At 64.3% G+C, this 56,577-nt stretch carries 51 protein-coding genes and 3 pseudogenes (1 of these 54 only partly in view); 25 read left to right on the top strand and 29 right to left on the bottom strand.

Annotated elements, in window-relative coordinates:
• The 16 genes from gcvP to ACNFCH_RS17265 form a co-directional block, all read right to left on the bottom strand.
• Window positions 1-1,231 carry the 5' end (the start) of an aminomethyl-transferring glycine dehydrogenase gene (gene gcvP, locus ACNFCH_RS17340; RefSeq protein WP_337159135.1) on the bottom strand. 1,640 nt of this gene lie to the left of the window's left edge, so 1,231 of the gene's 2,871 nt are visible here — the first part of the coding sequence; the start codon lies at window positions 1,229-1,231; the stop codon falls past the left edge of the window.
• A gap of 14 nt (window positions 1,232-1,245) precedes the next feature.
• Window positions 1,246-1,623 (bottom strand): glycine cleavage system protein GcvH, encoded by a 378-nt coding sequence (gcvH, locus tag ACNFCH_RS17335; RefSeq protein ID WP_070093100.1) that lies wholly within the window; start codon window positions 1,621-1,623, stop codon window positions 1,246-1,248.
• A 260-nt stretch (window positions 1,624-1,883) separates the two neighbouring features.
• Window positions 1,884-3,416: a sigma-54-dependent transcriptional regulator gene (locus ACNFCH_RS17330; protein ID WP_337159134.1), complete on the bottom strand. Its 1,533-nt coding sequence runs from the start codon at window positions 3,414-3,416 to the stop codon at window positions 1,884-1,886.
• A gap of 81 nt (window positions 3,417-3,497) precedes the next feature.
• Window positions 3,498-4,922, bottom strand: coding sequence for a D-serine/D-alanine/glycine transporter (gene cycA / locus ACNFCH_RS17325; RefSeq protein ID WP_337159133.1), 1,425 nt, complete (start codon window positions 4,920-4,922; stop codon window positions 3,498-3,500).
• Window positions 4,923-5,219: 297 nt separating this feature from the next.
• A complete protein-coding gene (locus tag ACNFCH_RS17320) occupies window positions 5,220-6,866 on the bottom strand; it encodes a BCCT family transporter (RefSeq protein ID WP_416743192.1) in 1,647 nt (548 codons plus the stop codon).
• Between the two features lie 101 nt (window positions 6,867-6,967).
• Complete coding sequence (locus ACNFCH_RS17315) at window positions 6,968-8,104, bottom strand: M20 family metallopeptidase (protein ID WP_416743191.1); 1,137 nt, start codon at window positions 8,102-8,104, stop codon at window positions 6,968-6,970.
• Entirely contained in the window at window positions 8,101-9,303 is a 1,203-nt protein-coding gene (locus ACNFCH_RS17310) for a RidA family protein (protein ID WP_337159130.1), read from the bottom strand. The genes ACNFCH_RS17315 and ACNFCH_RS17310 overlap by 4 nt, the downstream gene beginning before the upstream one ends.
• A gap of 118 nt (window positions 9,304-9,421) precedes the next feature.
• Entirely contained in the window at window positions 9,422-10,363 is a 942-nt protein-coding gene (locus tag ACNFCH_RS17305) for a LysR family transcriptional regulator (protein ID WP_337159129.1), read from the bottom strand.
• A 90-nt stretch (window positions 10,364-10,453) separates the two neighbouring features.
• A complete protein-coding gene (locus ACNFCH_RS17300) occupies window positions 10,454-11,344 on the bottom strand; it encodes a DUF2950 domain-containing protein (protein WP_416743190.1) in 891 nt (296 codons plus the stop codon).
• The gene (locus ACNFCH_RS17295) at window positions 11,341-12,750 is read right to left on the bottom strand and encodes a DUF3300 domain-containing protein (protein WP_416743189.1); all 1,410 of its coding nucleotides are present in this window, start codon (window positions 12,748-12,750) and stop codon (window positions 11,341-11,343) included. The genes ACNFCH_RS17300 and ACNFCH_RS17295 overlap by 4 nt, the downstream gene beginning before the upstream one ends.
• Before the next feature lie 41 nt (window positions 12,751-12,791).
• Window positions 12,792-13,826 (bottom strand): DUF2955 domain-containing protein, encoded by a 1,035-nt coding sequence (locus ACNFCH_RS17290; RefSeq protein ID WP_337159126.1) that lies wholly within the window; start codon window positions 13,824-13,826, stop codon window positions 12,792-12,794.
• Complete coding sequence (locus tag ACNFCH_RS17285; protein ID WP_416743188.1) at window positions 13,816-14,916, bottom strand: HlyD family secretion protein; 1,101 nt, start codon at window positions 14,914-14,916, stop codon at window positions 13,816-13,818. The genes ACNFCH_RS17290 and ACNFCH_RS17285 overlap by 11 nt, the downstream gene beginning before the upstream one ends.
• Window positions 14,913-16,430, bottom strand: a complete 1,518-nt coding sequence (locus tag ACNFCH_RS17280; RefSeq protein WP_337159125.1) for a TolC family protein — start codon at window positions 16,428-16,430, stop codon at window positions 14,913-14,915. The genes ACNFCH_RS17285 and ACNFCH_RS17280 overlap by 4 nt, the downstream gene beginning before the upstream one ends.
• 13 nt (window positions 16,431-16,443) lie before the next feature.
• Window positions 16,444-17,541 (bottom strand): AI-2E family transporter, encoded by a 1,098-nt coding sequence (locus ACNFCH_RS17275; protein ID WP_337159124.1) that lies wholly within the window; start codon window positions 17,539-17,541, stop codon window positions 16,444-16,446.
• Between the two features lie 66 nt (window positions 17,542-17,607).
• Window positions 17,608-19,374 carry a monovalent cation:proton antiporter-2 (CPA2) family protein gene (locus tag ACNFCH_RS17270; RefSeq protein WP_337159123.1) on the bottom strand — a complete coding sequence of 589 codons (1,767 nt, stop codon included), beginning with the start codon at window positions 19,372-19,374 and terminating at the stop codon, window positions 17,608-17,610.
• Window positions 19,375-19,592: 218 nt separating this feature from the next.
• On the bottom strand, window positions 19,593-20,063 hold the full coding sequence (locus tag ACNFCH_RS17265; protein WP_337159122.1) for a hypothetical protein: 471 nt from the start codon (window positions 20,061-20,063) through the stop codon (window positions 19,593-19,595).
• Between the two features lie 211 nt (window positions 20,064-20,274).
• Here ACNFCH_RS17265 and ACNFCH_RS17260 point away from each other — a divergent pair, with 211 nt between their 5' ends.
• A complete protein-coding gene (locus ACNFCH_RS17260) occupies window positions 20,275-20,682 on the top strand; it encodes a hypothetical protein (protein ID WP_337159121.1) in 408 nt (135 codons plus the stop codon).
• A gap of 21 nt (window positions 20,683-20,703) precedes the next feature.
• On the opposite strand, the gene ACNFCH_RS17255 is transcribed toward ACNFCH_RS17260, so the two are convergent.
• Window positions 20,704-21,615 (bottom strand): ATP-binding protein, encoded by a 912-nt coding sequence (locus tag ACNFCH_RS17255; RefSeq protein WP_416743187.1) that lies wholly within the window; start codon window positions 21,613-21,615, stop codon window positions 20,704-20,706.
• 92 nt (window positions 21,616-21,707) lie between these two features.
• On the opposite strand from ACNFCH_RS17255, the gene ACNFCH_RS17250 reads away from it, so the two are divergent.
• Window positions 21,708-22,490 (top strand): AraC family transcriptional regulator, encoded by a 783-nt coding sequence (locus tag ACNFCH_RS17250; protein WP_416743186.1) that lies wholly within the window; start codon window positions 21,708-21,710, stop codon window positions 22,488-22,490.
• 201 nt (window positions 22,491-22,691) lie between these two features.
• Here ACNFCH_RS17250 and ACNFCH_RS17245 read toward each other — a convergent pair whose 3' ends face one another.
• Window positions 22,692-23,132: an anti-virulence regulator CigR family protein gene (locus tag ACNFCH_RS17245; RefSeq protein ID WP_416743185.1), complete on the bottom strand. Its 441-nt coding sequence runs from the start codon at window positions 23,130-23,132 to the stop codon at window positions 22,692-22,694.
• A gap of 172 nt (window positions 23,133-23,304) precedes the next feature.
• Between ACNFCH_RS17245 and ACNFCH_RS17240 the strand changes: the two genes are divergently transcribed.
• The gene (locus ACNFCH_RS17240) at window positions 23,305-23,751 is read left to right on the top strand and encodes a hypothetical protein (protein ID WP_337159117.1); all 447 of its coding nucleotides are present in this window, start codon (window positions 23,305-23,307) and stop codon (window positions 23,749-23,751) included.
• A 200-nt stretch (window positions 23,752-23,951) separates the two neighbouring features.
• Window positions 23,952-24,737 carry an aspartate/glutamate racemase family protein gene (locus ACNFCH_RS17235; protein ID WP_416743184.1) on the top strand — a complete coding sequence of 262 codons (786 nt, stop codon included), beginning with the start codon at window positions 23,952-23,954 and terminating at the stop codon, window positions 24,735-24,737.
• On the opposite strand, the gene ACNFCH_RS17230 is transcribed toward ACNFCH_RS17235, so the two are convergent.
• A complete protein-coding gene (locus ACNFCH_RS17230; RefSeq protein ID WP_416743183.1) occupies window positions 24,691-25,548 on the bottom strand; it encodes a LysR family transcriptional regulator in 858 nt (285 codons plus the stop codon). The two genes, ACNFCH_RS17235 and ACNFCH_RS17230, sit on opposite strands and share 47 nt — an antisense overlap.
• A gap of 167 nt (window positions 25,549-25,715) precedes the next feature.
• On the opposite strand from ACNFCH_RS17230, the gene ACNFCH_RS17225 reads away from it, so the two are divergent.
• The 5 genes from ACNFCH_RS17225 (at window position 25,716) to ACNFCH_RS17205 (ending at window position 30,612) form a co-directional block, all read left to right on the top strand.
• Complete coding sequence (locus tag ACNFCH_RS17225; RefSeq protein WP_196162155.1) at window positions 25,716-26,237, top strand: L-2-amino-thiazoline-4-carboxylic acid hydrolase; 522 nt, start codon at window positions 25,716-25,718, stop codon at window positions 26,235-26,237.
• On the top strand, window positions 26,234-27,496 hold the full coding sequence (locus ACNFCH_RS17220) for a hydantoinase/carbamoylase family amidase (protein ID WP_416743182.1): 1,263 nt from the start codon (window positions 26,234-26,236) through the stop codon (window positions 27,494-27,496). The genes ACNFCH_RS17225 and ACNFCH_RS17220 overlap by 4 nt, the downstream gene beginning before the upstream one ends.
• 107 nt (window positions 27,497-27,603) lie before the next feature.
• Window positions 27,604-28,701 carry a PLP-dependent cysteine synthase family protein gene (locus ACNFCH_RS17215; protein WP_337159113.1) on the top strand — a complete coding sequence of 366 codons (1,098 nt, stop codon included), beginning with the start codon at window positions 27,604-27,606 and terminating at the stop codon, window positions 28,699-28,701.
• A gap of 44 nt (window positions 28,702-28,745) precedes the next feature.
• Entirely contained in the window at window positions 28,746-29,126 is a 381-nt protein-coding gene (locus ACNFCH_RS17210; RefSeq protein ID WP_196162157.1) for a RidA family protein, read from the top strand.
• A 238-nt stretch (window positions 29,127-29,364) separates the two neighbouring features.
• On the top strand, window positions 29,365-30,612 hold the full coding sequence (locus tag ACNFCH_RS17205) for an MFS transporter (RefSeq protein WP_337159112.1): 1,248 nt from the start codon (window positions 29,365-29,367) through the stop codon (window positions 30,610-30,612).
• Window positions 30,613-30,930: 318 nt separating this feature from the next.
• On the opposite strand, the gene ACNFCH_RS17200 is transcribed toward ACNFCH_RS17205, so the two are convergent.
• The gene (locus ACNFCH_RS17200) at window positions 30,931-31,131 is read right to left on the bottom strand and encodes a DUF1289 domain-containing protein (protein ID WP_043207024.1); all 201 of its coding nucleotides are present in this window, start codon (window positions 31,129-31,131) and stop codon (window positions 30,931-30,933) included.
• 158 nt (window positions 31,132-31,289) lie between these two features.
• On the opposite strand from ACNFCH_RS17200, the gene ACNFCH_RS17195 reads away from it, so the two are divergent.
• The 5 genes and pseudogenes from ACNFCH_RS17195 (at window position 31,290) to ACNFCH_RS17175 (ending at window position 36,401) form a co-directional block, all read left to right on the top strand.
• Entirely contained in the window at window positions 31,290-31,712 is a 423-nt protein-coding gene (locus ACNFCH_RS17195) for a hypothetical protein (RefSeq protein WP_416743181.1), read from the top strand.
• Window positions 31,709-31,981, top strand: a complete 273-nt coding sequence (locus tag ACNFCH_RS17190) for a hypothetical protein (RefSeq protein ID WP_416743180.1) — start codon at window positions 31,709-31,711, stop codon at window positions 31,979-31,981. The genes ACNFCH_RS17195 and ACNFCH_RS17190 overlap by 4 nt, the downstream gene beginning before the upstream one ends.
• 777 nt (window positions 31,982-32,758) lie before the next feature.
• Window positions 32,759-34,141 (top strand): APC family permease, encoded by a 1,383-nt coding sequence (locus ACNFCH_RS17185; protein WP_337159109.1) that lies wholly within the window; start codon window positions 32,759-32,761, stop codon window positions 34,139-34,141.
• Window positions 34,142-34,169: 28 nt separating this feature from the next.
• A pseudogene (locus ACNFCH_RS17180) lies at window positions 34,170-35,543 on the top strand (HAMP domain-containing protein); the annotation flags it as partial.
• 102 nt (window positions 35,544-35,645) lie between these two features.
• Window positions 35,646-36,401: a methyl-accepting chemotaxis protein gene (locus tag ACNFCH_RS17175; RefSeq protein WP_416743207.1), complete on the top strand. Its 756-nt coding sequence runs from the start codon at window positions 35,646-35,648 to the stop codon at window positions 36,399-36,401.
• A 16-nt stretch (window positions 36,402-36,417) separates the two neighbouring features.
• Here the strand turns inward: ACNFCH_RS17175 and ACNFCH_RS17170 are convergent, their stop codons facing one another.
• Window positions 36,418-36,591: a DUF2986 domain-containing protein gene (locus ACNFCH_RS17170; protein ID WP_337159107.1), complete on the bottom strand. Its 174-nt coding sequence runs from the start codon at window positions 36,589-36,591 to the stop codon at window positions 36,418-36,420.
• 386 nt (window positions 36,592-36,977) lie between these two features.
• Window positions 36,978-37,576, bottom strand: a pseudogene (locus ACNFCH_RS17165) (alpha/beta hydrolase).
• Window positions 37,577-38,051: 475 nt separating this feature from the next.
• Here ACNFCH_RS17165 and ACNFCH_RS17160 point away from each other — a divergent pair.
• Window positions 38,052-38,558 (top strand): N-acetyltransferase, encoded by a 507-nt coding sequence (locus tag ACNFCH_RS17160; protein ID WP_337159106.1) that lies wholly within the window; start codon window positions 38,052-38,054, stop codon window positions 38,556-38,558.
• Window position 38,559: 1 nt separating this feature from the next.
• Here ACNFCH_RS17160 and ACNFCH_RS17155 read toward each other — a convergent pair whose 3' ends face one another.
• Window positions 38,560-39,465, bottom strand: a complete 906-nt coding sequence (locus ACNFCH_RS17155; protein ID WP_416743179.1) for a LysR family transcriptional regulator — start codon at window positions 39,463-39,465, stop codon at window positions 38,560-38,562.
• A 210-nt stretch (window positions 39,466-39,675) separates the two neighbouring features.
• On the opposite strand from ACNFCH_RS17155, the gene ACNFCH_RS17150 reads away from it, so the two are divergent.
• From ACNFCH_RS17150 to uvrA, 3 genes and pseudogenes are all read left to right on the top strand, one after another.
• The gene (locus ACNFCH_RS17150) at window positions 39,676-40,788 is read left to right on the top strand and encodes an S-(hydroxymethyl)glutathione dehydrogenase/class III alcohol dehydrogenase (RefSeq protein WP_337159104.1); all 1,113 of its coding nucleotides are present in this window, start codon (window positions 39,676-39,678) and stop codon (window positions 40,786-40,788) included.
• Between the two features lie 60 nt (window positions 40,789-40,848).
• Window positions 40,849-41,427 (top strand): S-(hydroxymethyl)glutathione synthase, encoded by a 579-nt coding sequence (gene gfa, locus ACNFCH_RS17145; protein WP_337159103.1) that lies wholly within the window; start codon window positions 40,849-40,851, stop codon window positions 41,425-41,427.
• A gap of 147 nt (window positions 41,428-41,574) precedes the next feature.
• Window positions 41,575-44,124 (top strand): annotated as a pseudogene (uvrA, locus tag ACNFCH_RS17140) (excinuclease ABC subunit UvrA).
• Between the two features lie 216 nt (window positions 44,125-44,340).
• On the opposite strand, the gene ACNFCH_RS17135 reads toward uvrA, so the two are convergent.
• Window positions 44,341-45,270: a malate dehydrogenase gene (locus ACNFCH_RS17135; RefSeq protein ID WP_337159101.1), complete on the bottom strand. Its 930-nt coding sequence runs from the start codon at window positions 45,268-45,270 to the stop codon at window positions 44,341-44,343.
• 266 nt (window positions 45,271-45,536) lie between these two features.
• Between ACNFCH_RS17135 and ACNFCH_RS17130 the strand changes: the two genes are divergently transcribed.
• Entirely contained in the window at window positions 45,537-45,983 is a 447-nt protein-coding gene (locus tag ACNFCH_RS17130; RefSeq protein WP_337159100.1) for a MaoC family dehydratase, read from the top strand.
• A gap of 18 nt (window positions 45,984-46,001) precedes the next feature.
• Here the strand turns inward: ACNFCH_RS17130 and ACNFCH_RS17125 are convergent, their stop codons facing one another.
• On the bottom strand, window positions 46,002-46,475 hold the full coding sequence (locus ACNFCH_RS17125; protein ID WP_416743178.1) for a tetratricopeptide repeat protein: 474 nt from the start codon (window positions 46,473-46,475) through the stop codon (window positions 46,002-46,004).
• 156 nt (window positions 46,476-46,631) lie between these two features.
• Window positions 46,632-47,759: a helix-turn-helix transcriptional regulator gene (locus ACNFCH_RS17120; RefSeq protein ID WP_337159099.1), complete on the bottom strand. Its 1,128-nt coding sequence runs from the start codon at window positions 47,757-47,759 to the stop codon at window positions 46,632-46,634.
• A 316-nt stretch (window positions 47,760-48,075) separates the two neighbouring features.
• Here ACNFCH_RS17120 and ACNFCH_RS17115 point away from each other — a divergent pair, with 316 nt between their 5' ends.
• From ACNFCH_RS17115 to lapD, 3 genes are all read left to right on the top strand, one after another.
• Window positions 48,076-48,246, top strand: coding sequence for a hypothetical protein (locus tag ACNFCH_RS17115; protein ID WP_337159098.1), 171 nt, complete (start codon window positions 48,076-48,078; stop codon window positions 48,244-48,246).
• A gap of 157 nt (window positions 48,247-48,403) precedes the next feature.
• Entirely contained in the window at window positions 48,404-49,081 is a 678-nt protein-coding gene (lapG, locus tag ACNFCH_RS17110; RefSeq protein ID WP_337159097.1) for a cysteine protease LapG, read from the top strand.
• A gap of 9 nt (window positions 49,082-49,090) precedes the next feature.
• Window positions 49,091-51,037: a cyclic di-GMP receptor LapD gene (lapD, locus tag ACNFCH_RS17105; RefSeq protein ID WP_337159096.1), complete on the top strand. Its 1,947-nt coding sequence runs from the start codon at window positions 49,091-49,093 to the stop codon at window positions 51,035-51,037.
• A gap of 23 nt (window positions 51,038-51,060) precedes the next feature.
• Here the strand turns inward: lapD and ACNFCH_RS17100 are convergent, their stop codons facing one another.
• Window positions 51,061-51,402, bottom strand: a complete 342-nt coding sequence (locus ACNFCH_RS17100; RefSeq protein ID WP_070093132.1) for a tryptophan synthase subunit beta — start codon at window positions 51,400-51,402, stop codon at window positions 51,061-51,063.
• Window positions 51,403-51,730: 328 nt separating this feature from the next.
• Between ACNFCH_RS17100 and ACNFCH_RS17095 the strand changes: the two genes are divergently transcribed.
• Together ACNFCH_RS17095 and ACNFCH_RS17090 are read left to right on the top strand one after the other, a co-directional pair.
• Window positions 51,731-52,432, top strand: coding sequence for an EthD domain-containing protein (locus tag ACNFCH_RS17095; RefSeq protein WP_416743177.1), 702 nt, complete (start codon window positions 51,731-51,733; stop codon window positions 52,430-52,432).
• Between the two features lie 14 nt (window positions 52,433-52,446).
• Window positions 52,447-53,202, top strand: a complete 756-nt coding sequence (locus ACNFCH_RS17090; protein WP_337159094.1) for an SDR family NAD(P)-dependent oxidoreductase — start codon at window positions 52,447-52,449, stop codon at window positions 53,200-53,202.
• Window positions 53,203-53,278: 76 nt separating this feature from the next.
• Here the strand turns inward: ACNFCH_RS17090 and ACNFCH_RS17085 are convergent, their stop codons facing one another.
• Both ACNFCH_RS17085 and ACNFCH_RS17080 read right to left on the bottom strand, forming a co-directional pair.
• Window positions 53,279-54,637: an 8-oxoguanine deaminase gene (locus ACNFCH_RS17085; protein ID WP_196162181.1), complete on the bottom strand. Its 1,359-nt coding sequence runs from the start codon at window positions 54,635-54,637 to the stop codon at window positions 53,279-53,281.
• Window positions 54,638-55,201: 564 nt separating this feature from the next.
• Window positions 55,202-55,771: a hypothetical protein gene (locus ACNFCH_RS17080; RefSeq protein WP_337159093.1), complete on the bottom strand. Its 570-nt coding sequence runs from the start codon at window positions 55,769-55,771 to the stop codon at window positions 55,202-55,204.
• 55 nt (window positions 55,772-55,826) lie between these two features.
• On the opposite strand from ACNFCH_RS17080, the gene ACNFCH_RS17075 reads away from it, so the two are divergent.
• The gene (locus ACNFCH_RS17075; RefSeq protein WP_337159092.1) at window positions 55,827-56,390 is read left to right on the top strand and encodes a helix-turn-helix transcriptional regulator; all 564 of its coding nucleotides are present in this window, start codon (window positions 55,827-55,829) and stop codon (window positions 56,388-56,390) included.
• The last annotated feature ends 187 nt before the right edge of the window (window positions 56,391-56,577 follow it).

The following is a 56,577-nucleotide window of genomic DNA, read 5'->3' as shown; positions in this document are numbered from 1 at the left end:
GCTGGGTGTTGGCGGCGGCCAAGACGTCGGCCACCGGGCGCGCGGTCACCACACTGACGGTGTCGAAGAAGTGCGACTGCTCCACCGTATGCCCGAGCTGGCGTAGGCCCTGCACCAGGATCGAGGTCAGGCGGTGCACTCGCCGGGCGATCTGTGTCAGGCCTTCCGGGCCGTGGTAGACCGCATACATGCTGGCGATGTTGGCCAACAGGACCTGCGCGGTGCAGATGTTGCTGGTGGCCTTCTCGCGGCGGATGTGTTGCTCACGGGTCTGCATGGCCAGGCGCAGGGCCGGCTTGCCGAAGCGGTCGATGGACAGCCCCACCAGGCGGCCCGGCATGTCGCGCTTGAAGGCATCGCGGGTGGCGAAGAATGCCGCGTGCGGCCCACCGAAGCCCAGGGGCACGCCGAAGCGTTGGGCACTGCCGAACACCACGTCGGCACCGAATTCACCCGGCGGGGTGAGCAGGGTCAGCGCCAGCAGGTCGGCCGCCACCGCCACCAAGGCGCCCGCGTCATGGGCGCGTTCCACCAAGGCACGGTGATCGCCGATGGCGCCGGTGCTGGCCGGGTATTGCAGCAGCAGGCCGAAGTAACGCTCCAGGCTTTGCCCTTGCAGGTGTGCTTCATCACCCACCACCACTTCGATGCCCAATGGCTCGGCGCGGGTACGCACCACATCGAGGGTCTGCGGGTGGCAGGCATTGGAGACGAAGAACGCCGGGGCCTTGTTCTTGGCCAGACGCTTGCAGAAGGTCATGGCCTCGGCAGCGGCGGTGGCCTCATCGAGCAGGGAGGCGTTGGCGATCTCCATGCCGGTCAGATCGACGATCAGGGTCTGGAAGTTCAGCAGCGCTTCCAGGCGGCCTTGGGAGATTTCCGGCTGGTACGGTGTGTAGGCGGTGTACCAGGCCGGATTCTCCAGCAGGTTGCGCAGGATGGGCGCCGGGGTATGGCACGGGTAATAGCCCTGGCCGATGTGGTTGCGAAACAGCTGGTTCTTCGCGGCGATGGCCTTGATCGCAGCCAAGGCCTCGCTTTCGCCCTGCCCCCGGGTCAGCTCGAGCACACTGGTGCCCTTGATGCTGTTGGGGATGACGCTGTCGATCAGGGCCTCGAGCGAGCCATGGCCGGTCAGCGCCAGCATGGCCTCGATGTCGGCCTCGCTTGGGCCGATGTGACGGGCAATGAAGCTGTTGTCCGTGCCCAGGGCAATCGGTGCTGTACTCATGGCGCCCCCCAGGCTCAGCCGTTGTCGGCCAGGAAGCGGTCGTAGCCGTCCTGGTCCATCAAGGTGTCGAGGTCCGCCAGGTTGTCCGCCTGGATGCGGAAGAACCAGCCGTCTTCCATGGGCGAGGCGTTGACCAGCTCAGGGTCGTCGGCCAGTGCCTGGTTGACCGCCACCACCTGGCCGTTGAGCGGCATGGTGATGTTGCTGGCGGCCTTGACTGACTCCAGCACCGCGACTTCATTCCCCTCGCCGTACTGGCCCGGCTCCGGCAACTGCACGAACACCACATCGCCCAAGGCCTGCTGGGCGTAGGCGGTGATGCCGACGGTCAGTTCGCCGGTCGCTTCCAGGCGCAGCCATTCGTGTTCGGGGGTAAAACGCAACGTGCTCATGGATCTTCCTCTTGTTATTGGATGGGCCCTGGTTGCAGGACCTACCTCTACAAGAGCAAGGGTGATGCCAACTCTATAAATTCCTTTATTTTCAATGTATTACGTTACTTCCAAGGGTTCTATGCGGCATTCCCCCTGGAGCGTAATCGCTCCAGCTCGCAAGGCTTGCAGTAGCGCGGCTGGGCCCATCCCTTGTAAAGCACGGCGTACGGACACGCGGAGCAAATCCGCTCCAGCGGAGCGAAATCGAACCACCTGCTTCAAGACACGCGATTGGAAATCCCATACTTGCGCAGACGCTGCCCGACCGCGGTGTGCGAGGTCTGCAAGCGCGCCGCCAACTGGCGAGTCGAGGGATAGGCCGCATAGAACTTCTCCAGCAGCGATTTCTCGAAGCCCTGCACCGCAGCTTCCAGGCTGGTGACCTCCATCACATCGCCCTGCTGGCTGCTCAGCGCCGTGCCTGCCAGCTCCAGGTCATCGCAATCGATCACCTCCCCTTCGCTGATCGCCGCGGCGCGGAAGATCACGTTCTGCAACTGGCGGATGTTGCCCGACCAGCGATTGCCCAGCAGCAGCGGATGGGTGGTCAGCGCCAGCCGACACGGCGAGCGCTGGATCTGCGCGCAGGCCTGGTGCAAAAAGTGCTCGGCCAGAAGCAGGATGTCGGTGCCGCGCTCACGCAGCGGCGGCACCACCAGGTTGAGGACGTTGAGCCGGTAGTAGAGGTCTTCGCGAAAACCGCCTTCGACCACCATGCTTTCCAGGTTGCGGTGGGTGGCGCACAGCACGCGGACATTCACCCGCACCTCGCCCCCGCCACCGACGCGGCGGAAGCTTCCGTCATTGAGAAAGCGCAGCAGCTTGGCCTGCAGGTAGGGCGACATCTCGCCCACTTCATCGAGAAACACCGTACCGCCATCGGCCAGCTCCAGCAGACCTGGCTTGCCACCACGCTGGGCACCGGTGAAGGCGCCGGCGGAGTAACCGAACAGCTCGCTTTCAGCCAGGCTCTCGGGCAGTGCGGCGCAGTTCAGGGCCAGGAAGGACGCCTCACGCCGGTTGCTCAAGGCATGGCAGGCCCGTGCCACCAGCTCCTTGCCGGTGCCGGTCTCGCCCTGGATCAGAATCGGCGCATCCAGGCTGGCCACCTTGTGCAAGCGGGTCTTGAGGTACTTGAGCGCTGGCGACTCGCCCAACAGCGCGTCCAGCCCCTCGCCTGGATCGTGCAGCAACGAGGCCAGGCGCTCGCCGATACGGCTGGGCGGATACAGCGTGAGCAAACCGCCCACCAGCGCATCGGCGCCACCGCTGATGGGCGTGGCCTCCAGCAACAACGCCTGGCCCTGAAAGCTCACCTCGCACATCGGCAGGCGAAAGCCCTTGTCGATCAGGTTCTGTGCCAGATGCGGCTCGGTGAACAGCTTCGACAGCGGCTCGCCGGCAGGCTCGCGCCCCAGCAGCCTGACCAGCGTGGGTGTGGCCAGCAGCACATGGCCGTTGGGATCCACCGCCAGCACCGGATCGCTCATGGCCGCGAGCAACGCCTCCAGTTGCAGGCGTCGGCGCTGGCCAGGCAGAAAGTCCACCAACTCCACCGCCTGCACGCCCACCACCCTCAGCAAGGCATCGTGCAGTTCATCCAGCACGGTCTGGGACAGCGCCGGCGCGTCGATGTAGACGTTGGGCGGGATCATCTCCACCGCGTCCAGGTTGAGGTTGCGTGAGCCCAGCAGGGCCAGGATCTCCTGGGTGATGCCGACGCGGTCGATGAAGGTCACGTGAATGCGCATCGCGGGTCCCTTTTCTTGAAAAGACAAAAGGGGACCGCACGCAAATGCAGCCCCCTGGGGTAACCGAAGTGGCGCCGTGGTTCAGTCCACTTCGTAGGAAAGCTGCACGGCCTGAGCCTTCTTGCGCCGGATCGAGCGATAGGACAGCCCCATCACCAGGAACCACACGGGCACGAAGTACAGGGCCTGGCGGGTGTCATCCTCCAGGGCCAGCAAGGCAGTGATAAACGCGAAGAACACCAGGCACGCCCAGGCCATGGTGGTGCCGCCGGGCATCTTGTAGATCGAGGCGCGGTGCAGGTCGTCGCGCTTCTTGCGGTAGGCCAGGTAGGACAGCAGGATCACCGACCACACGCACATGAACAGTATCGCCGACACCGTGGTGATCAAGGTGAACGCCTCGAGCATGTTCGGCACCAGGTAGATCAGCAGCGCCCCGCCCAGCAGGCAGGTGCAAGAGAAGATCAAGCCATTGGACGGCACCGCGCGCTTGGACAGTGCGCTGAACTTGCTGGGCGCATCGCCGTCCACCGCCAGGCCGTAGAGCATGCGGCTGGTGGAGAACACGCCACTGTTGGCCGACGAGGCCGCCGAGGTCAGCACCACGAAGTTGATGATCCCCGCCGCCGCCGGCAGGCCAGCCAGGACGAACAGCTCGACGAATGGGCTCTTGCTCGGCACCACATCACGCCAGGGCGTGACAGCCATGATGGCGATCAGGGCCAGCACATAGAAGACGATGATGCGCAGCGGAATCGAGTTGATCGCCCGTGGCAGGTTGCGCTCCGGGTTCTTGGTTTCCGCCGCGGTGGTGCCGACCAGCTCGATGCCGACGAAGGCGAACACGGCGATCTGGAAGCCGGCGAAAAAGCCCATCACACCGTGGGGGAACATTCCCTCGTCATTCCACAGGTTGGCCAGCGACGCCACGCTACCGGTAGAAGACTGATAGGCCGTGGCCACCATGTAGAAGCCGGTGCAGACCAAAGCGCAGATCGCCACGATCTTGATCATGGCAAACCAGAACTCCAGCTCGCCGAACATCTTCACGGTCATCAGGTTGAGCGACAGCAACAGCCCCACGCAGCCTAGCGCCGGCGCCCATTGCGGGATATCCGGGAACCAGAACTGCGAATAGGCGGAGATGGCAATGACGTCGGCGATACCGGTCACGATCCAGCAGAACCAGTATGTCCAGCCGGTGAAGTACCCGGCCCAAGGCCCGAGCAGGTCGTGGGCGAAATCAATGAAGGACTTGTATTTCAGGTTCGATAGCAGCAGTTCACCCATCGCCCGCATGACGAAGAACAGCATGAAGCCGATGATCATGTAGACGAAGATGATCGACGGCCCGGCCAGGCTGATGGTCTTGCCCGAGCCCATGAACAGGCCCGTGCCGATGGCGCCGCCAATGGCGATCAATTGGATATGACGGTTGGAGAGGTTGCGTTGCAGTTCGTGCGCTTGTTGGTCAGGCGGGCTGACACCCAGCGGCGAGTTGTTCATCGTTTTCACCTTGTAAGTCGAATTATTTTTATAACGTCACAAGTTCAAACGCCTCAGCCAGGTACCCACTGCCTTGCCCGGCTGGACACAACCCCCGGAGCAAGGTCTGTGCCAGGCAAAAAAAGCCCCTGGAACGCCCATTCCAGGCGGATCCGTCGCATTCAACATGTAATGAAGTCGCTCCAGGAAAAGCGCGCTGCGCGCGAAGCAATCGCGCGCAGGCGTCATGAACCGTACGCTCACGCCTGGCGGAACGATTTCGCTACGTTGGAACGCTATCAATCCGCCTGGGCAACCTCAGACAATCGCTTCATCCTTCCACTTCACACCCACCTCCCCCCCTACATCCACACCCTCGCCGCCCAACTGCCGAGCCTCGGCTTCGATGTCCTCGACACTGCGATGGCGATAGTCCCGGTACAGCCAGCGGACGAACCCGTAGGCCATCACCAACAGCAGGAAGAAGAACGGAATGGAGGTGAGGATGACCGAAGTCTTCACCGTCTTCAGGGACAGGTGATTGGCGATCATGGTCAGCGGCACCAGCGCCAGCATTACGCACCAGAACAGGCGCAGGAATGGCGAAGGGTCGCGGCCTTCCGGCAGGTTGCGGGTGGTGGCGGCCGCTACGGTGTAGGCCGAGGCATCGATATGCGAGGCCAGGAAGATCACCATCACGAACAGGTAGAACGCCGTGGCCAGGCCCGACATCGGGAAGCCGTTGAGCAACTGGGTGATAGCCACTTCGCCGCCCTGGTTGGCGACCACGGCCGGCACATCCAGCACGCCCTTGAGCAACTGGTCGATACCATAGCCACTGAGGCTGCCGAAGATCGCCCAGCAACTGACGCTGCCGCCGAGCAACAGGGCCGCGGCCACCTCTTTCAAGGTCCGCCCGCGGGACACGCGCGCCACGAAGATCGACACGGCCGGGGTATAGGAAATCGCCCAGAACCAGTAGAACACCGTCCAGTTGCGGGTGAACTCCCCGTCGCCGGCCGGGTCGGTGAACAGGCTCATGTGCAGGAAGTTGGAGAACATCAGGCCGACGCCGTTGACCGTGTTCTTGACGATGAACCCCGTCGGCCCCACCACCAACACCGCCAGGGCGCAGAACAGCGCGCCCCAGCAGACCATGCTGGCCAGGCGCTGCATGCCGCCTTCCAGGCCGATGTAGGAGCTCAGGGAGAAGATACTGGTGATCACCAGCACGATGCCCGCCTGCATCGCAAAGGTATTGGGCAGGCCGGTGAGGTTGGACAGGCTGTTGGAGAAGGTCTGGGTGGTCACCACCATGGTCACCGTCAGACCGCCGAACGTGCCGATCAAGAAGATGATGTCGATCAGCCGACCGATCGGCCCGCTGGCCTTGAACCCGGTCACCGCCTCGATGATGCCGGCCAGGCTCAACTTGTCATGCTTGCGCACGTGGTAGTAGTAGGCCATGGCCATGCCCCCGACGGCGTAGCACGCCCAGGTGCCGAAGCCCCAGTGGAAGAAGGCATAGGCAATGCTCATGTCCAGCGCCTCGGGGCTGCGCGCGGCAATGTTCAGCCCCGGCGTGTTGTAGTAGAACGCCCACTCCACCAAGCCCCAATATAGGGTCGCCGAGCTGAGCCCTGCGCAGATGAACATGAACACCCAAGGCAGGGTCTTGAACTGCGGCTTGCCACTGCCCAGGCGAATGTTGCCGTACTTGCTGAAGATGATGAACAGCGACCCTACGACGAACGCCAGGAACACCAGCAGCACCGGCGCCGCCAGCAAGTCCGTGGCGCCCTGGAACAACTGGCTGGCGACCTGCTCGGAGCGCGCAGGGAAAGCGGCCAGGGCAAACACCGTGAGGAAGATCGACACCACGCTGACCACGATCAGCAGGGTGTCCTTGCGGGTGCGAACCTGGCCGTCCGGGAGGGCCGGGTTCGCGTTTGCGGAAATTTTCATGGGTTACCTTTCTATTCGGCTGTATTGATCTTGTTGTGTGCCTTTGGCTGCGCGTGAACAGCGCCCGCAGCCGGTCATAGAAGTACGTGGTTGGTGCGGCCTCAGGTGCCCTCCTCACACCAATCGACGATCAAGCGCCGATACAGGCGTACGGCCTGCTCGATGCGGGCGACTTCGCAGTACTCGTCGGTCTGGTGCGCCATGTGCGGCGTACCTGGGCCGAGAATCACGATGGGCACACCCGGGTGGGCGTGCTGCAACGCGCAGGCGTCGGTGAAGTAGCTCGCGCCCCGGGGCTCGGGGCGCACACCGGTCTCCTGTTCGACAAGGCGATAGACCGTCGCGATCCAGGGATCGGCGAGGTCGGTGAAGACAGCCGGCAGATCCAGCACCGCGTCGACCTGGGCGATATCCGGCTGCAAGGTGTCGAGCAACGCGGCACGGGCATCGGCATGGGAGGTGCCGGGCAAACTGCGAATGTCGACGCACAGCTCTGCCAGGTCCGGGACCACGTTGATGCTGCTGCCCGCGTGCAACGTCCCGGCGCTGATGCTGGTCGCGCCCAGCACGGGGTGGCGTGGCGAGGCAACCTGGTACTGCTCGATCTTGCCCAGGGCGCGGCCCACTTTGTACAGGGCGTTATCGCCTTGCTCGGGCATCGAACCATGAGCGCTCTTGCCCCGTGCCGTCAGCTTGAGCCAGAGCGCGCCCTTGTGACCGATCAAGGGATAGTTCGCGGTCATCTCGCCCACGATGATCGCCCCGGCGTGATGTTGGTCCACGCCATCGCGCACCAGCGCCGCCGCGCCTTGGCAGCCGGTCTCTTCGCTCGCGGTCAGCACCAGCACGACACCTGCGCGTTGAGCGATCAGCGCACGCTCCTGCAATGCCGCACTGATGAACGCCGCGACTCCCGCCTTCATGTCGCTGCTGCCGCGCCCGTACAACCGGCCCTCGCGGATTTCCCCGGCGAACGGGTCGACCGACCAGGGCGCCTTGCCCAGCGGCACGGTATCCAGGTGCCCGGTAAAGCACAGCGGCCGCCCCTGGTCGTTACCCAGGTAGGCCACCAGGCTGGCCCGCCCCGGCGACAGCTCGTGCAGGGTCACGGCAAAGCCTGCGTCGATCAGCAACTGGGCCAGAAACGCCGCACAAGGCTGCTCGTTGCCCGGCGGATTGGTCGTGTCGAAGGCCACGAGCTTGCGGGTCAGCTCGATCGCCTGTTCGCAGGCGTTCATGGCTGCCTCGACGCGTCAGCGTGGCCCAGCTCGACCGCGACCGCATCCACCTGGATCGAGGCGCCACCGGGCAGCCCGTTGACCCTGACCACGGTGAACGGCGGCACAGCCTCACCACACAGCCTGCCCAGGGCCTCGGTGAACAGCGACAGGACGCGGTCGGGTTGGCCGTCGGCCTCATCACCGGCCACCAGCACATGCAGATGCCCCATCGCTTGAGGCGAGCTGCCCACCTTGCGCAACTGATCGGCCACGCGCGACAGCGCCTCATCGGCTGCCTGCTCGCTCCCAACCTGCCCGGCACTCTGACCGGCAACCTGGATGCTCGGGCCACAACGGCGCACTTGCGTGCAGCCATCGCGGCCGTCGTCATGGGCTACGCCCACCTGGGCGGTGGCGTCGATTTCCAGCAGCAGACCTTCATAGAGCAGGTTAACGCCAAAGGCGGTGACGGGCGGCAGCGGTTCACCACAGACAGCGCGCACGCCCTCCAGGATTTGCTCGAGCCTTGCCTGGGCGGCGGCCTGGTCGCCGTCGTGCAGGTAGCAGACCTTGAGCTGGGTCAGGTCGGCAAAGCGTGAGCCGGCATCGAGCAGTACATGGCGGATGTGCTCGAGCACGTTGTGGGTCTGCCCTGCCAAGTCCCCCAGGGCTACTGCCTTGCCGCTCATGTCCGCCGAGACCTGGCCACCGACCCACACCTGACGACCCGCCTTCCAACCCTGGGACAACGGCACCGGAATGCTCCAGTCCCAGCTCTTGGCCGGCATGATCCGCTGGCGTTGCGTGGTCGGCACGGCCAGTGCCTCGGCTTCGAGCTGGATCAGCGCGCCGGAGCAGGCCATGCCACGCACGCGCACGGCCGTGGCTGCCGGGCCTGGATCCGGGAAGTACTGCAGGCGCACGCGGGTCATCTTCTCCCAGTAGACCGTGGCCTGGTCCTCGTCGCCTTCAAAGACGTAGTAGGTGTTCAGGCGCACCAGGTCGGCCATTTCCAGGCCAGCGGCGTGCAGGGCGGCCTTGAGGTTGCGAAACACCGCGTGGGTCTGGGCTTCGATGTCGCCTGCGCCCATCAACCGGCCGCTGGCGTCCACCGGCAGGACGCCACCGACGAACACCTGGTGGCCCAGGCGGCGCTGGCGAAAAGGCTGCACCGACAGGTGCGAGCCAAGGGAAATCGGGGTATTGAGGTCGGACATGGCATTGCTCCCTTTTGCCAGTCTGGCCCCAGTGCCGGGCCGTCAGGCAATCATCAGGTTGGCTGTGTTGTCTCGCCCCTGACTCTAGAGAAGCCAATACTTCGGAAAAATAGCCAGTTCAAGAAGTTGACTTCGGCAATTCCCGAAGCATCGCACCCGGTGGGTTCAACCCCGCGCATTCGAGCAATTGCTGTTGGAAGGCCTCGACGGTGCGCGGTGGGCTGACGCCATGGCGCAGGATGACGTCGACGCACAGATCGGAGGCGAACTGCCCAGGGCACAGCCTGCGTATTTCGCCCTTGTCGACCCAGGGCTGGGCGTAGTGCAGCGGCAGGAAACCGATGTATTGGCCAGAGATGATCATCATGGCCCGCGCCTCGACGTTGTCCACGCTGCCGGCGGCCCGCTCCACCTGGAGTTGATCCAGGTCGAAGCGGCCAAGGAAGGTGCGCGCGGCCAGCCGCGCCTGGCTCAGCAACAACGGCGTGATGCTGGCGTCGTCCTGTTCGAACAGCGGGTCGGTGCGCGAACAGAACAGCCCGTGGGCTTCGGTGTACAACGGCGTGTAGTCCAGCCCTGGCAAGCGGCTGGGGAACGGGCCGACCGCCAGGTGCAGGCGACCGTCCATGACCCGCTGTTCCAGCGCATTGGGGGTGTCGATGTGGATCTGCAGATGGACCTGCGGGGCCATCTGGCCAAACCGGCGAATGGCCAAGGTCAGTGGGCTGCTCGGGTCGGTCAGGGTGGCATCGATCACCCCCACCCGCAGTGCCCCGCTCAACTGCCGGCGCAGGGTGGCGGCTTCCATGGAGAACGTCTCGACCGCCGTCAGCATGCGCTGCGCCGCCTCGTACAGCACCTGGCCCTCATCGGTCAGGCGAAACCCCGAGCGACCGCGCTCGCAGAGCCTCACGCCCAGGCGGGTCTCCAGCAGGCTCATCTGCTCGCTGATCGCCGACACGCTGATGTTCAGCGCCGGCTGCGCGGCGGAGAACCCACCACACTTGACCACTGTCTCGAAGATCCTCAGGGACTTGAGGTCCGCATCCTGCACGCGCATCGCTGTACTCCCGGCTTCACCTGCCCGATTGGCACCGGGCAGGCTAGCCGAATACGACAGCGCCTGCGACTGCGCTGCGCGTGCAGCGGCTCATTCGCCGGGGTCGACCTTCACCACCTGCCAGCTGTCGTCGGGGTCGAAGCGCTTCATCGCCTTGGCCACCTTCTCGCCATCGGGCCCCAGGTCCTTGTCGAACACCTGGCCGTCATGGCTGATCATGAAGCTCATCACCCCCGTCTGGTTGTATTTGGCCGGCCACGCGATCAGGGCAAAGCCTCGACTCATCTGGTTGCCGATCAGGTAGCTGTAGGCGCCGCCGGGCGCCGAAGGGCCCTGCCCATCGAGGATGCGAAAGTGATAGCCGTACCAGTCATCCCCGACCACATCCTGGCCGAACAACGGGCCCAGCGGACTGATCTGCCCGTCGCTTTCATCCGCCCAGTACAGACCGTCGTGCTTGCCGGGGCTGCTGAAGATCTTCTGCGCGTACTCGAGCGCGCCATTGCCGTTGCGGTCCTGTGAGGCGTAGTCCATCTGCGCGTCGTGATACGCCAGCACCGACTGCAAGGCCGCCAGTTCGTTACGACCGATGCGCCGCGCGCGGATCTCGGCGCTGCCGGCCTTGAGGTCGAAGCGCCAGCCGCCGCTGCCTTTGACCAAGGGGATCGGCAAGGTCCAGTGATCGCCGCCCACGGCCAGTATCGCCTTGCGCTCACCGTCGGTCTCGAGGGAGTGCTGCTCGCGGTACTGTTGCAGGAACGCATCCACATCGCTGCGCTGCACGCCCCCGCGTGGGATGTAGGTACGCCAGTCATCGCCGAGCAGTTGCGCCAGCCGCGCTTCATCGGGGTGCTCCACGCCCAACGCCTCGACGAAGGCATCGACGGCCTGCTGCGGGGTGGGGAACGCCTGCTGGGCCAAGGCGACGCATGACCAGACAAGGCCGACGGCCAACAGCCCGGTGAATGTCTTGATGTTCATCGCCGCCCTCCTCCTCTGCGCATGGGCGCACTGGCCGGCCTGGACACCGGACGCCCTGCCGCCCGCGCGGAGCTGGGTCGCTGGGCGAACGACTGGCTCAGCCGTCCACGGTTGGCCTGCACATTGGCCCGCGACGGCGAGCGAACGCCATCGAAGGCATTGTTGCGGGCCCGCCCGGCCGAGGCCGTGGGCCGCTTCTGCGCGGCCTGGCGGAGCTGACCATCGCCTTGACGGCGGTCGGCCACTCGTGGCGCGTTCGCCCCGCCCTGCAGGCGATTGCCGGCCTGGGCTTCGCGGACCCGCTCGCGGGCCTCGCGGTTGGTGGTGGCCGGGCGTTCGATGCCGTGCCGGTCCATCGAAGCCCGGGCCTTTTCCCGGGCCTGGGCGCGCTGGGCATCGTCGCCTCGATAAGCGGCGCGCTGGCGGGCGCCGTCCAGTTGCCGGCCGTACTGCTCGCGGCTCCTGGCATCGCGGTATGGCACGCCATCGCGGTGCACGGCGTTGTGCTGCCACTTGTTCTGGCTGTTGTTGATGCGGTTGTCGATGTTGTTGATGTTGTTGTAGCGATCGACGTCGATATCGATGTCGTGATCGTCCCAGTCGCAATCGCCCCACAGCGAGTTGATGATCGCCACGCCTGTGCCGAAGGCCAGCCCCGCCACCAGGGCCGAGCCTGCGTAATAGGCCGGCGGCGGTGGGTAGTACACCGGCGGCGAGGCGGGATACTGCCAAGTGCCGTAGGTGGTGTTGGGGTTGTAGCTGGGCACGTAGACCACTTGCGGATCGGCCGGCTCGATGATGATGGTGTTGCCGGCCGGCGCGCTCTGGGTGGTAGCGCCCGCGGAGGACGGCGCGGGTGCGGCCTGCACGGTCACGTTCTGGTACTGGTTGCTTTGCAGGTTGCCGGCCGCCTGGGCCTGGCGACGCAGGCGCTGCACGCTGTTCATGACGTCGTCGGGCTGGGCCAGGAAGGCATCTCCCAGGCGCTGCACCCAGACCGGATCCTGGCCCAGGGTCACCAGCACCTGCGGAAAGGCCACCAGCGCCTGCACGCTGGGGTCCCAGGTCTGCCCGGCCACCTGCTTGACCGCCTCGTCGCCCTTGAGCGTGCTGTTGGCCTTCGACCAGGTCACCGCCTCGGCGACCTCGCCCGGGTAGGTGGTCGCCATCAGCACCTGTGCCAGCAGCGCATCGGGGTACAGCGCGATGGGCGCGAGCATCTGGTCCAACTGCTCTTGGGTGAACACGGCCGCCTTGGCGGTGCCCGCGCTCGGCGCAGGTTCGCCGGTCGGCGTAGGCCCGCCAGCCGGGGCCGGGGCAGGCGCCGTCGCCGCCGTCTGCGCAAGGCTTACCGTGCCGCCCAGGCACAACATCACTGTCATGACGCCTAGCAATGGAACGCGCATCGCACCTCCCGCAAAGGTCTACCGCATGAAATGAATGTGCGTTAAGGGTAGCGCTGCACCTGCGATTTACCACGTCGCGCACGCCGACTGTCGATCCACACCAACATGGCACTGGCATACAACGAAACCGCCAGGAACAGCGCCATGCGCACCGCGAACGCGCGGTACACATCCTGGCCCGCCACGCTGTCCTGCACCGACTGCCCCAGCAGGATCAGCATCGTTGTCAGGCAACTGACCCAGAACGCCGGGCCATGCCGGCTGGCCACCACTGCATAGAGCCGTCGGGCTTGCCACAGGGCGAACAACAGCCCCCACAGGAAGAACATCCACAGGTGGACGAACAGGCTGAGCGCACTCCACAGCAAGATCGCCAGTACACCGGCCAGCAAGGTCGAGCCGATCAGTTCTCGGGCAGCTTGGCGGGCATCGGTCTGGTCGGCCTGCTGGCCGAGGCTGACCGCCTTCATGATCAGCGGCATGAAGCGGTCCGGTGCGATCAGCGCCAGCAGAAACGCCGGCATGACGATCAGCGTCGCGCGCAGGGCAATCCAGTCCACCGCCTCGGCGCTTTCGGGCGGCTTGGCCTGCACACTGGCCGCCTCCGCAGGTTCAGGGAACAACACATGGGCCACCGCGCAGCCGACTACGGCCAGCAGCATGCCCTTGGCCAAGGCTTCGACCACCGACAAGGCCAATGTGAAGTCGCTGGTACCTGCCGCGGCGATCATGGTCAGGCCGACCACCAGCAAGTTCGCCAACAACCCGTTGCCGCCGCGCAAGGCATAGCGGAACACCGCGAACAGGCCGACGCCCACCAGCAGGACCCCACTCACCGGCGCATGGCGCAACAGTGGGATCAGCAACAGGCCGCTGCCACAACTGAGCAGCACCATCAGCGCCAGCACCGGCGCCGCACGCAACCCCAGGGCCTGGCTGCGCATGGCCAGCAACAGCACGGCGAACACCGGCGCCAGGATCGGCACCGGCATGCCCAGGCCGAAGCTCGCCGCCAGGCACAGCGCCGTGCCCCAGGCCAGCCGCAACGCCCGCAGGCGACGCAGTTCAATAGGCATAGGACAACCAGCTCATCACCCACATGAACACCCGGCCCAGCAAGTTCAGCGGGTTGCCCTCCCTCGGCAGCGCCATGATCTCGGCCTGGCCGCCAACCCGCAGGTTGCTCACGCTCAGCCGATCATCGCGCTCCAGTTCGACGATCACCGGGAACCGTTGCGCCGAACGCAGCCACTCGCGGCTGTTCTGTATCTGGGGCAGCGAGCCTGGCGGCGGGCTCTGGCCGACGCTCACGCCATAGCCGATGCTGCGCACCCGCCCGCGCAACAACTCGCCGGGCAAGGCATCGAGCACCACCAGCACCGGCGTGCCTGGGCGCAGGTGGCCCAGGTTGTTCTCGGTCATGTCGGCGCTGATCCACAGGTCGTGGATGGGGATCAGGGTCATCACCGGGCTGCCGGCGCCGACATAGTGGCCGACATCGGTGCGCAGGTCGGTGATCAAGCCGTTGGCGTCGGCGCGCACTTCGGTGCGGGCCAGGTCCAAGCGGGCCTTCTCGACGTTGGCCACCGCGCTGCGCACCTGGGCGTTGTCCGCCTCCTGCCCGCCCTGCTGTTCGCGCGCACGCTCGACTTCGGCGCGGGCCGCGGCCACTTGGCTGCTGGCCTGTTGCCGGGTGGCCTGGGCCCCTTCCAGGCGTCGCACGGACACCGTGCCGGGGTCCTCCTGATACAGGCGCGTCAGGCGCTCGGCGTCCTGGCGCGCCTTGCGCTCGTTGGCCTGGGCGGCGGCCAGCGAAGCCTGGGCGGCGTCGATGCCGGCGGTATGGGCGCCGATCTGACGGCGCACCGTGTCGAGTTCGGCCTCGGCCCGGGCCAGGGCGATGCGGTATTGCGCCTGGTCCAGCTCGAACAGCACCTCGCCCTGGCGCACCTCCTGGTTGTTGCCCACCGCCACTCGCTTCACCTGCCCGGCCACCTCGGCGCTGACCGGCACCACGTAGGCCTGCAGCCGCGCCTGCTGGGTGTATGGCGTGAAGCGGTCGGCGAGCAGGTACCAGAGCAGGCTCACGGCGATCAAGAGCAGTACCCAGCGCATGCCCCGGTCGGGCTTGGCGGATGCGGGCGAAGGGGCTGGGACATCGCTCATTTCGGCTCACCTGTGTCGTGGCTGGCTGGGACGGGGTTGTCGAGCAAATCCCCCCAGTCGGTGCGTTGTTGCATGTATTGGCGGGTGTCAGCATCGATGGGCGCGCGATGCGGATCCCAGCCGCCGCCGAGGGCTTTGTACAGGGCCACCAGGCTGCCGACCGCATTGCCGCGGCTGACCAGGTAGCTGTCCTGCTGTTGCAGCAACAGTTGCTGGGCATCGAGCACCCGCTGGAAATCGGCAAAGCCCTCGCGGTACTGCGAGGTGGCCAGGTCCAGCGAGCGTTGCGCGGCCTGGGAGGCTTGCTGGCGAACCTCGGCACTTTGCAGCGAACGCACCAGCCCGCTGGCCGCGTCATCGGCCTCGCGGGCGGCCTCGCGTACATCGCGCTGGTACAGCTCGATCAACTGCTGAAGCCGCGCATCCTCCACGCGCACGGCATTCTTGCGCCGGCCGTAGTCGAACGGGTTCCAGATCAAGCTGGGGCCGGCGGCGAGCTGGAAGCTGTCGGGCAGGTGGCTGGCCGAGACGAACGTCCAGCCGATGCTGCCCAACAGGCTCAACGACGGATACAGGTCGGCCTCGGCCACGCCCACCAGGGCCGACTGAGCCGCCACGGCCTGCTCGGCCGCGCGGATGTCCGGGCGGCGCTGCAACAGGCTCGCCGGCACATCCTGCAGGATCGCCCGGTCGGGCACCGGCAACTGCCCGCGACCGCTCGCCAGTTCAGGCAATGGCCCCGGTGGCCGGCCCAGCAGTGCGCACAACACATTGCGCAGGGCGTTGAGCTGATTCTCGAGCTCCGGGATGCTGGCCTGGGTGGCCAGGTACTGGGTGCGGGCCTGTTGCCAGTCAAGTTCGTCGTTCTCGCCATGACGGAACAGCCGTTCGGTGATCTGCAGGCTGCGCGCCTGGCGCTGGGCGTTCTCGTGGGCGATGTCCAGGCGGGCCTCGACGGTGCGCAGGCTGAAATAGCTGTCGGCCACCTGCGCACGCAACAGCACCATGGCATCGGCGTAGTTGGCCTCGGAGGCGAAGTACAGCGCATCGGCCGATTCGATGGCGCGGCTGAAGCGTCCCCAGAAGTCGACCTCCCAGGCAATGTCGAAGCCCAGGCTGGATTGCCAGAACACTGAGTCCCGGGCGCTGGGAGCGCCGGACTGGTCCTGCTTGAGGTAGAGGCTTTCACCGCGCAACTGCTGCACCTGGGGGTAGCGCCCGGTCTGGGCGATGGCCAGTTGCGCGCGCGCCTCGGCGATGCGCAGGCCTGCCACGCGCAGGTCGGTGTTGTGCGCATCGGCTTCGGCGATCAGTGCATCGAGCGTCGGGTCGGCGAACACCGCCCACCACTGGCGCAGGTCTGGCGTCGCCGCCGGGCGGGCAGCCTGCTCCAGCGAAGGGGTGTTCCAGGTGTCCAGCCAGGGCGTGGGCACGGGGTTGAAGTCCGGGCCGACCTGGGTGCATCCCCCCAAGACGGCCAGGCTCAGTGCACAACAAAAGACACGTTTGACCATGGCGCACCCTGGTTCAGTACGTCTTGTCGGCACGCGTTTCGGGCACTTGCTGCGCGACCCACTGCCAGAACAGGTTGTAGGTCACCGCCAGGATCACCGGGCCGATGAACAGGCCGATGATGCCCTTGACCACCATGCCGCCCAAGGCGCCGATCAGCACCACCGGCATCGGCACATCCACGCCGCGCCCCAGCAGCAAGGGCTTGAGCACGTTGTCGGCAAGGCCGGCGACGAAGGTGTAGATGGCGAACACAATGGTGCCGACCGTGAAGCCTTCGGTGCTGAAAATGTAGGCGATCACCGGCAGCGTGATCAGCGTCGCAGGTGCCTGGGCAATGCCCAGCATCAGGATGGCGATAGCCAGGATGCCCGCCCCCGGTACGCCCTTGATCACGAAGCCGACGCCGATCAGCAGCATCTGGATGAAGGCGATGCCGATCACGCCCTGGGCCACCGCGCGGATGGTGGCGGTGCACAGCCTGGCGATGGGCTTGCCTTGGGCTTCGCCGGAAACCCGCATGGCGATACGCTGCGCCGCCCACTCACCGCGCTCGCCGAAGGCCATGATCACTCCCGAGATGATGATCGCCGCGATGAACAGCAAGAAAGCGCCACCGGCACTGGCGATGGCCCCGAGCATGATCCGGCCAGCATCCTTGAGATACGGCATCAGGTTGTTCAACACCCCGCTCAGGCTTTCGGACGCCGACAGCCAAAGGGCATACACCCGCGGCCCCACCAGCGGCCAGGTGGCGACCGACTCCGGCGGCGCCGGCACGCTCCAGGCGCCGCTCTTGAGCAGCGCCACCAGGCTCTCGACCGACTGGCCTAGAGACACCACCACCAGGTAGATCGGCACCAGGAGCACCAGCAGGACCAACAGCACCACCAGTGTCGCGGCATGGCCGTCCTTCAGGCCGCTGGCGCGCTTGACCCGTTGCTGCAACGGGTACAGCGTGACCGCGAGGATCACGGCCCAGAGCATCAGTTCGAGAAAGGGCTGGAAGACCTGAAAGGCAAAAATCACCAGCCCCGCCACCAGCCCTGCCTTGATGAGCACATCGAGCAAGCCCCGTGACAGGGCGCTGTCCAGCTTGAAACTCGGCTGCATGAATCACCTCCGGGCCGCCTTGGGCGGGTCGAACAGTCGGTGCGCCGGTTGGCGCGATTCAAGTCGTCAAACCTGCGGTCGGTGGTCGCCAGCCGAGCCGTCTTCATCCTCGAGCCCTTCGCCGGGCGACTCCTGCCGGTACAACGCCAACAGCCAATCCGCCTCCTGGCGTTGGTAACGCCGGACCCAGGCGGCGGCCTGGGCTTCGTCCTGGCCCAGGGCGATGAACGCGCGGCGGGCCATTTCCAGGCTGGAATGGAAGGTTTCGCGGACCGGACTGGCCCCAAGCTCGAGCAGACGCAGCACATCCTGATGGTCGCGCACCGAGGCGATGACCGGGGTGTGCGGGTACTGCTGGGCCAGCAGGTCCACGGTCTTGAGATTGACCTGCGGATCGTCGGTGGCAACGATCACCAGTTCAGCCTCACCGACCTTGGCGGCGCGCAGAATCTGCGAGCGCGACGGGTCGCCATAGAACACTGGCGGGCCCTGTTTGTCGGCATAGCGCCCGAAGGTTTCGATAGAGGTATCCAGTGCCACCAGGCGCACACCTTCTGCGTGCAGCATCCTGGCGATGGCGCGGCCCATGCGACCCATGCCTGCCACCACGACCTGCGGCGCCTGATCCACCTCCACCGGCGGCAGCGATGCGGGGGCGTCTGCCACAGGTCGCGCGTCACGCAGTTGACGCGCCAGCACCATCATCACCAGCGGCACCACCGCCATCGACAAGGTGATGGCCAACACCAAGAGGTCGTGCACCTGTTGCGCCAGCAACTGGTGATCCAGCGCCAGTTTGAACACCACGAAGGCGAATTCGCCCCCCGACGCCAGCACCACCGCCAGGCACAGCGCCTGGGCGCGGCTCAGCCCGCCGGTCCAGCGCCCCAGCCCAAACAGCACCGGCAACTTGATGCCCACCAGCAACAGGGTCAGTGCCAGCACTTGCAGAGGCATGCCCAGCAACAGCCGCAGGTCGGCGGTCATGCCCACACCGACGAAGAACAACCCCAGCAGCAAGCCCTTGAGCGGCTCGATCTGGGATTCGAGTTCATGGCGAAACGGCGATTCGGCCATCAGCACACCGGCCAGAAAGGCCCCCAGCGCCATGGACACGCCCACATGCTCCATCACCCAGGCCGTCCCCAGCACCACCAGCAGCGCGGTGGCGGTGGAAAGCTCATGCAGCCCCGACTTGGCCACCCAGAGAAACACCGGCCGCAGCAGGTAACGCCCGCCGATGATCACGATGCCGATACCGATCGCCACCGCCAGCAACGGCCGCGTGCCTTCGGCCGTGGTCGTGGCGCCACCGGCCAGCAACGGCACCACGGCGATCAGTGGAATGGCGGCGATGTCCTGGAACAACAGAATGCCCACCGCCAGGCGCCCGTGGGGCTTGTTCAGGTCCTTGCGCTCGGCCAATACCTGCAGGCCAAACGCGGTGGACGACAGCGCCAGCCCCACGCCGAGCACCACCGCCGCGGCGGGTGACTGGCCGAACAGCACAAAGGCGATCACGCCCAGTACCACCGCTGTGAGGCCCACCTGCAACGAGCCGACGCCGAACAGCGACTTGCGCATCGTCCACAATTTACGCGGCGACAGTTCGAGGCCGATGATGAACAACAGCATCACGACCCCCATCTCCGAGAGCCGCGCGACGTTGTGAGGATTGTCGATCAGCCCCAGCACCGAGGGGCCGATCATGATGCCGGCGAGCAAATAACCCGGCACCGCGCCCAGCTTCAGGCGCTGGACCAGAGGAACCAGAAGCACCACAGCCAACAGAAAGACTACCGTCGCCTGCAACAGGCTGCCGTCATGAGGCATTTCCCTCCCCCTTGCTCGAATGCCAGGCAACAGCCCGCGCGAAGTCGATTGCCTGAGTCCCGCCGGCCATGATGGAACTGAGTATGGGTGATTAATGGCCGTTTGCTTGCTGCTGGTTTTTATTTTCCGCGCAGGGTTTTACAGACGTGCATCGACCACGGCCACCACCTGGTCGGGGCAGCCGAAACGCACCCACTCACCGCATACCGCCATCGACCTCAAGGGCTGACCTGGTAGCCCCGTCCTTGCAGGCAACTGCTGTAGGCGTTGGCGTGGGCGGAGTCCTGGGCTTCATTCTGGTTGCGGCGGTCCTGGCGACGGTCCTGACGCTGGCGCATTCCGCCCACGGCCGCGCCCGCTGCCGCCACCTCGCCGGCACGGTTCTGCCGGTATTGCTCCTTGGCATTGTCGCCGGCCCGGTCATAGAGTTCTTCGTGCTGCCGGCCACGCACTTCGGCACCCACCGCGCCTGCTGCCGCCCCGGCAGCCGCGCCACGCACCCGGCCGCCGACATGGGCCTTGGACGAGGTGCCGGCGCTGCTGGCCGCGTTACTGGCCACACCGTTGCAATAGTCCATGTCCGTTTGCATCTGTTGGCTGCTCTGGCCATTGAGCGGCACGACACTCTGGGCACTGACGGGCCCCGCGAGCAGCAACACGCCCAGACAGCACCCTGTGAACGTACGCATGGCACACCTCCTCCGAAGAACGTCCCAATCTCCCAGAATAGTGCCCGCGCGAGGTCACTTGGTCCCTTGGACACAATCATTCGAGCGGCACGCCTAGAACTTTTCGCTATTTATTGGTCTATGTGAGTGAGCACAGCTCGATAAACGCGGCCTCATGTTTTTCCAACGCCATGACCGCGATCCCATTGTCTTTCAGAGGTTGTCTTTGCTCATGAAAATCAACGTCCCACGAATGGTGCTCCTTGGCCTGTTCGCGTTCGCGTCGATGGGCTCGGCATCTGCTTCACCGATGAAGGCGCAAAGCCCAGTGCCTGGCGCCGCGATCACCGCCCCTCGGGCGGCCGAAAACCCTTGGCCGAGCCTGGCCAGCCTGGCTGGCGAGCAACAAGCGCCGATGCTTGCCCATGATGACGACCGCTACTGGCGAGACGGCCGCTGGCACGACCGCCGGGACGACTGGCGCCGCGCCCAATGGCGCCGGGAGCAGGCCCGCCGGGAAGCGGAGCGTCGTCATGAATGGGAACGCCGTCACTATCGCGCCCGCTACGAACATGATCGTCGTTACTACGATCATGATCGGCGCTACTACGGGCATGATCAGCGCTATTACCGCCGTTAAGCGCTGCGGCACGCCCGGGTATCAGGGCGTGTCCTGGCTCCAGCGCCCGGCGTAGTCCCGGGCAAACTGCGCGGCGATGCGTCCGGAGCGCGAGCCGCGCTGGGTGGCCCAGCGAACCGCATGCACATGGGCCTGCTCGATGGCATGTGCAGGCACCCCGTAGACATCCAGCCACTGGTTCACCGCATTCAGGTATTCGTCCGGCGAGAAGCCGTAGAACGAAATCCACAGCCCGAAGCGCTCGGACAGCGACACTTTCTCCTCTATCTCTTCCCCTGGGTGCAGCGCCCCATTCTCGCCGCGGGTCATCGACAGGTTGTCCGAGGCGCGTTCGGCAATCAGGTGCCGGCGGTTGGACGTGGCGTAGATCAGCACGTTCGATGAATGCTCGGCCACCGAACCGTCCAGGGCGGTCTTCAGGCGCTTGTAACCGATATCCCCTTCCTCGAACGACAAGTCATCGCAGAACAGGATGAAATACCCCGGCTGGTGGCTGACGATGTCGATGACTTCGGGCAGGTCCCCGATGTTTTCCTTGTCGATCTCCACCAGCTTGAGCCCGCGGGAATGGAACTCGTTGAGGCACGCCTTGACCAGCGAGGACTTGCCTGTCCCCCTGGAGCCCGTCAGCAACACATTGTTGGCAGGCTTGCCGTCGAGAAACTGCTGGGTGTTCTGGCGGATCAGCGCCTTTTGCCGGTCGATGTTCTGCAACTGATCGAAGCCGATGAGGGTGGGCCGCCTGACCGGCACCAAGGTGGCGCGATGGCCACCCTGGCCGGCCCGGTACTGCCATTGGTAGGCGATGGCATCGGGGTCGAGGACTGGTACGGGTGGGGGCGCGAATGCGCGTTCCAGCGAGTCGGCAATGCGCTTCAACTGCGCAACGACCTCCTGGGAGAAATCAGCCGGGTCAGGCGAAGGACTGTTCATACGGATAGCACATCAGGTCGAGGGGACGAGCCACCATGATGCTAAGCTGGCGCGCTCCCGTCTAACGACTGATGGACACAAATCGTCGAATAATGGACAACAAGACCCCCATCGCGACCCAGCATTTCCTGCCGCCTGACCGGGAGGTGGCGACATTGGCCCTGGACCTGGCGGACGGCACCTGCATCGAAACCCATCGGCACCCCCATGGGCAGTTGCTGTACACCACCCGAGGCACCTTGATGGTCAACACCCATCAGGGGTGCTGGGTGGTGCCGTCCAATTACGGGCTGTGGATTCCCGCCGAGGTCGCTCACTGGACGCGCACCCTCGGCGCCACGTGTATCCGCACGCTCTATTTCGCGCCGCAGCGCACCCCTGGCATGCCAGGTGAGTGCGCGGTATATGCCATCTCCAACCTGGTGCGGGAGTTGATCATCGAGACCTCTGGGATGGACCTGGAGATTGCCCAGGGCAACCGGCACGCCCGCCTGGTCGGGCTGCTGCTCGATGAGCTGGCGCTGGCCAGGGTCTCGGCGATCTACCTGCCGCGCCCCAAGGGGCAACGTCTTCAAGCGCTGTGCCAGCACCTGGTGCAGAACAGGACGCTGGATTGGGGGCTGGCCGAATGCGCCGATTTTCTGGGTTTGAACATCAAGACGGTGCAGCGCTGGTTCCATGAGGATGTGGGGATGAGCTTCGGCACGTGGCGCAAACAGGCGCGCTTGCTGATCGCGCTGGACAGGCTTGCCCAGGGCCACAACATTCTGGAAGTCTCGCTGGACGCAGGGTACTCCACGCCCAGCGCGTTCACGGCGATGTTCAAAAGGGAATTCGGGCTACCCCCGCGCACCTTCCAGCAGCCACGCCGCTGAGCCTTTAGTGCAGCGTGGCAGCCCATCCGCGAACACCATACCCGTAGGGCTGCGCAGCAGCCCCCTGCCAGCACGCCGGCTCCAGCATCCTGGGGCCGCTGCGCGACCCTTCGCGGCACAAGGCCGCTCCTACAGATACGGCGCAGTCCGTGTAGGCGCTGGCGAAGCCTGCGATGGGCTGCGCAACAGTCCCAGGAGAGATCAATCCAGTACGTTGGTCAGCACTTCATAGATCAGGCCCGTGGCAATCGTGACCAGCAGCAAGTCCGTGCCGGCCTGGCGCCACTCATAACCATCGTAGTGAGGCAGCCGACCAATCAGGCGTCCATCGAGCTTCTTGGCGATGCCCGGTGGCAGCGGTTTGCCGCGAGCGAGGTTTTTCCGCACGCCCGGGGGCAGCGCAGCCCCTGGACTCCAGTAGCCCCGGTTGTCATCGAGAATGACCCGGACACCCCCAAGGTCGATTTGCGGACCACCGTGCCAGTCGTTGCCACCGCCCGGGTTCTGATGGCCTTGATTGCCATGTTGCATGTTCTTGCCATGGCCATTGCCCTTGCCGTTACCTGGGTCAGCCAGCGCTGGGCCCGCGCCCAGCAAGGCCAGTCCCAGCGTGACAGCGAGCAGTGTGTTGAGTCTGGACATTGCATCTGTCTCCTTACATGGGATGCCGCTACTGAGCGTAGCGCCCACCGCCGGGATCTGACAGTAAAAAAAAGGCACCGACGTCCCGGCATTTCGTCGGCAGACCTTGAACCCCGTGGCCTCGGCGATGTCATACCGGCATCCCAACCCCGCCTCTGGAGGCGACTCGATCATGAAGAAAACCTTGGTAGTTGCAGCAGTGTGCGCGTTCGCGCTTGGTGCTACAGCATTACTGCCCGCCGACCTCTCCCCGATTGGTTCGGTTTATGCCAAGGGTGGCGGTGGCGGTGGCGGTCATGGTGGCGGTGGCGGCAACGGCGGCGGCCATGGCGGCGGCAAGGGCGGGCTGGGTGGCAACCATGGCAGCAACAGCAATGGCGCCAACGATGGTGGTGTGCATGCCGGCAAAGCGACCCGTGACCACGGCGTGAGCGGCAAACACTACGGCCAGGACCGAAATGACAGCGAAGGGCACGGCTCGGTGACCTCCGGTGTCGCGCAATCGCGTGACACCCGCGGTCTGGCCAAGTCCCGGGCGATCTCCGACACGACACCGGGCACCCATAACACCAAGGGCTTGGACAACGCAGTCCACTCCTCCACCAAGAACGATCGCTGATCGGACTCGCTCGTCAACGAGCGCCTGGCTCACCGAGTACCTGGACATCGCTCGATGCCCAGGTACCTGGCGCCACCCTTCCCCCTCACTCATCGCAGATCGCGATGAACCTGCCGAAACACACCGTCAGTCGGGCGTAGGCCCATCCGCTATGATGCGGACCGGGCGTTGAACAGCACTTACTGCCGGGAGGTCAGGCCATGAAGCATCACAAGACGGGTATCGATTTCAATCAGCCAGCGCAGCATCGTCCCCGCCTGGGCTTGATCGCGCTGGCGTCGGATGTGCTGGTCGAGCGTGATTTCTGGCGCATGGGGCTGGCGGCCGGGATCGATATCGTGACCACGCGGATCGCGCAATCCATGCCGCTGACCCCCGCCACGCTCGCCCGGCTCGAAGACGGCATCCCGGACGCCGTGCGTTTGCTGCTGCCTGATGCGCCGCTCGATGCCATCGTCTTCGCCTGTACCTCCGGCTCCGCGATCATCGGCCCGCAGAAAGTGGCCGAGCAGATTGCAGCCCTGCGCCCCGGCGTCGCGATCACCAATCCGGCGACCGCCGCCGTGGAAGCGCTGAAACACCTGGGATGTCGCAGGATCGTATTCATCGCCCCCTATACCGAGGATGTCGCCGAAATCACCAGCGGGGTGTTCGCCGAGGCCGGCATCGGCTTTTCCGATCGCCTGTGCTTTGGCCTCACCAGCGACGTGCAGATCGCCACACCGGGGCTGGCGCATTATCGACGCGCCATTGCCCAGGCCGATATCGCCACTGCCGATGCGATTTTCCTGTCGTGCACCACAGCTGCCACGCTGGACTTGATCGCACCGCTGGAGGCCGAGACGGGATTGCCGGTGATCACGTCGAACCAGGCAGCCTTCTGGCACGCGCTGCGTTGCATGGGCCATACGCCGTCAATGGCCGGCTTCGGCACGCTTTTCAGCCAGCCGCGCCATCGGCCTGCAGCGCATCGCGCAGGGTCGTGAGCAACTGCTGCACGATGACCGGCGGCTCACGGTGGGCGGTCTTGAACTGCCCATGCACGATGGGCAGCCGCGGCAGCCGCGGATGATGCAGCTTCACAAGATCATCGGGGCAGTCTTCCTCGGGGATGGCGGCGATGGCCAGGCCACTGCGCACCGCTGTACGAATGCCCTCGAGCGTGTTGCAGTCATACACCGAACGCCACGGCACACCCGCCTGGTCCAGCGCGGTAAAGGCTTCGCGAAAGTACAGGCAATGCCCCGAAATATGCGCCAGCGGCAGGACCTCGGTCTGGTCCAGGTCAAAGCCCGGCAGACCGATCCAGACCAGCTGGGAGGGGCATAGATCTGCTACCTGTCCGTCCTGCAACGGTTCGCGCATCAGCGCGGCATCCAGAAAACCGTCAGCCAGCGCACGGCTGTGCTCGTAGGACAGCCCCGAGGTGACCTTGATGGTCACCTTCGGGCGCATGGCCATGAAGGTTTGCAGCACCGGCGCCAGGCGCGAGAACAGGTGGTATTCATCCGGCAGCCCCAGCTTGATCGTGCCGCCCATGCGCGCGGGGCAGAACTCCTCTTCGATGCGGTCGATGACCTGCAGCAGGGTCGCGACATGGGTCAGCAGGACGTCACCGGCCGTGGTCAGCTGGCAACTGCGGGTGGTACGCCGAAAGAGCTGGGTCTGCAGGTAATCTTCGAGCTTGGCGATATGCCCGCTGACCGTGGACTGGCTGGCATTGAGCAGGCGAGCGGCCTCACTGAAGCTTCCGACCGAAGCCACTTTGTAGAAACTGCGCAGCAGAACGGTATCCATCGGGTATGTCCTTCACAGCACTGAGCCACGAAACCTGAAGCGCGCTAGCGCTCCAATTGATTGTAAAACGCGATCAATCTATCAGAGAAATCCGTTACCAGCCAATAAGTGCTGCTGGGTATAGTGCCAACACATACCCATAAGAACTCCACCAAAGGAGAAGCAGCATGAGTGACAAGCCAGGTGATCGTCCGGCATCCGCCACCGACGGCGAGATCGGCATTCTTGCCCGACGCCGCATCGAGGCCGGTGTCATCGCACCGATCTATCAAGAACTCTGCGCCCGCCTGGGCGAGGAGATGGCCCAATCGATCATCGATGCCGCCATTCGCAAAGCCGCCGTCGAGGCCGGCCAGGCCTTCGCCGCCAAGACCCCGGGCGGCACCAGCCTGCGAACCTTCCAGGATCTGCAGTCGTTGTGGACTCAGGACGACGCACTGATCATCGCCGTCGACACGGCCACCGACGACCAGTTCCACTACACCGTCCATCGCTGCCGTTATGCCGAGATGTACCGGGAAATGGGCCTGGGCCACATCGGGCACCTGCTGTCGTGCAACCGCGACTACATGTTCCCGCAAGGCTATGACTCGAACATCGAGCTCGAACGCACCCAGACCCTGATGGAAGGCGCGCCCTGCTGCGACTTCAAGTACCGCTACGTGAAAAAACAGGACGGCCAGCAATGAGCGTGATGACCCACACGGCGCGCAAAGCGCACATCCAGCAAGACCGCCTCTGGACGGACTTGATGTCGACGGCCAAGTTCGGCGCCTTCGGCGAAACCGGGATGCGGCGCTTGGCACTGAGCGAGGAAGACCGTCAGGTTCGCGATTGGTTCGTGGCCGAGTGCCGGGCCCTGGGCTGCACGATCGACATCGACCGAATCGGCAACATCTTTGCGACCTACCCCGGCCGCGATCCGCACCTGGCGCCCATCGCCATGGGCAGCCACCTGGACACACAGCCTGCCGGTGGCCGCTTCGACGGCATTCTCGGGGTGCTGGCCGGCGTCGAGCTGCTGCGCGCCCTGCAGGATGCCGCGATGCGCCCTGCCCACTCGATCACCGTCATCGTCTGGACCAACGAGGAAGGCTCGCGCTTTGCCCCAGCCATGATGGGCTCGGGTGTGTATTGCGGCGCCCACGCGCTGGAAACCATCGCCGCGACCTGCGACAAGTCCGGTGTTTCGGTGGCCCAGGCCCTGGATGCCATCGGCTATGCCGGCGACCGCGAGCCTGGCTTCATGCCATTTGCCGCCTACCTGGAGCTGCATATCGAGCAAGGGCCGGTACTGGAAGCGCAGAACCTGGAGATCGGTGTCGTCGAAGCGGTGCAGGGTGTCTGCTGGCTGGACATCAAGGTGCCCGGCGTCGAAGCCCATGCCGGTGGCCGCCCCATGACGATGCGCGAGGACGCCCTGGTCGCGGCCTCGAAGATCGTGCTGGCGGTCGAGGCCGTGGCGGCCCGTCATGCCCCGGGCGTGGGCACTGTCGGCTACATCAGTGCCGGGCCCAATTCGCGCAATGTCATCCCCGGCTCGGTGTCTCTGGAAGTGGACCTGCGCCACCCCACCGATGCAGGGCTCACGGCACTGGAGACCGAACTGACCGCCGAGGTCCGGCGGATCGCCCCCCAGGCGCAGGTTCGCAGGGTCTGGCTCAAGCCACCGGTCAGGTTCGACTCGCGCATCGTCGATCTCGTGGCCGCCTGCACCGAGGCCCTGGGCTATTCGGCGCGGCGCATGGTGTCCGGCGCCGGTCACGACGCTGCTCACGTGGCCGGGCTGGCACCGACCGCGATGATCTTCATTCCGTCGTACCTGGGCCTCTCGCACAACGTGCGCGAGTACTCCTCACCCGAGCAATGCGCCAAAGGCGCCACGGTACTGCTCGATGCAGTGCTGGACCTGGACGAGCGCCTGTCGGGCAACACCTCCAGCAACTGACGCACTGTCCCACGGCAAGTCAATGCACCCCGGACGGCCCCTCGCAGCTGTCCGCGCAGGGTCGTGGGCGCAATTCATAACGATTGGCGTAACTTGGAACTATTGATATGGGCACTGATACCACGCAATCCGTAGATATCGATTGGTCACGCAATGCGGTCAGGTTGCTCGAGGGCGATGGCCATCGTTCGGCCGACACTCACCTGATCAAGCCGACCTTCCCGGGCCTGGGCAAGCTCTCGGTCTACCTCAAGGACGAGAGCACCCACCCCACCGGCAGCCTGAAGCACCGCTTGGCCCGCTCGCTGTTTCTCTATGGCATCTGCAACGGGCGAATCAACAAGGGCACCACACTGGTCGAGGCCTCCTCTGGCTCCACGGCCGTGTCGGAAGCCTACTTCGCCAACCTGCTGGGCTTGCCGTTCATTGCCGTGATGCCCAGGAGCACCAGCGAAGCCAAGATCGGCGCCATCCGCCGTTTCGGCGGCGTCTGCGAGTTCGTCGATCACCCCGGTGAGGTCTATCGGGTGGCCGCCGAGATCGCCGCGCAAAAAGGCGGCTACTACCTGGACCAGTTCACCTACGCCGAGCGCGCGACCGACTGGCGCGGCAACAACAACATCGCGCAGAGCATTTTCAGCCAGATGGAGTGCGAGGAGCAGTCATGCCCTGCGTGGGTGGTGATGAGCGCCGGCACTGGCGGCACCTCGGCCACCATCGGCCGCTACATCCGCTATCGCGGTTTCGACACTCGCCTGTGCGTCGTGGATGTGGAGCACTCCGCGTTCTGCGAAGCCTGGCAGACCGGGGACATGTCCACGACTTGCCCCCACCCTTCGCGAATCGAAGGCATCGGCCGCCCTCGGGTGGAGCCGTCGTTCATTCCCGGGGTGATCGACCGTATGTTCAAGGTGCCGGACGCAGCCTCGATCGCCGCGGCCCACGTGCTGTCGGAGCGGTTGTTCCGTCGCGTCGGCGGCTCGACCGGCACGAACTTCTTCGGGCTGCTGTGCATTGCCAGCGAAATGAAACGCCGCGGCGAAGAAGGCTCGCTGGTGACCTTGATCTGCGACAGCGGCGATCGCTATGCGGACACCTACTTCAACGCCCAGTGGCTGGCGCGCAACAACCTGGACATCGCGCCGTGGTACGCGCGCATCGAAGCCTTCCTGGACGGTGCGACGGATCAGCTGAGCGTCGACTGACCGAGCCACCTGCCCCCTTCCTTCCAACGACAACGGAGATCGACATGATCACCCAGGTTTCCAGCACCCACGCCCCGCTTGCCATCGGCCCCTATTCCCAGGCCATCCGCATCGGCAACTTGTTGTTCGTTTCAGGCCAGTTGCCCATTGTGCCGGCCACCGGCGAGTTCTGCTCCGATGACGTCGTCGCGCAAACGCGCCAGTGCCTCGAGAACATTGCCGCGATCGCACGCGAGGCCGGCACCTCCTTGAAGAACACGGTCAAGACGACGCTGCTGGTCACCGACCTGAGTGCGTTCGCCCTGGTCAACGGCGCCTATGCCGAGTTCTTTTCGGCGCCTTGTCCGGCGCGCGCCTGCTATGAGGTCAAGGCCCTGCCCAAAGGCGCCCAGGTCGAGATCGAGGCGGTGATCGCCATCCCATAGTTCCAGTACCGGGGCCTGAGGCCCCTTCCCCGCGCGGGTGCCCCGGTATCGCACCACCGCAACCCTGATAGACCCAGCACGCGTCATGCAGGCGCCCGCCCACTGCGGGGGGACCGCCTGCGCACATCAATAATTACAACGAGAGATTGTGGAGGCTTTTATGGGTATGCCAATCGCTTCGAGTCCATGCGAAGCAAGCAACACGTCCGGTCAACGTTCGCTGGATGAGGCGCGCCTGATGCCCATCCATATCATTGCAGCGCTCGCCTGCCTGGGCGGCGCGGCGTTGGATGGCTACATCCTGGGCATCGTCGGCCCTGCGCTGGCACTGGCCAAGAACGAACTGCTGCTGACCGCCATGAGCCAGGGCCTGATTGCCTGCAGTGCGTTGATCGGTGTGTTCATCGGCGGGCTGGTGTTCGGCAACTTCGCCGACCGCTACGGGCGCCGGCCGGTGTTTTCCTGGAACCTGGCGGCGTTCATCGTCCTGTCGGTGTGCCAGTTCTTCGTGCAGGACATCTGGCAACTGGTGGTCCTGCGCTTGCTCCTGGGGCTGGCGATCGGTGTCGAGTACGCGGTCGGCTCCACGGTCCTGGCCGAGTTCTCCCGGCGCAAGAACCGGGGGGCCCTGCTGGGCTGCTTCACCATTGCCTGGCAGATCGGCTTTACCGCCGCGTTCATCATCGGCGCCTTCTACGACGGTGATAACTGGCGGATGCTGCTGGGCTCGAGCGTGATTCCAGCGGTCATCATCTACCTGCTTCGCCTGCTGCTGCCGGAAACACCGATGTGGCTCAAGGCACAAGGGCGGGACGCCGAGGCCCGGGCCATCGTCGATCGGCACTTCGGCGCCGAGTATGCGATTCCCGATGTCGATGTCAGCCCCAAGAGTGCCTCGCTGGGCGAGCTGTTCAAGCGGGACACCTGGAAACACACGCTGTTCTCCGGCCTGTTCTGGTTCTGTCAGGTGGGCCCCTTCTTCGCCATCTTCACCTTCATGGTGCCGGTACTGGAAACGCTGGGGCTACAAGGTGATCACCGGGTCGACCTGTCGCTGAACGCCATCCAGATCGCGGGGGTGATCTTTGGCGTGTTCCTGGTGCACTGGATGAGCCGTCGTGGGTTCGTGATCTGGACCTTTGTCGCGGTGCTGGCGATCTTCCTGGCCCTGGGTGCGTTTGCTCATGCGCCGACCTGGGTCGTCGTGGGCCTGTTTGCGACCTACATGTTCATTGGCCCGGCGATCAACAACATCCAGTTCGTGTATCCGCCGGAGATTTTCGACACCCATGTTCGAGCGACCGGGATTGGCTTCTCGGCAGCCTTCTCGCGGATATCGGCTGCAGGCGTGACCTACCTGCTGCCCTCGCTGCTGCAGGCGTTCGGCTTCTCGGCGACCTTGATCATGATGGCGGGCTTCCCGCTGCTGGGCCTGGTGGTGACCATGGCCTGGGCGCCGGAAACCAAAGGCAAGGCATTGCGATAAAGGTCCGTGCACGTGCTGGCGAACCTGGGGCTGCTTTGCAGCCCATCGCGGCGCAAGGCCGCTCCTACAAGTACGGTGGTGGCTTGAGCGCTACACAGCACCTGTGTGGCGGTTCACCCGCGAACACCGGCAACGCCGGTGCCATACACCGCGCCGTCTGCTTCGCGGGTAAACCCGCTCCCACAAGGCTGGCGGTGACCTTTTAAGAAATGGGTTCACCCGCGAACATCGGCAAAGCCAGTGCCATACCCCGCAATCCCAGAAACGGGGCTGCTTTGCAGCGGCCCCAGGGGCTCCACCAGTCATCCCGGCACCCGGTCAGTCACGCGCCTGGCGCTTGGCGCCCTTCTTGACGATGGCCTTCAACCGCGTCGCCGCACGCTGCACCGTCGCCATCTTCTCGGGCCGCTTCATGCCGCGCCATTTGCGGATCTCTTCGCGGGTTCTGCCACAGCTCACGCACAGCTCGCCATTGAGCTGACAAAGCGAGACGCAAGGGTTGTCGATGTCTTTGGCCATGGGCTGCTCCGAAAGCGGGCGCGCATGATACTGCAAACGCGCCGGCATTCGGCGCTCCCACCGGCGCACTATTAAGACTCATCTTATTGGCCGCCTGACCCCTTCATGGTCCCATTGCGAATCGATGACCCATCACCGTGACAGGCTCTGGATACCTGATGGAAAAGTACTTTGGCATTGCGCTTTGCTGCCTGTCTTCAGTGTTCGGCGGATTCGCCGTTGCCTCGCAGACGAACTTCTCGCCCGAGCAGGAAGAGCAAATCGCTCAGGTGAACGATCTCGGCCACCAATTGGCTGAGGAGCTTGAGCAAAAGAAGGTTCTGGTGGATGCACTGGACCACTTGGAGCAACAGGTGGCGGATCTGGTCACGGCCAACCAGCGGCTCTCGGATCGGCAGACCGCGCTAGTGGATGCCCAGGCGAAGAACGCGGCCATCAGCCTCTTGAACGATGAGGCCTCGAACGATGCGCGCACCAGTTATGCCGTGGGCGCCTGGTACGCCGAATCGGCCTGCGCCTGCCCCAAGCCGACCTGGTCATCTGGCTTGATACCCCGCGACTCACCTGCCTCACCCGAGTGATCGTTCGCAGCCTGCTGGACAGGCCCCGGGCCGACCGGCCGGTTGGCTGCAAGGAACGCCTGGACAAGGCGTTCCTGGAGTTCTTGAAATTCGTCTGGCAGTTCGATTGCAGCTACCGCGCAGAGATCGAAGCCATCCGCCTGACTGTGGCGCCGCAGGTTCCAACCGTGCATCTGCGCGGGAAGACGCAGATCGACCAGTTCCTGCAAAGGCTCGACGACACGCCCCTGCAGACAGCGATGGACCCAGCGCGACACGATCGCCCCTAGCCCTACCGCCAACCGATCGGCGAAAGCGCCTCGGGCCTCAATGCGCCTGGGCGCGGTCTACATCAGGTTCGGTGCATTTGCCGTGCAATTGATAGTCGCTGCGCTGTGGTGCTGGGACTTGATCAATCTGTATCTCCAGTGACCGGGTTTGCCCGGTGCCAGCTCACACAAAAGGGTGATGGTGGCCCCCGCGCAGCCATGGAAAAATAGCCCAGCACGGACGATGTAGAGAATGGACACTCCAGGGGTGGAGTGACATGCCATGAGAGGTGGATCAAAGACCGTCTGAAGCGTGAGACCACATTGGACAATGGACGCGTTCAATGCACTCTTTTCGTGCCTTTTCATCATGGCATTTATATCTCATTGAGAAAGAGTGCCGCCCTTGTCATTCGAAATCGGATGATTGTTCGAAGGCAATACAAATGCCTTGAAAACATTAAATGGTTATACCGACTTGATGAACGACAGGCGTTGGCCCGCAGTATTAAGGCCCCTCTAGCCCGCTGAAGGATCGGCTTTAAATAGTTGCTATCGCCTGGCGCCACCCGAGCCCGCAGGCCGCCCCACTCATGCCGTAAATCGCTTGTGAAGTTGCAAGTTTTCGACGTAGCAACCCTTGACGTGTCATGCCCTGGCCGTCGCCACTGAATGCGTTATTGCAACGCACGTCATCACGTGCCCGCGCCGAGGTGTTCTCGCAGATACGAACATACCCCCGTCAAGATCGACTCAAATATTGCCAGTGCCTTGCATCTGAACTTTCAGGAGTCAGTAATGAATATAACAACAAGTACGGCCGATACCCCCTCCCACCATTCCACGTCGCAAAGCGCCTCTTCGAGTCGCTTCCGCCAGTCCATGAGCCTGACCTCCCTGGTGCTGTTCGGTCTGGCCTACATGGTCCCGCTGGCGGTGTTCACCACCTACGGACTGGTCACCCAGATGACCCAGGGGCACCTGCCCACCGCCTACATACTGACGCTCGTCGCCATGCTGTTCACCGCCTACAGCTATGGTCGAATGGTCCAGGCCCACCCCTATTCCGGCTCGGTGTACACCTACACCCGCAAGGCCTTCGGCACCTACTTCGGCTTCATGGCCGGATGGACCCTGCTGCTTGACTATATTTTCCTGCCGCTGCTGAGCTACCTGTTGATCGGCATCTACATGTCCGAATACTTCCCAGCGGTCCATGCCTGGGTCTGGGCGCTCGGTTCCATCGCGCTGGTGACCTTCCTCAACCTGATCGGCATCGAGTCCATCACCCGCGTCAACTGGGTGCTGGTCGTTGCCCAACTGGTGTTCATCGTTGTCTTCATCGCGCTTTCGATCAGTCACCTGGACCAGCAATCGGCTCCCGTTTCGCTGCTGGCCCCCTTCCACCACGAAGGTTTCAGCGTGCCCCTGATCATGACCGGCGCAGCCGTGCTTTGCCTGTCGTTCCTGGGCTTCGACGCGGTGTCGACCATGGCCGAGGAAACCGCCAACCCACAACGTCGGATCCCACAGGCGATCATGGCCGTGACGATGATCGGTGGCTTGCTGTTTCTGGTGGTGTCCTGGTGCGCCCAGATGGTGTTTCCGGAGTGGAGCACCTTCCATGACCCGGACTCGGCGTCGGTGGACGTCATGCGTCGCGTCGGCGGAGAACTGCTGGTGAGCGCCTTCACCGCCACCTATGTGGCAGGTTGCTTCGCCTCGGCGATGGTGTCCCAGGCGAGCGTGTCACGGGTGCTGTTCGCCATGGGCCGGGACGGCGTGCTGCCGCGCGCATTCGGTCAACTGGTGTCAAAGAAACGGGTGCCGGCCACGGCCATCATGGTGGTCAGCCTCCTGTCGCTGATTGCGTTGTTCATCACCCTCGATACCGTCGCCAACATGATCAGCTTCGGTGCGCTGTTCGCCTTCTCGGCGGTGAACCTGGCGGTGGTCAAGCACTATCTGGTCGGGCAGAAACTGCGCGGCATGCGTAACTACCTGTTGTACGGCCTGCTGCCGGGGCTGGGGTTCCTGAGCACGATCTGGCTGTGGACCAGCCTGTCGAGCATGTCGTTCATGATTGGCCTGGGCTGGATGGGGCTTGGGTTCATCTGCCTGCTGGGAGTCACCCGCGCGTTCCGTGTAAAGCTGCCGGAACTGCATATCGCGGCTGATTGACCCCACCAGGCATCGAGGCAAAGGGGCAATGAATGCCCCTTTTGCCTTGCAGGGCCCGTCCCTTCGGCACGCGGCCTCTCGCCTTTCGAACAGGTCCAGACCCAAGGAAGCCCCCATGCTGCTCAATCGCCTGTCCATCCAGTGGAAGATCACCCTGCTGGCTGGCCTGTGTCTGCTCACTATCGTCACCCTTCTGGTGGGCGCCTCTGAGTACCAATCCCAGCGCAGCGCTACGCTGGTGAAGGATGACAGTAGCCAGATGCTCGACCAGGCAGCCCGCTCGCACCTGCATGCCCAGGCCGAGCTACAGGCCACCCGCATCCAGCGCTACTTCATGGACAACTACCAATACGGCAAGGGCGTCGCTCGCCAGGTGCTGCTCCTGCAAGAGCAGATGCAAAAGTACGCGCTCGATGCGTCCGACGTACGCCAAGAGCTGACACGCCAAGTGCGCACGAGCCTGGAGTCAAACCCCAACATCCTCGGCCTGTATGTGGTGTTCGAGCCAAACGCCTGGGATGGCAAGGACGAACGTTTCGAAGGCAAGACGCCGATTGGCAGCAATGAAAAGGGCCGTCTATCGCTGTATTGGGCCCAGCCTGCGCCCGGCACGCTCGAGTCGGAATCCATGACTGAAGCACTGCTCGCCAATGCCAGCATCGGGTCGAATGGCGCGCCCTACAACACTTGGTACACCTGCCCGCTGAAAACCGGGCAGGTGTGCATGCTTGACCCCTACTTCGATCACGTCGGCGACCACCAGGTGCTGATGACCAGTATTGTTTTCCCGCTGCAACGGGGCAACAAGGTGATCGGCGTCCTGGGCGTGGACATCAGCCTGGAGCGCCTGCAGCAAATGAGCCTGGCCGGTAACCGCAGGCTGTTTGACGGCAGTGGCCATGTCAGCATCTTGAGCGCCTCGGGCCTGCTTGCCGGACACAGCCGTGACGCCAGTCTGCTTGGCAAGAAACTGCAAACCGCCTACCCCGTTTGGGCGGATGAGCTGAGCGCCAACCTTCAGGGCGCCAAGGCCATGACGTTTGTCCACGATGACGCGCTAGGGGTCATGTCCCCCTTCGAGCCGATTCCAGGTGGCGCCCCCTGGAGCGTGATGCTGGAAGTTCCCGAGCAGGTGCTGCTGAGCCCGGCCCAGGCGCTGGAAGCCAAGCTCGATCAGCACAATCGTGCGGCCAGTATCAGTGGGTTGTTGCTCGGCCTGATTGCCTCTATCGCCGGTCTGATGCTGATCTGGCTGACCGCCCGCAGCGTGACTCGGCCGATTCTCGGCGTGTCGCGCATGCTCATGGACATCGCCAGCGGCGACGGCGACCTCACCCGCCGCCTGAGCTACGCCCGCCAGGACGAACTGGGCGAGTTGGCGGGCGGCTTCAACCGCTTCCTCGACAAACTGCAGCCGGTCATCGCCGAGGTGACGCGCTCGGTGCAGGACGCCCGCAGCACGGCTGACCAGTGCGCCCTGATCGCCCGCCAGACCAGCACCGGCATGCAGCACCAGTATCGCGAGGTGGATCAGGTGGCCGCGGCGTCCAACGAGATGAGCGCCAGCGCGCAGGAGGTCGCTCGCAGCGCCGCCCGGGCGGCCGATGCAGCTCGGGGTGCCGACCAGGCCACCGTGGAGGGTCTTGGTGTGATCGGGCAGGCGACCCAGACCATCGAGCAACTGGCCCGCGAGATGGATGCCGCGATGAACGAGGTGCAGGCCTTGGCGAGCAGCAGCGAGCAAATCGGCTCGGTGCTGGAGGTGATTCGCGCCATCGCCGAGCAGACCAACCTGCTCGCGCTAAACGCCGCCATCGAGGCGGCACGCGCTGGCGAGGCTGGGCGTGGTTTCGCCGTGGTGGCTGATGAGGTGCGCAACCTGGCCCGCAGGACCCGGGACTCGGTGGAGCAAGTCCGTCAGGTGATTGACGGCCTGCAGCACGGCACCCGTGACGTGGTCGGCTCGATGCACAGCAGTCATCGCCAGGCTCAGGGCAGCGTGGCGCAGGCGGAACAGGCGGTGGAGGCCCTGCGGCGTATTGGCGAAGCGGTCAACGTGATCACAGACATGAACCTGCAGATCGCATCGGCCGCCGAGCAGCAGAGTGCGGTGGCCGAAGAGGTCAATCGCAATGTGGCCTCGATTCGCGATGTGACCGAGTCGTTATCCGGTCAGGCAGAGGAGTCCGCGCGGATCAGCCAGGCGTTGAATCACCTGGCCAGTCATCAGCACGGATTGATGACGCAGTTCCGAACATAGGACACGCCACCTGTGCTCAGTGCGAGACGTGCTCGATCTCTACGCTTGATTCACTCGCTGCCTGCGCGGCCAGTTTCTCGCGCTCGGCCTTGCTGATGTACTTGGGCTTGTTGCTGCGCGGCGCGAGTTTGGCGCTGGCTTTCTTGGCGTGGGCCTTGAGCAGCTGCTTGATCTTTTTCTGACGGTTCATGGTTCACTCTGGCGGGGTCACGTTGCGCCTACCCTACCGTGGCGCAACATTGGGCATTAAACCTGAATGTCGATCGTGGACACCAGCGCCCTGCTGGATGGCACGGGCTTCGCCCGTGTTCGCGGGTGAACCCGCTCCCACAGGTACAGCGGTGTTGTTGAGGGCATCGCTGTACCCGCGAATAGGCCGAGGCAAGTGATTCCCTCCCAGGCGAGCCTCCGCTTCATGAGTCGATGCAGACAAGGGCCATTGTGGGCGGTTCTGGAGAGTCTCCACCGTTTCAGGCTGGATTGCGCCGCTCTCAAGGCTTGCGCAATCCCTGTGGGGTTCACCCGCGAACACGGGCGAAGCCCGTGCCATTCAACATGGCATCATGACAGCCGCCATCAACTCAGCGCAGCCTCATCGATCAACGCCGCGATCTCGGCAGGATGCGACGCCAAGGAGGCATGGCTTGCGTCCAGCGTGATGACCTTGCGTGCTCGCAGGCGACCCGACATCCAGGCTTGGTTTTGCGGGGCGATCATGTGGTCCTGGCTGGAGATCTGGTACCAGCTGGGTTTGTACCTCCAGGCAGTTTCACTGACCGCATCGGCGAAGGTACTGGCAAGGGGCGCTTTTTGCGTTGCCGCCATGACGAAGGCCTCATCGGCGGTGAGGTCCTGGCTGAAGCTGTCCTGGAACCTCTCGGCCTTCAGCCACAGGTAGCCATCACTGTCCGGCGTCAGGTTGGGGGCCGCTGCAGGTAAATGCTGTTGGGCTGGTTGCCCACCTCGGTGATGACCGCCCCGCCGTATGAATGCCCGACCAACACCACAGGGCCTTGGGTCTGGGCGATCATCTTGCGGGTACGCTCCGCGTCGTCAGCCAGCAAAGTAAGTGGGTTCTCCACGGCCTGGATGGCGTCGAGCCCGAGTTTTTTCAGTTCGAGAGTCACTTTTGCCCAGCGGGCTGCCCCGCCCCAGAAGCCATGAACCGATAACAGTGGGTTTCTTCATGGTCGGTACGTGTGTCTAGCGTGAAAGTGATCGGTCGCACCCGCTGCCGGGACGACCGCCTCTGCACTATAGATCCCTCGCCACGGTCAGCAAGTCTCACCGCATACCCGTTGCTCGGGTGCCCGTCCGCACAAGTTGCGCATTCTTATCGGCTCCTGGCCAAGCAGGTACTTCTCGTAAGTCAGCACCCGTAGGCAGGGATTCAGCTTGTAAGCCCAGGCGCAATCAGGAACGACAAAGATGAATACAGCAGCAAGCGAAAGGGTGAGTCCATTGACGTGACGCATGGCCGACTCTCCGCGCAAGTGGCAATTCACTATCACTCTAGGTGAGTCGGCCAGAACGTGCGATGAGCAGTTCCGTATGAAGAACAACGATATCTTCGTGCGCCATTTATCCCACCAACTTGCAAGGCGGCTATGTGTAAACCAGACTGGCCCGCCCCCGCCCGGACGCCAACGTATGGCAAACACAATCCGCACCGAACATCCCCACGACATCGACGCCATCGCACGCCTGACCGTCGCGGCGTTCAAGAATGAAGTGCATTCAAGCCACACCGAGCAATTCATCGTCGATGCATTGCGCCGCAGTGCGCAGCTGACGGTTTCCCTGGTCGCGGTGGACGATGACGCCATCGTCGGTCACGTTGCCATCTCGCCCGTCACGCTGTCGTCGGGCGCAACACGTTGGTACGGGCTTGGGCCTGTTTCCGTGTGGCCGGATCGCCAGGGGCAAGGCATTGGCTCGGCCTTGATCAAGGCCGCGCTTGCCCGACTGCAAGAGATGGGCGCCGCCGGCTGCGTGGTACTCGGCGAACCTGGCTACTATGGCCGCTTCGGGTTTGCGGCCCACCCCGGACTTGAACTTCCTGGTGTTCCACCTGAGTACTTCCAGGCATTGGCCTTGGAGGGGCCACTGCCGACGGGGGTTGTGAAGTACCACGAAGCGTTTGAAGCCACCGAGTAGCTCACCCCAGCCGTGGCAACGCGCCCACGGCCTCGTGAAGCGCATCGAACACCACCCTGACCCGCGCAGGCACAGGCCCGCGCTGGGGGCGGTAGACATACAGCCCCCAGGGTGTCGGCTCTGCCTCCGGCATGACCTGCACGAGCTTGCCGCTGGCGATGTGGGGGGCAACCATGTAGTCCGCCAACTGGGCGAACCCGACCCCGGCCAGTACCGCGCCCATCTCCATGTCGGCGTCATCGGCGACGAACGCCGCTGAGGTGGGCGTCCACTGTCGCCCCGCCTTGAAGTACCACGGCCATGGCCGACCGGTGTTGATGTCCAGGGATGCGCAGACCGGCAGAGCGGCCAAGTCCTCCACACACCCAGGCGCTTTCACCCGCGCGACCAGGCTCGGCGCCGCGACGATGGGAAGACGCATGCGACTGGCCTGGCGCGCCACGAAGCGGCTGTCGTGCAGGAACCCCACCCGGATGCCGACATCGATCTGCTCATCGACCACCGCGCTCAGCCGATCCGACAGCCGCACGTCCAGCGTGATACCCAGGCGCTGCGCAGCAACGCGCTCCAGCGCCGGCAGTACTGCACGGTTGCCCAGGCTGTGCGGCGCGCTGACCCGCACCGTGCCGCCTGTGCACACCGCCTCCCCCATGCCAGGCGGGCGCCACACCTCATCGAACTGCTCGAGCGCCGGTCGCACGCGCTCCAGCAGGTCTTCACCGAACGCGGTGATCCGCACCTGACGCGTATTGCGGTGAAACAGCAGTTCGCCAAAGTGCCGCTCCAGGCGTTGAACAGCACGCGTGACCCCCTGGGGGGAAGTGCCCAGGCGCACGGCCGCCTCCCGGAAGCTGTCGTGCTCGGCAGCGGTACGGAAGATGCGCAGCAGTTCCAGTTCGTTGTTCATGAGGTCAGACCAGAGGTACGGATGGGCGATGATAATTCCAATTATAGGAATAATAAAATCCAGACAATTCCATATACAGGACTACCCCTGCCCGCCACACTGGCCCCACACCAGATGTCCGGTAGTCAAACCACCGCATGTCCCCCGTCTGAAAATACATCGACGACCGCTATCGGATCGTTGCCAAGGCAACCCGTCGAGGAGCCCATCATGAAATCACGTGCAGCTGTTGCCTTCGAGCCAGGCAAACCTCTTGAAATCGTCGAGATCGACGTCGCCCCGCCGCGCAAGGGCGAGGTATTGGTGCGCATCTCCCACACCGGCGTCTGCCATACCGACGCCTTCACCCTCTCCGGCGACGACCCTGAGGGGGTATTCCCTGCCGTGCTCGGCCACGAAGGCGCCGGCGTGGTCATGGAGGTCGGCGAAGGCGTGACCAGCCTCAAGCCCGGCGACCATGTCATCCCGCTCTACACCGCCGAATGCGGTGAATGCCTGTTCTGCAAGTCTGGCAAGACCAACCTGTGCGTGGCCGTTCGCGCCACCCAGGGCAAAGGCCTGATGCCAGACGGGACCACGCGTTTTTCCTACAAGGGCCAGCCGATCTTCCACTACATGGGCTGCTCGACCTTCAGCGAGTACACCGTCGTAGCCGAAGTCTCGCTGGCCAAGATCAACCCCAACGCCAACCACGAGCATGTCTGCCTGCTGGGCTGCGGCGTCACCACGGGCATCGGTGCCGTGCACAACACGGCCAAAGTGCAACCGGGAGACTCGGTCGCCGTATTCGGGCTGGGCGGCATTGGCCTTGCGGTGATCCAGGGGGCGCGCCAGGCCAAGGCCGGACGCATCATCGCCATCGACACCAACCCGGCCAAGTTCGAACTGGCCCGCGCCTTCGGCGCCACCGACTGCGTCAACCCGAACGACCACGACAAACCGATCCAGCAGGTGCTGGTGGAGATGAGCGGTTGGGGTATCGATCACACCTTCGAGTGCATCGGCAATGTCAATGTGATGCGCGCGGCCCTGGAATCGGCCCACCGCGGCTGGGGCCAGTCTATCGTCATCGGTGTGGCCGGTGCCGGTAAGGAGATTTCCACCCGGCCGTTCCAGCTGGTCACCGGCCGCAGCTGGAAAGGCTCCGCCTTCGGCGGCGTCAAGGGGCGCAGCCAACTGCCCGGCATGGTGGAGCAAGCCATGCGCGGCGAGATCGAACTCGCCCCCTTCGTCACCCACACGATGGGCCTTGAAGACATCAACAAAGCCTTCGACCTGATGCATGAAGGCAAGTCGATCCGCACGGTCATCCATTTCGATTGACCCCCAGGGCGCGGCCCGTCGCCGTGCCCTATCACACCCGCGCCAGGAGGGACCAGTACCATGAACGCCCTACACCTACACCCAGCGATCGATCAGGGAATCCGGCCAGAACAGGCCGGCTTCGCCGGTGGCACCCTGCAGTGCCTGTGTCCGACCGACAAGGTGCAAGTCGCCATCAATGCACAAACGCTGCACAACCATGCCTGTGGCTGCACCAAGTGCTGGAAGCCTGCCGGCGCGATCTTCTCGGTGGTGGCCGTGGTGCCACGGGACAAGGTCAGCGTGCAGGCCCATGGCGAGAAACTGCAGGTGGTGGACCCGAACGCCGTGATCCAGCGCCATGCCTGCCGCGACTGTGGCGCGCATCTGTTCGGCCGCATCGAGAACACCGGCCACCCCTTCTACGGCTTGGATTTCGTGCATACCGAGCTCTCCCCGCAGAGCGGCTGGTCGGCGCCGGGCTTTGCCGCGTTCGTGTCTTCGGTGATCGAAAGCGGGACCCCGCCAACGCAGATGGATGCGATCCGCGCACGCCTGCGCGAACTGGGCCTGGAACCCTACGACTGCCTGTCCCCGGCGCTCATGGACGCCCTGGCCATCCATGCCGCCAAGCAAAAAGGCACTTACCGCGAAGCCTGACCCGCACCCTGGCGTCGAGGCAGGCCGCCGGCCCGCCTTGGCGCCTGACAAGGCGCGCATCATCCGCTCGTTGACGCCCAGGGGTAGGCGTTGATGCCAGACATTGGCTACCGTAACCCTTTTGCCAACCGCCGAGCCGCCCCCCCCATGACACGCACCCCTGCCCCAACCGACCACGTCCACCTCAAGACCGCAGACGGCTACGTGGTGGTGCGTGGCGCACGCGAACACAACCTCAAGGACGTGGATGTCGCCATCCCGCGCGATGCGCTGGTGGTGTTTTCCGGTGTGTCCGGCTCGGGCAAGTCGTCGCTGGCCTTCGGCACCCTGTATGCCGAGGCGCAGCGCCGCTATTTCGAATCCGTGGCCCCTTACGCCCGACGACTGATCGATCAAGTGGGCGTGCCGGATGTCGATGCAATCGACGGATTGCCCCCGGCGGTGGCGCTGCAACAGCAACGCGGCGCGAGCAATGCCCGCTCCTCGGTCGGCAGCGTGACTAACCTCTCCAGCCTGGTGCGCATGCTGTACTCGCGCGCCGGCACCTACCCCAGCGGCCAGCCCATGCTGTATGCCGAGGACTTCTCGGCCAACACGCCGCAGGGGGCCTGCCCGGCCTGCCATGGCCTGGGGCATGTCTATGAGGTCAGCGAGGCGAGCCTGGTCCCCGACCCCACCCTGAGCATCCGCGACCGGGCCATCGCCGCCTGGCCTCCGGCCTGGCATGGGCAGAACCTGCGCGACATCCTGGTCACCCTGGGCTATGACGTCGACAGGCCGTGGAAGGACCTGCCGCAAGAGGACCGCGACTGGATCCTGTTCACCGAGGAGGCGCCCACAGTACCGGTCTACGCCGGCCTTACGCCCGCCGAAACCCGCACCGCGCTCAAGCGCAAGCTCGAGCCCAGCTACATGGGCACGTTCACCGGGGCCCGGCGCTACGTGCTGCACACCTTCGCCAACACCCAGAGCGCGCTGATGCGCAAGCGTGTCTCGCGCTTCATGGAAGGCCGCCCCTGCCCGGCGTGCGACGGCAAGCGCCTCAAGCCCGAGGCGTTGTCGGTGACCTTCTGCGGGGTGGACATCGGCACCCTCGCCCAGATGCCGCTGGACCAGGTGGTGGCCTTGCTCGAACCGGTCAGCCGGGGCCAGGTCGATGACCAGGACACCCGCTCGACGGAAAAACAACTGGCCGCGCAACGCCTGGCCGAAGGGGTGCTCACGCGCCTGCGCACCTTGCAACAGCTAGGCCTTGGCTACCTCACCCTGGAGCGCGCCACACCGACGCTGTCGACCGGCGAGCTTCAGCGACTGCGCCTGGCCACACAGCTGAGCGCCCTGCTGTTCGGTGTGGTCTATGTGCTCGACGAGCCTTCGGCCGGCCTGCACCCTTCCGACAGCCAGGCGCTCTACGATGCCCTCGACCGCCTGCGCGACGCTGGCAATTCGGTGTTCGTGGTCGAGCATGACCTGGAGCTGATGCGCCGCGCCCAATGACTGGTGGATGTCGGCCCTGATGCTGGCGAGCGCGGCGGCCGCGTACTCTACAGCGGCGCCCCGGCGGGCCTGCGCCAGGTGGCCGAGTCGCACACCGGCCGCTACCTGTTCGAGCAACTGCCTGCCCCTGGGAGCCGCGCCCGCACACCTGCCGGCTGGCTGGAACTGAACGCCATCCGCCGCCACAACCTGCACGGCGTTGACGTGCGCGTGCCGCTGGGCGTGCTCACGGCGGTCACCGGGATTTCCGGCTCCGGCAAGTCGAGCCTGATCGCCCAGGCCCTGCCCGAGCTGATGCTGCTGCACCTGGGGCATGAACCCGAAGAGGAAGACAGCGAAGCCAGCACCGAAGGCCCGACGATCATCGAACGCACCGGCGGTCACCTGGGCGGCGACGTGCAGGCTGTACAACGGGTCGTGCAGGTGGATCAAAAGCCGATCGGCCGTACGCCACGGTCCAACCTGGCGACCTATACCGGGTTGTTCGACCCGGTGCGCAAACTGTTCGCCGCCACCGCCGAAGCCCGCAAGCGCCGCTACGACGCCGGGCGTTTCTCGTTCAACGTGGCCAAGGGGCGCTGCGACACCTGCGAGGGCGAAGGCTTCGTCAGTGTCGAGCTGCTGTTCATGCCCAGCGTCTACGCCCCCTGCCCTGCCTGTCACGGCGCCCGCTACAACGAAGACACCCTCGCAGTGCATTGGAATGGCCGCAACATCGCCGATGTTCTACGCATGACGGTGGAAGAAGCCTGCGACTTCTTCGCCGACGAGCAGGCCGTGTCGCGCTCGCTGCAGGTGCTGCGCGAAATCGGCCTGGGTTACCTGCGCCTGGGCCAGCCGGCCACCGAGCTGTCTGGCGGCGAAGCGCAGCGCATCAAGCTGGCCACCGAGCTGCAGCGCAGCCAACGTGGCCGAACCCTGTACGTGCTCGACGAGCCGACCACCGGCCTGCACGTGGCCGATGCCGACCGGCTGATGGCGCAGTTGCAGCGCCTGGTCGATGCCGGCAACAGCGTGGTGATGATCGAGCACGACATGCGCATGGTGGCCCAGGCCGATTGGGTGATCGACATCGGGCCGGGTGCAGGCCAGGCCGGTGGCCAAGTGGTAGCGACCGGCACCGCCGCCCAGGTCGCCCAAGCTCAGGGCAGCCGCACGGCGCCGTATCTTGCCCAGGAACTGGCCCGCGGCACGGCCTGAGCGAGAAACGCCGCCTCTATCGCCCATGTCTCAATCAACCCTCGCACCGTCGTCAGGGGCTTCGTTCGCGGGAAAAACGTTCCCACTACGCCCGCGTCGGTTCGCAAGGCATCACTGAACCGACCGCAGCGCCGGGGCGCGCTGCGAGGACCTAGGGCTGCTAGCCCATCGCAGGCTTCGCCACACAGAGACGCCGCAACCCCGGCGGCCGCGGCCTCACATTGCTTTCATTTCGGCGATGTCACGCGCCACCTGATCGGCAGAGTGGTCGAACATCGCCTGCTCCTGCGCATCCAGGGGCAGTTCGACCACACGCGCCAGGCCGTTTTCCGCCAGCACGCAGGGCACCCCCATGGCGATGTCTGTTCGCCCGTACTCGCCCTCGAGGATCGCGACCGCCGGCAGAATGCGGTTGCGCCCCTTGGCGATCGCATCGACCATCTGCGCGATGGCCACACCAGGGGCGTCGCAGGCGCTTCCCAGCTTCTTCAAGCCCAGAATCTCGCCGCCGCCCTGACGTGTGCGCTGCACGATCCGCTCGATCTGCTCGCTGGACAAAAAGTGCGACAGCGGCACCGAACCGACCGTGCAGTAGCGCATCAGCGGCACCATGCTGTCGCCATGGCCGCCCAACACCAGCGCTGAGATATCCCGGGCAGAAAAGCCCGTCTGCTCGGCAATGAAACACTTCATCCGCGCAGTATCCAGCACCCCCGCCTGCCCGAACACCTTGTCGCGGCCCAGCTCACTGAGGCTCCAGGCCCGGTAGGTCAGCACATCGACCGGGTTCGACACCACCAACACCGTCGCCGCCGGGGCATACCGATTGATGTCCCGCATGATGCCGTCGAGTATCGGCAGGTTGATGCTCAGTACATCCTGCCGCGACTGACCGGGCTTGCGAGGCACGCCCGCGGTGATCACCACCAAATCGGAATCCTGCAGCAAGTGGGCATCGCCCCCACCATGAACCCGGGTATCGGAGCCTGACTCGACGGCCGCCTGCCAGACATCCAGTGCCTTGCCCTGCGCCAGGTCTCCCTGAACATCGATCAACGTCAATTCACGGCAGGACTCCTCCCGGGCGATGATCTGCGCCGCCGCCTCGCCCACCATACCGGCACCCACTATGGATAGTTTGTTCACCTCACACCTCCTCGCGGCTCGCGCCACCCGCCAGGCGCCCGCCGATACACAGAAGTATTAGCCCTAGCGAAGATCTCGCAGTGCTTTCACGACGCAAGGCCGCCGCCGTCCATCCCTAGGGAATGTCGATAACAGGCCTTGGCCTCGAGTTAGGAATGCATTACTGCATCCATGGGCTGCCCTACTTGAACCTCAAAGGCCACCATGCTCTATTTTGATCCCAGCGCAGAACGCCGCTTCGGCCCCTGCCTGCAGAGGAGCCCACCATGACCGACCCGATCTATCTTGAGGACCTGAACGTAGGTGATACCTTCACCAGCGGCGAGCATTGCCTGGATGCCGAGCAGATCATCCGCTTTGCCCGTGAGTACGATCCGCAGCCGTTCCACCTTGACGACAGCCTCGCCAAAGACAGTTTCTTCGAAGGGCTGGCCGCCAGCGGTTGGCAGACCAGTGCGCTGACCATGAAACTGTTGGTGAGCAGCCTGCCCCTGGCCCGTGGGGTGATCGGGGCTACTGCCGAGGTTTCCTGGCCACAGCCCACCCGGCCGGGTGACAGGCTGCGCGTGCAGAGCACGATCGTGAGCATCACCCCTTCGCGGACCCGGCGCGATCGCGGCATGGTGGTCGTCGAATGCATCACGTCCAACCAGCGGGGAGAGACCTTGCAGCGCATGACGAGCAAGGTGCTGTGCTTTGCGCGAGGGGCCTAGACAGCCCCTGCGCCGGAATCAATAGCGGACAAGTTGCTCGGCCGTGATGATGCCGCTGGCATCACTCCCGGCCCTGCCCTGCGCTGCGTCCGAATCCTTGATCGCCGCTGGCAGTGCACCCGAACGCTGAGCATTGCGGGCAGCCGTTATCAGCTGCAGATTGCGAGCATGCAGCGCATGGTTGGCGCCGACACGCAGGTTTGAGCGGGCCGCCAGCGTCTCGGCTTGCTGGTATTGCCCCTGCTGGAGGCGCAACACACCCAGGTAATGCAAGGTGGCGGGATTGTTCGGCTGTATGTGCAGCGCGCGTTCCAATGTCGCCGCGGCCTGGTCCAGATGACCTTCGGCATATTGCTGCGAGGCGGTTTCGATCAGCGCGGTAGAGGCATTGTTGCTTCGGGCTTGAGGGGTACGGCCGCCGGCCATCGCGTACTGCGATATGACCACCGTCAGACACAGGCATAAAGCCGACCATACAGGCGTGCTTGGCATCAGGAATGAACTCGACAAGACCGGGGGCTGCCACGCGATGGGCAGGTCTGCAGCCGTCCAAGCTGGCTGGGCCCTTGCGCGAAAGGCAAGGGCTGTTATCGACCGGGCCCGCCTCCTTAAGTTCCGCGTCGCCTTGCATGATCCGCCGCCTTCGCCTCACCCCAAGGTGGCCACACTGCGCAGGATCAACCGCACCAGCATGGTCTGGCGCGTCACCCCGGTCTTGGAAAAGATCGAGCGCAGGTGGGCACGGGCCGTGTTGGTGCTGATGCCGAGCTCCTTGGAAGCCTCATCCTTAGTCAGGCCGTTGGCCAGGAGCATGGCAAGACTGGCCTCGGCCGGCGTGAGATTGAACAGCGTGCTGACGATTTCTTTCGGCGCACTGGACTGCTGCTCCGGATCGCTGATGAAAATCACCAAGGCCGGGCACTGCTTGCCTTCGCTCCAGTCCAGCATCGGCACCGTGCGCACGATGATGCCCAACTCCGCCCGCCCGGACGGGCGCTTCACCCGCAAGGCCTCGACCACCGAGGGCACGTTGCTTTTCTGGGAAAGCAAGGCGCGCTTGACCAAGCGTCGAAACGCCTGGGTTTCGCTGTTGCTGCCCACCATCAGGACGTCATTGACCAGCCTGAGGCCGTCTTTTTCCTGGATCAGGCGGTTGGCGACCTCGTTGGTCTGCAGCACATTGCCGGACTCATCGAGAATGATGGTCCCCACCTCCATCTGATCGACCGCATCGGCATACAGATTGCGCTCGGTGGCGATCCGGTTGAGCTGTGTATGGATCTCCACCGAACGTTCAAGGTGCGGAATGAACTGCGCCAGCAGGGCCTTTTCGTCCGCACTGAAAGCCGGCGCGGTCCGGCTGCGGCTGATACGGATCCGGCATTTGACGCCATCGCAGGTGGTGATGTCCGCCCCCAGGATGTGGAACACATCCAAGGGCTCCAGAAAGCTCTTGTAGAACTCCGAATTCAGCCAGTTGTTGTCGGTGATGAACTCGGCGTTGGTGAACACCTGGCGATTGGGCAAGTCCACGAACGGGTCCAGGGCAAAGAAGTACTCGTTGTAGGAACGGGTGATCTCGGCGGTGGAACCTGTGGTGTTGATCATCAGCCCAGGGTCCAGATGGCTGGGCGGGCGCAGCATGAAGGTGACGTACTTGCTGTTGATCTGCACATTGAGGTGATTGAGGAAACTGGCCCAGGGAATATGCTCGCGCGGCCCCTGATAAAGCTTGCCGACGAGCTCACTGAACAACTCGAGACTGAGGTTGTGCATGGAATGACCGCTGTTTTCTTGTTGGCATTGGCACGGTGTGGGCGTGAGCTGTCTGGCAGTGTACCTGCCCGGCACCCGATGTTCACGACTGCCCTTTCCAGGGCTGTTTCCTGTGCGGCCGACCGGAAAATAATTGTCAGCAGCAGGCGTTTGACGGACATCGGCCGTTAGGACTATGCCCACCCGGACAGGTCCAAACTGCCAATTCCGATGCAAAGCCTGCCGCCTGCCAAAAACCTGGCTGCATCCTGGGTGCCAAAGACGTTATGGTACAGACCCTAGCCCTCTCCCCACGTCTATTGCCATGGAGGCAATCATGACCACCCTCTTTCGCGCCAGCCTGCTGCTCTTGATCCTCGGCATGATCCTGGGCGACATCATGCTTGCCAGCGTTGGCCTGTGCGGTGTGTGTGGCATTGCCATCCATAACACTGTGCAACAGGATGCCCGGGCGGAGCCGCCCGCCGAATCGGACTTCATGGCCTAATACAGACCCTGGCTGGCGCGTTGCCATACCTGGGCGCCGATCATCTACACTGCTCGTTGTCGCCGGGCAGTGACCTGCCCTGCGCTTTCACCCGACGACAGCACCACGGTTGTTATGGATCGGTTCTGAATAGGCCTTAGCAGTGGCGATACCCAGGATGCTCGAAACCGTCGTGTGGCGTCTCGGCCTTGCCGTCCTGCTGGCGGTTGTGCTGTTGGGCAGCCTGCAGGCCGATTGGGACTTCTCGCAGATCAGCCGACGTGCCCAAGCGCTCTATGGCCCTCTGGGCCCAGGCCAGGCGCGCATCGATGCCTGGCAGCACCTGCTTGCCACTCAGCAACAAGGCAGCGAGCTGGAGCGCCTGCGGCGGGTAAACCTCTTCTTCAACCAGCAGTTGCGCTATGTCGAGGACATCGACCTGTGGCGCGACGTCGATTACTGGGCCACGCCGATCCAATCACTGATCAAGGGTGCGGGCGATTGCGAGGACTACGCTATCGCCAAGTACTTCAGCCTGCGGCGCATGGGCATTCCCAGCGAGAAGCTGCGCATCACCTACGTCAAGGCCCTGCGCCAGAACCGGGCGCACATGGTCCTGACCTACTATCCGACCCCGCAGGCTCAGCCGCTGGTGCTCGACAGCCTGATGGACGCGATCAAGCCGGCGGGCGAGCGCACCGACCTGCTGCCGGTCTATGCCTTCAACGGCGAAGGCCTGTGGCTGACCGGCGCTTCGGGCAACAAGAAAGTCGGCGATACCAAACGTCTGTCGCGCTGGCAGGACGTGCTGAAAAAGATGCAGGCCGAAGGCTTCCCAGCCGAACCGGTCTACTAAGGAGCGCAGATGTCACTGTTCAAACAATTGCTGTTCGCCATTTGCCTGTTCCTGATGGTTGCCTTTACCGGCAGCTTCATGGTCAGCCTGGAAAGCTCGCGCAGCCAGTACGTCAACCAGTTGCGCTCCCATGCCCAGGACGGCGCCACCGCGCTGGCCCTGTCGCTGACGCCGAACATCGACGACCCGGCCATGGTCGAGCTGATGGTGAGTTCGCTGTTCGACAGCGGGTACTACGCCAGCGTCAAGGTCATCGACGTGGCGTCCAACGCCGTGCTCGTGGAGCGTCACGCCGAACCCGACAGCAATGGCGTGCCCGCCTGGTTCATCCGCCTGGCTGGGTTGCAGGCCGCTGGCGGGGACGCCATCGTCAGCCGCGGCTGGCAGCAGGCGGCACGGGTCGAGGTGGTCAGCCACCCGATGTTCGCCTTGGCCAAGCTCTGGCAAGGCGCCTTGGGCAGCCTGGGCTGGCTGCTGCTGTGCGGGGCCGTGAGCGCCGTGTTGGGCGCCCTGCTGCTGCGTCGCCAATTGCGCCCGCTCGACTACATGGTCGCGCAATCCCATGCCATCGCTCGCCGGGAGTTTCTCAGCCTGCCTGATCTGCCGCGCACGCCTGAACTGCGCCGCGTGGTACAGGCCATGAACCAGATGGTCGAGAAACTCAAGGCGCTGTTTCACGAACAGGCCGAGCGCAGCGAGCAGTTGCGCGCAGAGTCCTATCAGGACAGCCTCACGGGGCTGGCCAACCGGCGTTACTTCGAGATGCAGCTCAACACCGAGGTCAGCAACATCGAGGAAGGCCGCGCCGGCTACCTGCTGCTGCTGCGCATCCAGGACCTTGCCGGCCTCAACGCGCGCCTGGGTGGGCAACGCACCGACCAGTTGATCCAGGCCGTGGGCGAACAGCTGCGCCGCGCCTGCGACCGCCATCCCGAGACCCACGACTTGATCGCGCGCAGCCGTGGCGGTGAGTTCGCCGTGCTGGCGCCTGGCCTGGACTTCGAGGAAGCCAAGCACCTGGCGCAGACGCTGGAGAGCGCCTTGCGCAGCCTGCATCAGACCGAGGCCAGCGATGTCACCCCGGTGGCCTGCATAGGCCTTGCCCCCTATGTACCAGGCGATGCGCCCGACGCCCTGCTCACGCTGGCCGACGAAGCCCTGGCCCGCGCCGAACACCAGGGCTCACCAGGCTGGGTATGCCTGCAACGCGGCGCCGCGACGCCAGCACCCGATAGCCAGAACGCCTGGCACTCGCGGCTCGACCGAGCCCTGGACAAGGGGCAGTTCGAGCTGTTCTTCCAGCCGGTGGTCGATTGCCAGGCGCCCGGCCGGATCCTGCATTACAAGGTCATTTCGCGCCTGCACGATGATCAGGGCGAGCCGCTGGCGGCGGGCCGCTTCCTGCCATGGCTCGAGCGTTTTGGCTGGATGCCGCGGCTGGATCTGTTGGTGCTGGAGAAGGTCCTTGGGCACCTGGAGCGCCATGATGGCTCCCTGGCACTGAACCTCTCGGCCGCCACCCTGGCCGATGACGGGGCGATACGCCAAGTCTATGAACAGCTCGGCCACCACAGCGCATTGGCAGCGCGCCTGACCCTGGAAATCGGCGAGGAGCAACTGCCCCGGCAGGCCTCCCTCGAGCACTTGACCCGACGCCTGCGCGCATTAGGCGTTGGCCTGGCGCTGCAGCGCTTCGGTGGCCGCTTCAGCATGATCGGCAACCTGGAGAACCTGGGGCTTGCCTACCTGAAGATCGACGGTAGCTACATTCGCCACATCGACCAGGAGCAGCACAAGCGCCTGTTCATCGAGGCCATCCAGCGGGCGGCACACAGCATCGACCTGCCGCTGATTGCCGAGCGGGTCGAGTCCGAAGGGGAATTGAACGTGTTGCGCGAGATGGGCGTGCAGGGTGTACAAGGACGGCTGGTAGGCGAGCCCGCGCCCTGGCGCTGACGCCGCCAACTTAATCCGCGGGGTCAGATCAGGCCACCGCCCTCGTCTTCCTCGATCAGGTTGTTCAGGCTGCCGAGCGCCTTGCGCGCCGAGGAGCGGTTGAGCAGCTTGGACTGAGCGTCTGGCGGCAGGTCCGTGATGCTGATCACGCCCTTGGTGGTCAGCACATCGATCAAGTCTTCGAGCACACGGATCATGTCCAGGTCGCTCTGCTTGAGCTGGCGAAGACTGTTTTCCACGATATCGTCCGCGAACCAGGCCTGAATCTCGGCATGATCACCAGGGAGTATTTCCGTGTAGTCGGCGTAAGGAGCGGCTTCGACCCGCAACAACTGGCCTGCGGCATCGCGTTGCACGTAATACATGGTATCGATCCTCGTGACGTGTTGGCTTCCTTAGGCTCTGTACGAAAAGCCTTGATACTCGGTGATGCTGCGTTGAAAACAGCCTCGGAATGCTCATTTACAACCCGTAAACTGCGCTTCCTCGGCTGTTTTCGCCTTGCCTGACCTTCGTCTCAAGACTTTTCATACAGACCCTAGCTACGCAGCATAGGCAAAGATCGTCCGGCAACAAGTAGAGGGGCCTGTTCAGGGGCACAAGATAGTCCGTTTGGAGGATTCCACTGCAGCGGCGGCGATCGACCATGGCCACGGTCATCTCACCATCACATCGTGTGTCAAGGAGAGCTCCGTGCAGAAAGTCATCTACCTGCTTTGGCAACCCGAGCAAGACACGTTCGACGCATTCTCCCGCCACTTGAGCGGCCCCCTCGCCGATCGCCTCCAGACACTCGGCGCTCAGCACCTGCAACTGAACCTGGCCGATGCCGATGTGGCCGCTGCCAACGGCTTGCGCCAGGCGCAGGCCGGCCCCCTGCCCCAGGCCGTGCTGAGTTTCTGGCTGGACAGCGCCGTCGCCGAGTTCCGCCGCCCCTTCGATGAGGCCCTGCTATCGGCCTGCGCGCGCATCGCCGGGTACCTGGTCTGCGAGTCGGTGCCCATCCGCAACACGCGATTCCCCGCGCGGCCTGGCCAGCGCACCCACGGTTTTTCGCAACTGGCCTTCCTTCAGCGGCCGCCACGCCTGACCCACGAGGCCTGGCTCGAGGTCTGGCAGAACCACCACACCCGGGTGGCGATCGATACCCAGGATAACTTCCAGTACGTGCAAAACCTGGTGGTGCAGGTGCTCACCCCGGGCGCCACCGCGCTAGCAGCCATCGTCGAGGAGTGCTTCCCACCGGCCGCCATGGACGATCCGCAGGCGTTCTTCGATGCACCGGGCGATGACGCGAAGTTCCAGCACAACCTGGCCGTGATGATGGACAGCTGCCAGCGCTTCATCGACTTCGACCAGTTGGGCGTGCTGCCCACCAGCCAATACCCCCTGTGAACGGAGACCCGCGCATGAACCGTCTTACCGGCAAGACAGCCTTGGTCACGGGCGGCGGCCAGGGTGTAGGCCAAGGCATCGCCCTGGCACTGTGCACCGAAGGCGCCCGCGTGGCAGTGGCCGGGCGCTCGCTCGCGCCACTGGAGGCCACCTGCGCACAGATCCGCGCACGCGGTGGCGAGGCGCTGGCGGTGGTCTGCGACGTCACCCAGCGGCAGGACATCGAGCGCTGCGTGGCCCAGGTGGTGGAGGCCTTCGGCGGGCTCGACATCCTGGTCAACAATGCCCAGATCGTGCCTCTGGGCCGGTTGCTGGAGGTCAGCGACGAAGCCTTCGCACAAGGCATGGACTCAGGCCCCCTGGCCACCCTGCGCCTGATGCGTGCCAGCTACCCGTACCTGCGCGGTGGTGGCGTGGTGGTCAACCTGGCCTCCTCCGCCGCGGTGCGCTGGGACGCCTGCGGCTATGGGGCCTACGCAGCGGCCAAGGAAGCCATCCGCTGCCTGAGCCGCGCCGCCGCGTGCGAATGGGGGCCTGAGGGCATCCGCGTCAACGTGATCGCGCCCCACGCCTTGTCCCCAGGCCTCAAGGGCTGGATGCAGGCCAACCCGGAAGAAGCCCAGGCCTTCTTGCAGGGCATCCCGCTGCGTCGGGTTGGGGATTGCGAAAACGATATCGGCCGAACCGTGGCATGGTTGGTCAGCGACGAGGCGGGGTATCTGACCGGCGCCACCCTGCCGCTCGACGGCGGGCAGGCGTTCTGGGGCTGAATACAGGCATGAAAAAGCCCGCATCATGCGGGCTTTTCTTGACATGCGGCTCAACCGCCAAGGCGATCGCTCACCCTCATTCGCCGATGACCAGTTGACGGGCCAGCTGGTTGTGGCGCTCCAGCACCCGCGGCAGGTCGACGGTCGTGATGCGGCCATCTTTGACTACCACCTTGCCATTGATCACGCTGGTGTCGACGTGGGTCGGGGTGCAGAACACCAGCGCCGCCAGTGGATCGTGCAGGGCGCCGGCGTAGGCCACATGGCCGAGGTCGAAGGCGACGAAGTCGGCCGACATCCCGGGCGCCAGGGCACCGATGTCATCACGGTTGAGCACCTTGGCTCCGCCCAGGGTGGCAATTTCCAATGCCTCGCGAGCGGTCATCGCATCGGGGCCGAAACCGACACGCTGCAGCAGCAGCGCCTGACGGACCTCGCCAATCATGCTGGCGCCATCGTTGGATGCCGAACCGTCCACCCCCAACCCCACCGGTACACCGTGATCACGCATCTTGCGGATCGGCGCGATGCCCGAGGCCAGGCGCATGTTCGAACAAGGGCAGTGGGCCACCCCCGTTCCGGTGCGGGCGAACAGTTCTATGCCGTGCTGGTCGAGCTGGACGCAGTGGGCGTGCCACACATCGTGGCCGACCCAGCCCAGGTCTTCGGCGTATTCGGCAGGGGTCATGCCGAACTTCTCACGGCTGTAGGCGATGTCATTGACGTTCTCGGCCAGGTGCGTGTGCAACGAGACACCGTACTCCCGCGCAAGGACCGCAGCCTCGCGCATCAGGTCGCGGCTCACCGAGAAGGGCGAGCACGGCGCAACGACGACACGCAGCATCGAACCATGGCTAGCGTCATGGTAGTCCTCGATCAGGCGCTGGGATTCCTTGAGGATGTCGCTTTCCTTTTCCACCACCGAATCGGGCGGCAAGCCCCCCTGGCTGCGACCCACGCTCATGCTGCCGCGCGCCGCATGGAAACGCATGCCGATTTCCTTGGCAGCATGAATGCTGTCGTCGAGCTTGCAGCCGTTGGGATAGATATACAGGTGGTCGCTGGAGGTGGTGCAGCCAGACAGTATCAACTCCGCCATCGCGGTCTGGGTCGACACCGAGATCATTTCAGGCGTCAGCCGCGCCCAGATCGGATACAGGTTGGTCAGCCAGTTGAACAGCTCGCCATCCTGCGCCGCCGGCACCACGCGGGTGAGGCTCTGGTACATGTGGTGATGGGTGTTGACCAAGCCCGGGATGACCACTTTTCCGGTCATGTCCAGAATCTCGTCGGCTGTTTGCGGCAGCGTTTCGCTGGGGCCGACCTGCTTGATCACATTGTCTTCGATGTACAGGCCACCGCGCCTGATCTCCCGGCGCTCACCATCCATCGTCACCAGAAGTTCGGCGTTCTTGACCAACAATGTCTTGGGCATACGTGTTCCTCTCCCGCTAGGAGTTGCATTCAACTTGGTTTTCATAGGCACCCGGCTTCAATGCCGGTGAAGTCCTGATAAGGGACGACATGGACAGAACGGCTGTCTGGAGGGCTATCGGCGCGCGCGTCCATCGGCGGTCCAGGCGGATGGCCTCGACCTGCCTGCGCAACGGCGCACGTTCAGGGGCATTGAAGTCGACACCACCCCTGCCACTACCAACGGGTCGGGCATGTTCTGGAGGGTGTGCAAAGCGAATGGAGCAGAGACGAATGCGTCGCTCAGGTGGCCGCTGAAGTCACTGTCAGCGGTGAACGACATTCGTGGGTGACGCTCGAGGGGAGCGAGCCGTTGTGGGTGCTGCATGGTTTGAGACCGTCGCAATACGCACCGGCGATTACCGATGTCGTAGGCGTTGAGCAATGTAAACAGAACTTTTAATTTTTGTATACATAATTCACTTCTCTCCCCGTATGGCCGCGATCATCGGCATCGCGCCGATGACCTGCGGCTTTACCAAACTTCCCGTCCCCACGCTGCCAGTTCGTTTACTGCACCTACACCTCACCGCACGTCTCTGCAGGCGCCACTGACCTGCCCTGACGCATAGCGCATCGTTCCGCCCGCGGAGAACGGTTCTCTACAAGCGACATACTTCATTTCCTTGTTGGTGGCGAACAAAAAGTCCGTCGCACCCGAGCGCAGAATCACCCGTTTCCAAAGACGCCGTTGGCAATCATTCCCCGCGTTGGTGATATCGCAGTAGGTCACATCGATCGTGAAGGTGCAGGCATTACGAACCCTGCGACGTGTGGGGCCCGCAGGATTGTTTTCCACGACAAGACAGCTATTCACGGACTCGGCATAGACAAAGGGATCTTGTTTCGCCTGGACGTGGTCTTGTTCGCCACTTTGCGCCGAAGGTTCAAAGCTAGCAGGCTGAGTATTGGCCGTGCCCTGGCCGGTGTAAGACGAAGCAGGCGGCGTTTGATAGGTGGCCGTCGCAGGTTGGCTGCTGGTACTGCTGCTATTGGCTGCAGCGACGGCGACCGGCACGGCATAGGAATAGGCGGATGTCGCTTTCTCGGGCGCCCGCCTGCCCACCCAGCAGCAGGCTTTTCTGCTCGATCGCATAACACCCCACCTGCTCCGGGCGACGAATATTCACTTCAAGTTCAACGCGCTTGAGTTGGAACTGAGCAAACGCAACCTTCTGCTTGACCGCCACCCGACACCCCTTTGGTTGTTGGATGACGATGGGCGGGTGGTGTACAGCAATGCGGCTGCCGAACGCGCGATGCGCACGAGCGCCTTCGAACTCTATGAGCGCGCCGGCCGCCTGCATGCCCACCGGGACGATGCCCGCCTGGTTCACCACAGGCACAAAGCCTCAGGCAAGGCAGAGGCTCGGCACGCCAGCCGGCTGCGTCTTTCAGGCACGGACAAAGAGATCTTGATCGTACCGGTGAGCGCCGATGCCCCCTTCAACCATCAGTTTCAAAAGCCCCTGGTGCTGATCGCCTATCTGGACAACACCTTGCAAAGTCATCTGCTGGCGGAGCTTTTTCAATTGAGCCCTGCGGAGCGACGGCTTGCCGAGTTGCTCGCCCAGGGGCTTGCGCCCGAACACTGCGCGAACGCTCTCAACATCTCGATCAATACCGTGCGCACACAATTGCGGGCACTTTTTCGCAAGACCAATACCGAGCGCCAGGCAGAACTTGTCAGCCTTCTGGTACGCACCCAACTCTGAGCGCCACCGAGGGCTCGCCCGTTCTCACCGGAGCGAGCCACCCCGCCCGGTCAGGTCCGGAACCTGCGCACCAGCCCATCCAGTTCATTGGACAGCCCCGCCAGGCTTTCGGAATCCTGACGCGCGGCCTGGGCCAGCTCGGCCACCAACTGGGCATCGCCGTGGATCTGGCTGATGTGGCGGTTGA

This window comes from Pseudomonas sp. NY15354 (assembly GCF_048068075.1).
Taxonomy (GTDB): Bacteria; Pseudomonadota; Gammaproteobacteria; order Pseudomonadales; family Pseudomonadaceae; genus Aquipseudomonas; species Aquipseudomonas guariconensis_C.
Note: the sequence above shows the minus strand (reverse complement) of the source record. Positions and strands in the feature narration are given on the sequence as shown.

Coding starts and splice junctions, on each gene's coding strand:
- ACNFCH_RS17240 (WP_337159117.1), top strand. CDS start 23,305: ATGAAGAAAACCTTGGTAGTTGCAGCAGTGTGCGCGTTCGCGCTTGGT.
- ACNFCH_RS17270 (WP_337159123.1), bottom strand. CDS start 19,374: ATGCCTCATGACGGCAGCCTGTTGCAGGCGACGGTAGTCTTTCTGTTG.
- ACNFCH_RS17315 (WP_416743191.1), bottom strand. CDS start 8,104: ATGAACGCCTGCGAACAGGCGATCGAGCTGACCCGCAAGCTCGTGGCC.
- ACNFCH_RS17245 (WP_416743185.1), bottom strand. CDS start 23,132: ATGTCCAGACTCAACACACTGCTCGCTGTCACGCTGGGACTGGCCTTG.
- ACNFCH_RS17155 (WP_416743179.1), bottom strand. CDS start 39,465: ATGAACAACGAACTGGAACTGCTGCGCATCTTCCGTACCGCTGCCGAG.
- ACNFCH_RS17080 (WP_337159093.1), bottom strand. CDS start 55,771: ATGCGATCGAGCAGAAAAGCCTGCTGCTGGGTGGGCAGGCGGGCGCCC.
- ACNFCH_RS17120 (WP_337159099.1), bottom strand. CDS start 47,759: ATGCACAACCTCAGTCTCGAGTTGTTCAGTGAGCTCGTCGGCAAGCTT.
- ACNFCH_RS17330 (WP_337159134.1), bottom strand. CDS start 3,416: ATGCGCATTCACGTGACCTTCATCGACCGCGTCGGCATCACCCAGGAG.
- ACNFCH_RS17175 (WP_416743207.1), top strand. CDS start 35,646: ATGCAGCACCAGTATCGCGAGGTGGATCAGGTGGCCGCGGCGTCCAAC.
- gfa (WP_337159103.1), top strand. CDS start 40,849: ATGAACGCCCTACACCTACACCCAGCGATCGATCAGGGAATCCGGCCA.
- ACNFCH_RS17235 (WP_416743184.1), top strand. CDS start 23,952: ATGAAGCATCACAAGACGGGTATCGATTTCAATCAGCCAGCGCAGCAT.
- lapD (WP_337159096.1), top strand. CDS start 49,091: ATGTCACTGTTCAAACAATTGCTGTTCGCCATTTGCCTGTTCCTGATG.
- ACNFCH_RS17210 (WP_196162157.1), top strand. CDS start 28,746: ATGATCACCCAGGTTTCCAGCACCCACGCCCCGCTTGCCATCGGCCCC.
- ACNFCH_RS17280 (WP_337159125.1), bottom strand. CDS start 16,430: ATGGTCAAACGTGTCTTTTGTTGTGCACTGAGCCTGGCCGTCTTGGGG.
- ACNFCH_RS17185 (WP_337159109.1), top strand. CDS start 32,759: ATGAATATAACAACAAGTACGGCCGATACCCCCTCCCACCATTCCACG.
- ACNFCH_RS17225 (WP_196162155.1), top strand. CDS start 25,716: ATGAGTGACAAGCCAGGTGATCGTCCGGCATCCGCCACCGACGGCGAG.
- ACNFCH_RS17170 (WP_337159107.1), bottom strand. CDS start 36,591: ATGAACCGTCAGAAAAAGATCAAGCAGCTGCTCAAGGCCCACGCCAAG.
- ACNFCH_RS17305 (WP_337159129.1), bottom strand. CDS start 10,363: ATGCGCGTGCAGGATGCGGACCTCAAGTCCCTGAGGATCTTCGAGACA.
- ACNFCH_RS17265 (WP_337159122.1), bottom strand. CDS start 20,063: ATGCGTACGTTCACAGGGTGCTGTCTGGGCGTGTTGCTGCTCGCGGGG.
- ACNFCH_RS17275 (WP_337159124.1), bottom strand. CDS start 17,541: ATGCAGCCGAGTTTCAAGCTGGACAGCGCCCTGTCACGGGGCTTGCTC.
- ACNFCH_RS17215 (WP_337159113.1), top strand. CDS start 27,604: ATGGGCACTGATACCACGCAATCCGTAGATATCGATTGGTCACGCAAT.
- ACNFCH_RS17090 (WP_337159094.1), top strand. CDS start 52,447: ATGAACCGTCTTACCGGCAAGACAGCCTTGGTCACGGGCGGCGGCCAG.
- ACNFCH_RS17255 (WP_416743187.1), bottom strand. CDS start 21,615: ATGAACAGTCCTTCGCCTGACCCGGCTGATTTCTCCCAGGAGGTCGTT.
- ACNFCH_RS17100 (WP_070093132.1), bottom strand. CDS start 51,402: ATGTATTACGTGCAACGCGATGCCGCAGGCCAGTTGTTGCGGGTCGAA.
- ACNFCH_RS17250 (WP_416743186.1), top strand. CDS start 21,708: ATGGACAACAAGACCCCCATCGCGACCCAGCATTTCCTGCCGCCTGAC.
- ACNFCH_RS17230 (WP_416743183.1), bottom strand. CDS start 25,548: ATGGATACCGTTCTGCTGCGCAGTTTCTACAAAGTGGCTTCGGTCGGA.
- ACNFCH_RS17285 (WP_416743188.1), bottom strand. CDS start 14,916: ATGAGCGATGTCCCAGCCCCTTCGCCCGCATCCGCCAAGCCCGACCGG.
- ACNFCH_RS17130 (WP_337159100.1), top strand. CDS start 45,537: ATGACCGACCCGATCTATCTTGAGGACCTGAACGTAGGTGATACCTTC.
- cycA (WP_337159133.1), bottom strand. CDS start 4,922: ATGAACAACTCGCCGCTGGGTGTCAGCCCGCCTGACCAACAAGCGCAC.
- ACNFCH_RS17150 (WP_337159104.1), top strand. CDS start 39,676: ATGAAATCACGTGCAGCTGTTGCCTTCGAGCCAGGCAAACCTCTTGAA.
- ACNFCH_RS17085 (WP_196162181.1), bottom strand. CDS start 54,637: ATGCCCAAGACATTGTTGGTCAAGAACGCCGAACTTCTGGTGACGATG.
- ACNFCH_RS17290 (WP_337159126.1), bottom strand. CDS start 13,826: ATGCCTATTGAACTGCGTCGCCTGCGGGCGTTGCGGCTGGCCTGGGGC.
- ACNFCH_RS17310 (WP_337159130.1), bottom strand. CDS start 9,303: ATGTCCGACCTCAATACCCCGATTTCCCTTGGCTCGCACCTGTCGGTG.
- ACNFCH_RS17205 (WP_337159112.1), top strand. CDS start 29,365: ATGCCCATCCATATCATTGCAGCGCTCGCCTGCCTGGGCGGCGCGGCG.
- ACNFCH_RS17115 (WP_337159098.1), top strand. CDS start 48,076: ATGACCACCCTCTTTCGCGCCAGCCTGCTGCTCTTGATCCTCGGCATG.
- ACNFCH_RS17295 (WP_416743189.1), bottom strand. CDS start 12,750: ATGCGCGTTCCATTGCTAGGCGTCATGACAGTGATGTTGTGCCTGGGC.
- ACNFCH_RS17300 (WP_416743190.1), bottom strand. CDS start 11,344: ATGAACATCAAGACATTCACCGGGCTGTTGGCCGTCGGCCTTGTCTGG.
- lapG (WP_337159097.1), top strand. CDS start 48,404: ATGCTCGAAACCGTCGTGTGGCGTCTCGGCCTTGCCGTCCTGCTGGCG.
- ACNFCH_RS17320 (WP_416743192.1), bottom strand. CDS start 6,866: ATGAAAATTTCCGCAAACGCGAACCCGGCCCTCCCGGACGGCCAGGTT.
- ACNFCH_RS17195 (WP_416743181.1), top strand. CDS start 31,290: ATGGAAAAGTACTTTGGCATTGCGCTTTGCTGCCTGTCTTCAGTGTTC.
- ACNFCH_RS17220 (WP_416743182.1), top strand. CDS start 26,234: ATGAGCGTGATGACCCACACGGCGCGCAAAGCGCACATCCAGCAAGAC.
- ACNFCH_RS17260 (WP_337159121.1), top strand. CDS start 20,275: ATGAAAATCAACGTCCCACGAATGGTGCTCCTTGGCCTGTTCGCGTTC.
- ACNFCH_RS17160 (WP_337159106.1), top strand. CDS start 38,052: ATGGCAAACACAATCCGCACCGAACATCCCCACGACATCGACGCCATC.
- gcvH (WP_070093100.1), bottom strand. CDS start 1,623: ATGAGCACGTTGCGTTTTACCCCCGAACACGAATGGCTGCGCCTGGAA.
- ACNFCH_RS17125 (WP_416743178.1), bottom strand. CDS start 46,475: ATGCCAAGCACGCCTGTATGGTCGGCTTTATGCCTGTGTCTGACGGTG.
- ACNFCH_RS17200 (WP_043207024.1), bottom strand. CDS start 31,131: ATGGCCAAAGACATCGACAACCCTTGCGTCTCGCTTTGTCAGCTCAAT.